We start from the raw sequence: 56,240 nt of genomic DNA on the forward strand, positions 1-56,240 counted from the left end.
GAGCTGGCGGCCTTCCGGCCGATCCCGTACCGCGTGCGGCTGGACGGCGGCCCGGTGCGAGAGATGGAGGCGGCGCTGATAGCCGTGGGCAACGGCACCACGTACGGCGGCGGCATGCGCATCTGTGCCGGGGCGGTCATGGACGACGGACTCTTCGACGTGACCGTGGTCGGCGACTGCAGCCGGACCACTCTGGTCAGGGTCTTCCCGAAGGTCTACCGGGGCACGCACCTCGGCCACCCGGCGGTCACCGTGCACCGGGTCTCCTCGATCGAGCTGGCCGCCCCCGGGGTCACGGCCTACGCGGACGGCGAGCCGCTGGGCGCGCTGCCGCTCACGGCCACCTGCGTACCCGGTGCCGTCAGGGTCCTCGCGCCCTGAGAGGACGAGGTCCTTGCACCGTGAAATAAAGATCGGGCTGACTGTCATACGAGGCGGGTAGGCTCGTACCAAGATGACAGAGGACCTCTCACCAGCTGAGCGATACCAGGCGTCCCGGGTCCGTGCGGCCGAGCAGGCCACGGCCCTCGGGCCCTTCCGCGAGATGTACGAATTCGGGCTGGATCCGTTCCAGATCGAGGCATGCCAGGCCCTGGAGGCGGGCAAGGGGGTGCTGGTCGCCGCTCCCACCGGCTCGGGCAAGACGATCGTCGGTGAGTTCGCCGTGCACCTGGCCCTGTTGCAGGGGCGCAAGTGCTTCTACACCACCCCGATCAAGGCCCTCTCCAACCAGAAGTTCACCGATCTCGTGCGGCGCTACGGCGCCGACAAGGTCGGTCTGCTGACCGGTGACAACAGCGTCAACGCGGACGCGCCGGTGGTCGTCATGACCACCGAGGTCCTGCGCAACATGCTGTACGCGGGCTCCCAGGCGCTCACCGGCCTCGGTTACGTGGTCATGGACGAGGTGCACTACCTCTCCGACCGCTTCCGGGGCGCGGTGTGGGAGGAAGTGATCATCCACCTGCCGGAGTCGGTGACCCTGGTCTCCCTGTCGGCGACCGTGTCCAACGCCGAGGAGTTCGGCGACTGGCTGGACACCGTCCGCGGCGACACCCAGGTGATCGTCTCCGAGAACCGGCCCGTGCCGCTGTGGCAGCACGTCATGGCCGGCCGGCGGATGTACGACCTCTTCGAGGAGGAGACCGACCACGGCGGCCGGGGCACCGGCCGGCGAGAGGTCAGCCCCGACCTCGTCCGCCTCGCCCGGATGGAGAACCAGCGCGGGTACAACCCACGCGACCGCCGGCGCGGGAAAATGGTCCGTGAGGCCGACCGTGAGCGGGAGCGCCGCCAGCGCAGCCGGATCTGGACCCCCTCCCGGCCGGAGGTCATCGACCGCCTCGACGCCGAAGGGCTGCTGCCCGCCATCACCTTCATCTTCAGCCGGGCCGGCTGTCAGGCGGCCGTGCAGCAGTGCCTTCAGGCAGGGCTCCGGCTGAACGACGAGGAAAAGCGCCACCTGGTGCGGGAGATCGTCGAGGAGCGGACCGCGTCTATCCCACCCGAGGACCTCCACGTCCTCGGCTACTACGAGTGGCTCGAAGGCCTGGAGCGGGGCATCGCCGCGCACCACGCAGGGATGCTGCCGACCTTCAAGGAGGTCGTGGAGGAGCTGTTCGTCCGGGGCCTGGTCAAGGCGGTCTTCGCCACCGAGACGCTCGCGCTCGGCATCAACATGCCCGCGCGCTCCGTCGTGCTCGAGAAGCTCGTCAAGTGGAACGGCGAGCAGCACGCCGACATCACCCCCGGCGAGTACACGCAGCTGACCGGCCGGGCCGGCCGCCGGGGCATCGACGTGGAGGGTCACGCGGTCGTCCTGTGGCAGCGGGGCATGGACCCGGGTGCGCTCGCCGGACTCGCTGGCACCCGTACGTATCCGCTGCGGTCCAGCTTCCGGCCGTCGTACAACATGGCCGTGAACCTCGTGCAGCAGTTCGGGCGGCACCGTTCGCGTGAGCTGCTCGAGACCTCGTTCGCGCAGTTCCAGGCGGACCGTTCCGTCGTCGGGATCTCCCGGCAGGTCCAGCGCAACGAGGAGGGCCTCGCGGGCTACAAGGAGGGCATGACCTGCCACCTCGGGGACTTCGAGGAGTACGCGCGCCTGCGCCGCGACCTCAAGGACCGGGAGACCGAGCTGGCGAAGCAGGGCGCTGCCCAGCGGAGGGCGGCCGCGGCCGCCTCGCTGGAGAAGCTGAAGCCCGGTGACGTCATCCACGTCCCCACCGGCAAGTTCGCCGGGCTCGCGCTGGTCCTGGACCCGGGCTTGCCCGCCGGGCGTACCAACGGCCACCGCGGCCTGGAGTACCACGACGGGCCGCGTCCGCTGGTGCTCACCGCCGAGCGGCAGGTCAAGCGGCTGGCCCACATCGACTTCCCGGTGCCGGTCGAGGCGCTGGAGCGGATGCGGGTGCCCAAGTCGTTCAACCCGCGCTCACCGCAGTCCCGCCGTGACCTGGCATCGGCGCTGCGCAGCAAGGCGGGCCACATCGACCCGGGCCGCCACCGCAAGCAGCGGGCCGCGGCGGCCGACGACCGGGAGATCGCCCGGCTGCGCACGGAGCTGCGCGCCCACCCCTGCCACGGCTGCGACGAGCGCGAGGACCACGCCCGCTGGGCCGAGCGCTACCACCGGCTGCAGCGCGACACCCGGCAGCTGGAGCACCGCATCGAGGGCCGGACGAACACCATCGCCCGGACCTTCGACCGCATCGTCGCGCTCCTGACCGAGCTGGACTACCTGCGGGGCAACGAGGTCACCGACAACGGCCGGCGTCTGGCACGCCTCTACGGAGAGCTCGATCTGCTGGCCAGCGAGTGCCTGCGCGAGCGTGTCTGGGAGGGGCTCAACCCCGCCGAGCTCGCGGCGTGCGTCTCGGCGCTGGTCTACGAGGCCCGCCAGGCGGACGACGCGGTGGCGCCCAAGCTGCCGTCCGGGCCCGCGAAGGCGGCGCTCGGCGAGATGGTCCGCATCTGGGGCCGGCTCGACGCCGTCGAGGAGGACTTCAAGATCAGCCAGACGGAAGGGGTCGGTCAGCGGGAACCCGATCTCGGCTTCGCCTGGGCGGTCTACATGTGGGCCTCCGGCCGGTCGCTGGACGAGGTGCTCCGTGAGGCGGAGATGCCGGCCGGTGACTTCGTCCGGTGGTGCAAGCAGGTCATCGACGTGCTCGGCCAGATCGCGGCCGCCGCGCCCCGGGAGGGGAGTTCGGTCGCGAAGAACGCCCACAAGGCCGTCGACGCGGTCCTGCGGGGCGTGGTGGCGTACAGCTCAGTGGGGTGAGCTCCGTCGGCGTCGGCTCCGTCGAGGGGCGGGCACCGAGGGAGCGCGGATGACATGAGCGGACGAGTGGCCACAGGCGGGACGCCTGTGGCCACTTCCGCGTGTCCTTTCGTCAGGTCTTCTTGCGGTTCTTCATCGAAAGCCCCGCGCAGGCCGCCCCCAGCACGATCGCCAGACCGCCGACGATGACGTTGTTGAGAATGACGCCCGTGTCCGGGCTCTGACCCACGACCCACGTCGACACGATGAGCCACGCGCCCAGGGCGACGATGGCCATGCTCATCCCGGTCATCCGCTCCGGCATGGCGGTGAAGCAGAGTGCCAGCACGGCTATCGCGATTCCGATGACGAGGTTGTGCGTCACCAGGTCGGGCTGGTTCGCGCTGAAGTGGAGCACCCAGGGGGAGATGGCGCAGTACAGGCCGAGCAGGAAGACGGGTGCGTCCGCCATCGCTGTGGTGCGACGTCCGCTGATCACGCGGTCGTGGCGTGCACGCATCTCTTCGGCGTCGGGGTGTCCGGAGAGATCCCTTCCGGTGTGGCCGGAAACGTCCCTTCCGGTGTGCGAGATGTTACTCATGAGGATGTTCTCCTTCGCACTTGCTGGAGCGACCGCAGTCAGGAGGCGCGGTCATCAGCTCTCCTGACCAGTGTGCTCTTATATGCCCCTTATGTGTAGTTCTCGGGGTGGTCCGATCCTGTGGATCCGTCCAGGCGGAGAGCCAGTGCCGTCAGATCCTCCGTCCGAAGGACACGGCCCCCGAATCCCGGCAGGGGTAGGTGGAGCGGACGCGTCCAGCGCTCCGGGACCGCGTCGATCCCGTACACCGCTCCGGCCAGTCCGCCCGTGACCGCCGCCACCGTGTCGGTGTCCCCGCCCACGTCGACCGCGGCCGCCAGGGCCGGCTCGAAACCGGTGGTGGTGCGCAGGGCCCAGACCGCCGTCCCCAGGCAGGGCCAGACCGCCCCGTTGAACTCCGTGGCATCGTCGGGATGCCAGTCCGGCCCCAGGACAACGGCCCAGCGGGCCCGGTGGGCCTCGGGGACGGCGGCCAGCGCCTCGTCCACGGCGGCGAGTGGATCGCCGCCCTCCAGCGCCACGCGTACCAGTTCGTGAAAGAGGGCGGTGCCCTCCCAGGCCGCCCCGTCCCCGTGCGTCAGGGCCGCGATCCGCCGGGCGGCGTCCATCGTCGCCGCCCGTCCGGCCCGGGCGAAGTACACCGCGGACGTGGTGGCGCGCATCAGCGAACCGTTCCCGGCGGCACGCATGTTGACCTGGAAGTGCAGTGCGGCGGCCAGATCCCAGGGGTCGCCGCTGGTGAGGACGGCCTCGGTCTGCAGCCCGATGTCCTTCGGCTCGGAGACCGCCCACCGCCTGAACCGGCCGAAGATGTCCGGGAGGTCCAGGCCGCCCCGCTCCAGCAGCGACTCCCCGACCAGGACGGCCATCTGCGTGTCGTCCGTCGCCTCGCCGGGATCCCAGCCGCCGCCCCCGCACAGCGTTCCCGCTCCGTCGGGGAACCTGGCGCTGTACGCACCGGGGGGCCCGAACTCGAAGGGGGCGCCGAGGGCGTCGCCGACAGCGGAGCCGACCACCGCGCCCACGGCACGAGCCCCGCGGTCCGGGCCGCTCCGGTCGGGTCGGAGGGCACGGTCCTCGGGGCTCGTCGGCGTCATCCCGTCAGCGTACTGACGGCACGACGGGTCAGGCGGCCGGCATCAGGACGGTGTCGACGATGTAGACCGTGGCGTTGGCGGTCGGGACGTTGCCGCAGACGACCTTGGAGGAGTCGTTCACGGTGTACTCCTCGCCCGAACCCGCCGTGGTCAGCTTCGTCTTGGCCAGGGTGTCGAACGAGCCCTTCTCCAGCTGTGCCGGCGTCAGCTTCTCGCCGACCACGTGCGCGGTGAGCACCTTGGTGAGCTCGGCCTTGTTCGCGAGCAGCTTGTCCAGGTCCGCCTTCGGGATCTTGGCGAAGGCGTCGTTCGTGGGGGCGAACACCGTGATGTTCTCGGCGCTGTTCAGGGTGTCGACCAGGCCGGCCTGCTTGACGGCCGCCACCAGGGTGGAGAGCGCCGGGTTGTTGGACGCTGCCGTGGCGACCGGGTCCTGCGCCATGCCCTCGAAAGAGCCCGCGCCCTCCTTCGGGACCGACGCACAGCCCGGGCCGAACGGCTCGTCCATGCTCGCGGCGGGCTCGGTCGCCTTTGCCGGCGCGCTGGACGCGGCCTTGTCCGCACCGGCGTCGGACGAGGAGGTGCCGGAGTCACCGGAGCAGGCGGTCAGCGCCAGGGGCAGCAGGGCGGCGGCGGAGGCAGCGACGGCGATGCGGCGAAGGTGACGGGTGTTCATCATGTGCTCCTGAGTGGATCGTTGTTCGACAGAGGGAAGAGAAAGAGAGATTCGGCGGGAGCAGCGGTGGTCAGGTCACGTCGACCACCACCGAGTGCCACCCGGTCGCACCGTCCGGGACGGTGCCGACGCGCTTGCCGGTCTGTGTGGCGCCGGTCCGGTCCGTCGCGCGGACCTCGAGGGTGTGGTGGCCGGCCGTGGCGGGCCACTCCCACACCCACTGGCGCCAGGTGTCACGGCCGGTCTCCGCCGCCAGGCGTGCGGTGTGCCACGCGCCGCCGTCCACCCGGACCTCCACCCGGGCGATGCCCCGGTGCTGGGCCCAGGCGACACCGGCGACCGGTACGGTCCCCGCTCGCGGGGCGGCGAAGGGGCGCGGAGTGTCGATCCGCGACTGTGTCTTGACCGGGGCCTCACGGGCCCAGTCACGCTCGACCCAGTACGCGTCGTAGGTGTCGAACGTCGTGAGCTCGATGTCCCGGATCCACTTGCACGCCGAGACGTAGCCGTAGAGACCGGGGACGACCATCCGGACCGGGAAGCCGTGGTCGAACGGCAGCGGTTCGCCGTTCATACCGACCGCGAGCAGGGCGTCGCGGCCGTCCATGACGTCCTCGACGGGGGTGCCGATCGTCATGCCGTCCACGGAGCGCGACACGATCTGGTCGGCCGGTCCGCCCTGTGAGGGGGGCTTCACCCCGGCCTCGCGCAGCAGATCGGCCAGACGTACGCCGGTCCACCGGGCGTTGCCGGCGTACGGACCGCCCACCTGGTTGGACACGCAGGTCAGCGTGATGCCGCGTTCGACGAGCTCACGCCGCAGGAGGTCCTGGAAGGTGAGGGTGACGGGGCGCGCCACCCCCTTCCCGTGGATCCGCAGCCGCCATCGGCCGGCGTCGACACGCGGGACCACCAGGGCGGTGTCCACCCGGTAGAAGTCCTTGTTCGGAGTGGTGAACGAACTCAGGCCACGGATGTCCAGATCCGCTCCGCCCGGTATGACGGGGGCGGGTGACGCCGGCGCGGGGAGCACGACGTCACCCCGCGAGGCGGAGACCCCGGCCAGCCGGTCCGCCTGGAGCCGTCGCCCCAGAAGTCCCGCACCGGCCGAGGCCGCCGCCGCTGCGGTCGCCGCGGCCACGAACCCGCGGCGGTCGAAGGCGCCCTGTTCCCCGTCCTCGCCCGTCTCCCCAGCCGCGGGAGGCGGGACGGTGACGGGGGCCAGCCGTCCGGTCAGGAGATACAGCACTCCTGCGGCCACCAGCGCGCCCACGACCGAAGGCAGTGCGTCGAGCGGGCGGCCCTCGGGCCGCCCGGCCGCGGAGACTGCCCCGACCACACCGAAGACCAGGACGGCCGCCGCGCCGGCCCACCGGTGCCGCAGCGCGAGCACCCCCACCGCCATGGCGAAGACCGCCAGGAGGACGAGGATGCCGAGCTGCAGGACCAGCTTGTCGTCGGTGCCGAAGTTCCGTACCGCGAAGTCCTTGACGGCCGGGGGAGTGCGGTCGATGACCGCCCCGCCCACGGCCGTGACCGGACCCGCTTCGGGACGCACGGCAGCCGCGACGAGTTCGGCGACGCACAGGGCCGTGAACCCGGCGATCAGACCGCCGAGTGCGGCGAACGCGGCGCGCACCCGGCGGGATCGCCGGGAACGGGCGGCCCCTTGCTTCTGCGAAACGTCTTGGTCTGTTGTCACGCCGGGAATTCGGCGCTGATCGCCAGGCGGATTGGTCATTCACTCGATCGAAGGAAGTCTGATCATCGGCCAATCCGCGAGGCCCGCTGCTCCGAATGACCTCTGAGGGGCAGTGGGAAACGGCCCCGGCCAGGCAGGCGAGACCGGAGGGAACCCGAATGGCAGGGGAGCGGCGGCGTACGGCCGTGGTGGGCAGCGGGGTGGCGGGGCTCACCGCCGCGCACGTCCTGGGGAAGGCGCACGACGTGACGCTCGTCGAGGCGGACGAGCGCCCCGGCGGGCACGCGCACACCCATGACCTGACCTCGTCGGACGGCCGGACACACCGCGTCGACTCGGGGTTCATCGTGCACAACCGGCGGACGTACCCGAATCTGCTGCGGCTCTTCGACGAACTCGGTGTGGCGACACAGGAGTCGGAGATGAGCATGTCCGTGCGCTGCGAAGGCTGCGGACTCCAGTACGCGGGCGCCAAGGGCGCAGCGGGACTCTTCGCCAGGCCCGGGTCGGTGGTGAACGGCCCGTACCTGCGGATGCTGACCGAGGTGCCGCGATTCCACCGGGCGGCCCGGGCACTGCTCGCCGTACCGGAGGGGACCGGATCCATGACCCTGGGGGAGTTCGCGGCCCGCGGGCGCTTCTCCCCCTACTTCCGCGCGCACTTCCTCACCCCCATGGTCTCCGCCGTCTGGTCCTGCGACCCGGTGACCGCGCTGCGCTACCCCGCCGGCTACCTCTTCCGGTTCCTGGAGCACCACGGGATGCTCTCGATCGGCGACTCGCCGGTCTGGCGCACCGTCACCGGCGGGTCGCGCGAGTACGTGGACCGCATCGTCAAGCAGGTGCACTCCGTACGGACGGCGACCCCTGTCCGGACCGTCCGCAGGCACAGCGACGGCGTGGACATCGTCACCGAGGACGGCACGACCGAGGAGTACGACGCGGTGGTCCTCGCCACCCACCCCGACCAGGCGCTCCGGCTGCTCGCCGACCCGACCGACGAGGAGAGGCGGACGCTCGGCGCGTTCCACTACTCCCGCAACCCCACGCTGCTGCACACCGACACCACGTTGCTGCCGGACAGCCGGGGCGCCGCGGCCTCCTGGAACTACCTCATGCCCTCCTGCGCCGCCGACGCGGACCGGGTCACCGTCAGCTACGACATGAACCGCCTCCAGCGGCTGGACGCCCCCGAGCGGTTCGTCGTCACGCTGAACGGCGCCGACCGGGTCGACCCGGACCTCGTACGGGCCCGGATGGTGTACGAACACCCCGTCTTCACCCCGGAGTCGGTCGCCGCCCAGGCCCGGCTGCCCGGGCTGTCGGGGCCGGTCACCGCCTACGCGGGGGCCTACCACGGCTGGGGGTTCCACGAGGACGGCTGCCGTTCCGGGGCCGAGGCGGCCGCCGCGCTCGGGGTGGCCTGGTGAACAGTGCCCTCTACCCGTGCACCATCACCCATGTCCGGACGGCGCCCCGCAGGTACGCCCTGCGTCACCGCACCTATCTCTGGCTCATAGACCCGGACCGCCCGCCACGGCTGCCGGCCCTGCTGCGCCCGCTGGCCGGCTTCCACGCGCGTGATCACTTCGGCGGCACGGCGCCCACCGTACGGGCCGGGCTCGAACGGTTCCTGCGCACCCGGGGCGTCGATCTCGCCGACGGCACCGTCACCATGCTCACGCAGGCCCGGGTCCTCGGCCATGTCTTCAACCCGCTGACCGTCTACTGGTGCCACCGCCCCGACGGCAGCCCGCTCTGCGTGGTCGCCGAGGTGCACAACACCTACGGCGGGCGCCACTGCTACCTGCTGCGCCCGGACGCCGAAGGCCGTGCGGACACCCGCAAGGACTTCTACGTCTCGCCGTTCTTCCCGGTGGACGGCGACTACCGCATGCGGTTGCCCGAACCGGGCCGGCTGCTGAACCTGACGGTCCACCTGGAACGGCAGGACGCCCGCCCGTTCACCGCGACCGTGCGGGGCGTCCGGCGTGCCGGTACCCCCGCCCAGTTGCTGCGGCTCTTCCTCCGGCACCCCTTCTCCACCGCGGTCGTGTCCGCCGCCATCCGGCTGCACGGCATCCGGCTGTTCCTCCGCCGGCTGCCCGTCCAGCCCCGACCCCCTCACCACACCCAGGAAGGCATGCAGTGAAGGCGCCCACCTCCTCGCCCACCCCGCCCACCCGCGGCGGTGGCGTCATCCCGGCCCAGAAGCGCGCTGCGACGACCCCCCTCGCCGGCGTGGACCCGGGCCGATGGCCCGACGTCGCCGCCCAGCCACGGGCCTCCGGAATCAGGACCGCCGTGGCCGAACGCCTCGTGCGGCACGCGCTGTCCAGCCTGCCGCTCCGGGTCCGGCTCGCCGGCCGCGACAGCATCGGGCTGGGCGGACCGCTCATGGAGATCCGCCGCCCCGACGCGTTCTTCCGGCGCATCGGCGCGGGCGGGCTCGTCGGCTTCGGCGAGTCGTACATGGCGGGGGAGTGGGACTCCCCCGACCTCGTCGGGGTGCTGAGCGTCCTCGCGGGGAACGCGGCGGACCTCGTCCCCGCACCCCTGCAGAAGCTGCGCGGTCTGTGGGCCCCGCGCCGGCCCGCCTCGCAGGCCAACACCCCCGAGGGCTCACGCGACAACATCAGTCACCACTACGACCTGTCGAACGACCTCTTCGCCCTCTTCCTCGACGAGACGCTGACGTACTCCTCGGCGGTCTTCCGTGGCTTCCCGGCCGAGCACGACCTGCTGCCCGCGGCCCAGCACCGCAAGATCGACCTGCTGCTGGACCTGGCCGGTGTGGGGCAAGGCACCGAGCTGCTGGAGATCGGCACCGGCTGGGGCGAACTCGCGCTCCGCGCCGCCGCGCGGGGAGCCCGCGTCACCACCCTCACGCTCTCCCGGGAACAACGGGAGCTGGCCAGGGACCGGATCCGCGAAGCCGGCCACGAGGACCGGGTCGACGTGCGGCTCTGCGACTACCGGGACGTCATCGGGGAGTACGACGCGATCGTCAGCGTCGAGATGATCGAGGCCGTCGGCGAGGAGTTCTGGCCGGTGTACTTCCGGACTCTGGAGCGCTGCCTCGCCCCCGGCGGCCGCATCGCGCTCCAGGCCATCACCATGCCGGACGACCGGATGCTCGCCAGCCGCAGCACCTACACCTGGATCCACAAGTACATCTTCCCGGGCGGGCTCCTCCCCTCCACGGAGGCCGTCGAGCGCGTCACCACCGCCCACACCGGCCTGCGGACGCGGCAGCGCGGCTCCTTCGGCACGCACTACGCCGAAACCCTGAGGCTGTGGCGCGAACGGTTCGAGGAGCGGGCCGCCGAGGTCGACGCGCTCGGCTTCGACGCGACCTTCCGCCGTATGTGGACCTTCTACCTCGCCTACTCCGAGGCCGGATTCCGGTCCGGTTACCTCGATGTGCAGCAGCTGCTCCTGACCCGTGAGGACACCGCGTGAACACCGTCACCGACACCCCGGCAACCGGAGCGGCGCAGCGGATCGCGCCGGTCGTCGAGCAGTTCCTGGGCGGCCCCCCGCCGGTCAGGATCAGGATGTGGGACGGCAGCGAGACCGGCCCCGACGGCGCTCCCACGGTGCACGTGCGCTCCCGCCGCGCGCTGCGCCGACTGCTGTGGCAGCCGGGCGAACTCGGCCTCGCCGAGGCCTACATCACCGGTGACATCGACATCGCCGACGACCTCGCGGAAGGGCTGCGCGCCATGCGCCGCGCCGCACGGGAACACGGCCTCGACCTGCCCCGTCCCGGTGTCGCCGACCGTCTCCGGGCGGCCGGGACCGCGCTGCGTCTCGGCGCGGTCGGCCCGCGCCCCCCGGTGCCCGCCGCCCGGGCCGGACTCAGCGGGGCCCTGCACAGCAAGGCCCGCGACCGGGCGGCCATCAGCCACCACTACGACCTGTCGAACGCCTTCTACTCCCTGCTGCTCGACGAGACCATGGCCTACTCCTGCGGTTACTGGACGGGCACCGGCCCGGACTACGGCCCGGCCGACGCCCAGCGCGACAAGCTGGAGCTGGTCTGCCGCAAGCTCGGACTGCGGCCCGGCGCGCGCCTCCTCGACATCGGCTGCGGCTGGGGGTCCCTGACGCTGCACGCGGCGGTCCGGCACGGGGTCCGCGTCACGGCGGTCACCCTCGCCAGGGAGCAAGCGGCGTACGTACGCGGGCAGGTGGCGGAGCGCGGACTGGAGGACCTCGTCGAGGTGCACTGCCGCGACTACCGCGACGTCCCCGGACTGCCGGACTTCCGGGGCGACTACGACGCCGTGTCCACGATCGAGATGGGGGAGCACGTCGGGGACGCCGAGTACCCGGCCTTCACCGCCCTCCTGCACTCGGTGCTCCGGCCGCAGGGACGCGCCCTGGTCCAGCAGATGTCCCGGGGCTCCACCGCCCCCGGTGGCGGAGCCTTCATCGAGTCGTACATCGCCCCGGACATGCACATGCGCCCGCTCGGTGAGACGGTCGCACTCCTCGAAGGGGCGGGGCTGGAGGTCCGTGACGTGGAATCGATGCGTGAGCACTACGTGCTGACCGTCGAGGCCTGGCACCGGACGCTGGAGGAGTGCTGGTCCGAGTTCACGGCCCTCGTCGGTGAGGAGACCGCGAGGGTGTGGCGCCTCTATCTGGTGGGCGGCGCCCTCGCCTTCGAGGAGCGGCGCATGGGCGTGGACCAGATCCTCTCGGTCCGGCCCGACGCGCGAGGGTCCGTCGGCATGCCCCCCACCCGCCACGGCTGGTACGAGGGACTCGGAGCGGTGGCAGGGCAGGACGGTCACCAGCGGGCCGAACCCGTCGCCGCGGGGTCCCGCACGGAGGCGGACCGGTGAACGGCTTCGCGTGGGCGGAGTTCGCCACGAATCTGGCGGCAGCGGCGGGGGCGGCTCTCGCCGTCATGCTGGTGACGTTCCTGATCGCCCTGCGCAAGCGCGTGCACCGGATCGTCGACGTGGCGTGGGGCCTCGGCTTCGCCGCCGTCGCCCTCGTCTCGTACGCCGTGTCCGCCGGGGAGGGGGACCAGGCGCGCAAAATCCTGGTGACCGTGCTGACCGTCGTCTGGGGCGTGCGGCTCGCCGTGCACATCGCCCGGCGGGGGAGGGGACACGGGGAGGACCCGCGGTACGAGGCCATGCTGGCCAAGGCGCCGGGCCACCCGGACCTGTACGCCCTGCGCAAGGTGTATCTGCTCCAGGGAGCGCTGGTCTGGCTCATCTCCCTGCCGGTGCAGGCCGGGTACCACCTGCCGGGCCCCCTGGACGGGTGGGCCTGGGCCGGTGCGGCCCTGTGGGCCGTGGGGCTGGTCTTCGAGGCCGTCGGGGACGCGCAGCTCGCCCGGTTCAAGCGTGACCCGGCGAACAAGGGCCGGATCATGGACCGGGGGCTGTGGTCCTGGACCCGGCACCCGAACTACTTCGGCGACTTCTGCGTCTGGTGGGGGCTCTTCCTCGTCGTCTGCGCCGACCCGGCGGTGGCCGCCGCCACGGTCGTCTCGCCCGTGGCGATGAGCCTGCTGCTGACCAAGGGCAGCGGCAAGGCCCTGCTGGAGCGGCACATGGAGGGCCGGCCGGGATACGCCGACTACGCCGCCCGCACCAGCGGCTTCTTCCCCCTGCCGCCGGGCAGGCGACGCCGGGGCTGAACACGGATGTGCCCCCGGCCTCGACGTCCGAGGCCGGGGGCACACCCACGTGGCGGGGCCGCTCATGGGCGGGCGTCTCACGCCCGGGCGTCTCATGGCGGGCCGCTCACGCCCGGGCGGCTCATGGGCGGGCGCTTCATGGCGGGCCGCCCACGCCTCACGCGTCGCGGAACTCCATCAGGGCCACGGGCTGCGAGGTCGGCTGCTCGGACCCGCCCGTCGGCTCCACGGTGATGCCCATGCCGGACGCGCGGTCCACCGGGCCGTCCAGCAGCACCGTCCCGTCCGTCGCCGACGGGTCCATCAGACCGGCCGACCGCATCGCGCCCTCGTCGTCGAACCACAGCTGGTACACCTTGCCGCCGGGCGGCCGTGCCATGTCCGAGGCCAGGAACACCGCCTTGTTGACGCTCTGCGAGACCACCACGGTGCCCCGGGCGCCGTCCCCGAGATCGGCGGCGGTGGTCCTCGCGTCCGGCGCGGTGAGCACCCGCGCCACCTGCTCGTCGCGCTGCTGGGCCCGGTCGGTCTTCTGCCGGGCGTCCTGGGCGACCTGGTTCTGCCACACGGCGACCCCGCCGAACGCCGCAGCCGCGGCGACACAGGCGGCGAGCGCGTACGTCGACCAGCGGCCGGCCCGCCCGGGAGGGGGCACGGCGCGGGCACTTCGGCCGTGGGGCGGAGGCTCCTGCCGTACGGTCGTGATCTCCCGCAGCACCCTTCCCCGGAGCCCGGGCGGCGCGGTGGCGGACACGGCGAGCCCGAGCCGGGCGGCGGTGGCGGACAGTTCCCGTACCTCCTGGGCACACGCCTCGCACACCCCCAGATGCCGTTCGAACGCGACGCGCTCGTCCTCCGGCAGCGCGTGCAGGGCGTAGGCCCCGGTCAGTGTGTGCAGATCGGCCGTGCTCATGCGCTCACCCCCAGGCAGTCGCGCAGCCGGATCAGCCCGTCGCGCAGCCGTGTCTTGATCGTTCCCAGCGGTACCGACAGCAGCTCGCCGACCTCGCGGTAGGTCAGGCCGCGGTAGTACGCCAGCGTCACCGACTCACGCTGGAGTTCGGAGAGGGTCCGCAGACAACGCCGGACCTGTTCCCGCTCCAGCCGGCTCTCGACCTGCTCGGACACCTCGTCGAAGTCCGGTGTGCGGTCGAGCAGCGCGGCCTTGTGCTCCCGCGCCGCCGTCGCCTCGGCCGACCGTACCCGGTCGACCGCGCGGTGGTGGGCGAGCGTCAGTACCCAGTTCATGGCACTGCCACGGGACGGCTGGTAGCGGGGGGCGGTGCGCCACACCTCGACCAGGACCTCCTGGGCCACCTCCTCGGACTGGGCCGGGTCCCGGAGCACACTCCGCACCAGTCCCAGGACCGGTCCGCTGACCTGGTCGTACACCTGCGTGAAGGCGTCCTGGTCGCCACGCGCGACCTGGACGAGCAACTCCTGCAGGCCGGGGCCCGGCGACGGGGCCCCACTGATGTGTACGGCTTCTCTCACGCGGACGATCCTCCCGGAGCACGCATCGGTTTCCTCCATGATTCGGAGCCGACGCTCCCCCGGATTGGTCGAACAGGCTACGGATTCGTGGCCCGGACCGCACACTCCTGCGAGGGCCGTGCCGCTCCGGACTTCCGGGCCGCTCCGGACTTCCGGGCCGCGCGGAGGCAGAGGAAGAGCACCAGGCCGATCGGTGAGAGCAGGATCGTCAGGACCAGCAGCGGGCCCATCACCAGCGGGGACACCCCCAGCCTGCGTGACTCCAGGAACATCCACTGCCCGAGCAGCAGATCCCAGGCGATGATCTGTGCCCAGACCGCTCCGGCGCCGTTCGCCAGTGCCGTCAGCTCGCGGAAGGTGTCGATGTCGGGGCTGCTCACCGCCGCCCACACCTCGGGGAACACCGGGGCGGCCATGACCGCCCAGAGCGTGAGCACCGGCAGGACGGTCAGTGGGGAGGCGGCCAGCCGGGCGGTGTGCCGCAGGCGCGGGGCGAAGATCATGAGCAGCCAGAACGGGGCGGCCGCCATGAAGGCCGTTTCGAAGAGCGCACCGGTCATGACACGGGCTCCTTGTCCGGCTGGGCGACCGTCCCGGCGGGGGCGTCCGTGCGCAGCGCGGCGAACATGCCGGCTGCCGTGACGGCGGCGATCAGTACGGCGGCGGTCAGCGTCACGCCGTCGGGGTGGACCAGCGGCCGGCCGCGCAGCGCCTGCCAGAGCGTCAGCGCGACGACCGCGGCGTACGCACCGCAGGCCACGCGCACCAGCCGCAGCCGCACCCGGGGATCGCGCAGCCGGGCGAACCGTGGTGCGAGCAGGAACAGCGGAAGTGCCTGAAGCGCGTGCATGCCGACGAAGTGCGGGATGCGCAGGTCCCCGCCCGTCGTGGACCAGCCGGTGAGCGGCATCGAGGGCCCGCCGTCCGGTACACCGACCGAGTGCGCGCCGACCACGTCCGCGGTGTCCAGGTCCCCGGCCGCGCGCTGCCCGGCGGAGGGCTGCGTCATGAGGAAGCCGATCCCGGCGCCGGCCAGGGCGATCAGCACCCCGGACCGCACGGCCCAGGCCGCTGCGCGGTCGGCGATACGTGCGCGGAGGAGCAGGATCGCGATGACGAGCGTGCCCGTCCACAGGACGACGACGGTGGCGGCCATCACGTCGTACAGAGCCGAGTCGAACGGCGTCTCCTGGTTGAAGTGACTGCGCTTCCCTCTGATCACCTGGCCCGTTATGACCGCCATCTCACCGATACAGGCGAGGGCGACCACGGTCCCCGCCCACCAGCCGACGCGCCTGCCCCGCGTCAGAAGCGTCAGCATCCATGCCAGCGCCAGGGCGTACACCACGAACGAGAGGGCGAACTTGAACGGCTTGGCCCAGATCGGCGCGCTCGCGACGATCCGGTCGTCCACCAGGAGCCCGACCGCGCCGACGACGGACATCACGACCATCGAGGCGGCCAGGAGAACTAACGGCCGGTGCCATGTGCGCCAGGACTGCATGAGGAGACCCCCTGAGGTGATGACATTATGGATAGTAGTGATGTCCGCTATCCGATAGGGAGACTATCTATGATGGTGTTCTGCTTGGCAAGCTCCTGGAGGGTGAACGCGCGGTGCGCATCGGCGAATTGAGTCGGAGGTCCGGAGTTCCGGTGCCGACGATCAAGTACTACGTACGAGAGGGGCTGCTGCCCGCCGGCCGGCTGACCAGCCCGAACCAGGCGCACTACGACGAAGGGCACGAGCGGAGGCTGCGGCTGATCCGGGCACTCCTCGACGTGGGCGGCCTCCCGATCTCCGCCATCGCGGAGGTTCTGGGCGCGATCGACGATCCTGGGCAGCCCGTGCACAAGGTGCTCGGCGTGGTGACCGCGCGCATGTCACCCGCGGAGGCAGAGCTGGGGGCGGACGCGGGGGAGCCGGACGCAGGGGAGCCGGAGGCGGTGGAGGCCCGTGACGAGGTCGCCGCCCTGCTGGAACGGCGCGGCTGGCGGGCGGAGGCGGACAGTCCCGCCGGACGGTCGCTGGCGCGCGTGCTGACCGCGCTGCGCCGGGTGGGGCACGGCGGCCTCGTCGAACTGCTCGACGCCTACGCCGACGCCGCCGAGACCGTCGCCCGTGCGGACCTCGACTACGTGGCGAAACGCGTGGCGCGCGAGGACCTCGTGGAGAGCGTGGTCGTCGGCACGGTGCTCGGGGAGGCGATGTTCGGGGCGCTGCGCCGGCTTGCCCACACCGACGCCTCGGCCCGCGTCTACGACCCGGCGGAAGGGTCAGGGGCGGCCACGACCGTCGAGGGGCCGGGGATGGCCGCGTCCGGCGAAGGGCCTGGGGTGGCCGCGTCCGGCGAAGGGCGGCCCGCTGCGGCGGCGGAGTGAGGAACGCGCGAGACCCGCCCGCCTTCGGGGAAGGCGGCCGGGTCTCCGGGGGCGGGGAAGGTCAGGCGGCGTTCTCCTGCTCGCGCTCGACCTGCTCGTTCCACTCGCGCTTGACCGCGCGCCAGGCGTCGTCGTTCTGCCCGAGGCGCCAATACCCCGAGATCGACAGCTGCTGGAGCGGAATGCCGCGCTCCAGGCGCAGATGGCGCCGGATCTCCTTGACGAAGCCCGCCTCCCCGTGGACGAAGGCCTGGACCGTGCCCTCCGGGAAGTCCAGCCCGCCCACCGCCGCGACGAGAGCCTCGCCGACCGGCCGGTCGCCACGGTGCAGCCAGGTCACCGAGACTCCGTCCGGCGTCACCAGCTTCTGCTCCTCGGAGGCGTCCGGCACCTCCACGAAGGCGTGCACCAGGGCGCCCTGCGGCATTTGCTCCAGTGACGCCGCGATCGCCGGCAGGGCGCTCTCGTCACCCACCAGCAGGTGCCAGTCCGCCGAGGCGTCGGGGGCGTATCCGCCGCCGGGGCCCAAGAAGGTCACTTGGTCACCGGGGAGCGCCCGCGCCGCCCAGGGGCCCGCAAGGCCCTCGTCGCCGTGCACCACGAAGTCGATCGCGAGCTCGCCGGTGCCCGCGTCCCAGGAGCGCACGGTGTAGGTGCGGGTGGTGGGCCACAGCTCGCGCGGATACTCCTCACGGATCCGGGCCATGTCGAAGGGGTGGGAGTAGTCCGCGCCCTCGGGGGCGAAGCACAGCTTGACGTAGTGGTCGGTGTAGCCCTCGAGGGTGAAACCGGCGAGGCCGTCGCCACCGAGGATCACGCGCACCATGTGCGGGGTGATCTGCTCGGTGCGCAGGACCTGCGCCCCCTGCGCCTTCGGTGCCCGGCGTTGCGGCCGCTCTGCCACGAGGTACTCCCTGCTCTGGACATGTGTGAAGCTCTGCGTACTTAGGCTTACCTAAGCTAACATCTCACGCCTGGAGTGTCAGGAGCAGGCGCTGCAGTGCACCGCCCAGCCCCCACCGCGTCGCGAGAGCCTCCAGTGCGGCAGGGTCGCGCGGTTCGCGGGGGAGCGCGGCGTCGAACGCGGGTACGGGGACGTCGTCGGCGACGCGGACCACCTTGGGGGCGACGGCCACGTAGTCGCGGGCCTCGTCGAGCCGCTTGCGCTGGGAGGGGGTCAGGCGGGCAGAGGGGTCGTCCACCGCGGCCATGATCCCGGCGAGGTCTCCGAAGGCGTCCAGCAGCTTCGCCGCCGTCTTCTCGCCGATCCCGGGGACCCCCGGCAGTCCGTCGCTCGGGTCGCCGCGCAGCAGGGCCAGATCGACGTATCCGGCGCCGTCGACCCCGTACTTCTCGCGCAGCCAGGCCTCGTCCGTCATCTGGAGCGTACCCACGCCCTTCAGGGGGTAGAGCACCCGGACCCCACGGGCGTCGTCCACCAGCTGGTACAGGTCGCGGTCCCCGGTCACGATGTCCACCGGCCCGGTGGCCCGCCGTGCCAGCGTGCCGATCACGTCGTCCGCCTCGTAGGGGGCGACACCCACCCGGGCGATGCCCAGGGCGTCCAGCACGTCCTCGATGACGGGGACCTGAGGGGAGAGCGTGTCCGGGGTCTCCTCCTCGTCGGGCATGCCCGCGGGGGTCTCCGTCGCCACCCGGTGCGCCTTGTACGTGGGGATCAGGTCGACCCGCCACTGCGGGCGCCAGTCCGCGTCCATGCAGGCCACCAGGTCGTCGGGCCGGTGGTCCTGCACGAGCCGGGCGATGAAGTCGAGCAGCCCGCGCACGGCGTTGACCGGAGTGCCGTCCGGTGCGCGCACCGAGTCCGGGACGCCGAAATAGGCGCGGAAGTAGAGGGAGGCGGTGTCGAGGAGCATCAGGCGTCGCGTCACACCCCGATGATGCCGCAACCCTCCGACAGTGCGTGCGAGGGAAGCGCGCGGTTCCCGCGACAGCGGTTGCTTACGAGTGAACTGGGTCACACAAGTGTTTGTGTGGCGTAAGTGAGGGCAGGCGCGCCACCGGAGCGGACCACGTCCATTTTTGACTGATGCGCGTGCTCTGCGGGCCGAATCCGCACCGCTCCACGGTCTGCCGCGGGGGTGGCAGACCGTTTCGGTTCAACGCGTGAGGTGTATGTGTCAAGGCTGCAAGCGGAGCACCTGTACAAGGTGTTCGGCAGACGACCCGATCAAGCCGTGCGGAAGCTCGAAGGCGGGACCCGCCGCGACGAGCTGCGCGCCGACGGAACGACCGCAGCGGTGATCGACGCCTCGTTCACCGTGGAGCCGGGCCAGATCTTCGTCGTCATGGGGCTCTCCGGATCCGGTAAGTCCACCCTGCTCCGGATGCTCAACGGCCTGCTGGAGCCCACTGCCGGGCGGGTGCTGTTCGACGGTCAGGACCTGACCGCCCTCAGCCCTCGTGAGCTGCGCAGCGTCCGCTCCACCAAGATCAGCATGGTCTTCCAGCACTTCGCGCTCTTCCCCCACAGGAGCGTCCTGGAGAACGCCGCCTACGGGCTGGAGGTCCAGGGCGTCCCGCGTGCGGAGCGTGAGGAGCGTGCCGCCCAGGCGCTGGAGCTGACCGGTCTCGCCGGCTGGGAGAAGTCCTGGCCCGACGAGCTGTCCGGGGGTATGCAGCAGCGCGTGGGCCTGGCCCGCGCGCTCGCCACCGACGCCGACCTGCTCCTGATGGACGAGTCCTTCAGCGCGCTCGACCCGCTGATCCGCCGCGACATGCAGGACCAGCTCCTGGAACTGCAGAAGCGGCTGAAGAAGACGATCGTCTTCATCACCCACGACCTCAACGAGGCCATGCGCCTCGGTGACCGCATCGCCGTGATGCGGGACGGCGAGATCGTCCAGCAGGGCACCGCCGAGGACATCCTCGTCCGGCCGTCCAACGACTACGTCGCCTCCTTCATCCAGGACGTCGACCGGTCCCGGGTCCTCACCGCCGGTTCGATCATGGAGGCGCCGGAGGCGGGCCGTTCCGACAAGGACGTGCTGGCCGAGGCCCCCGCGACCGTGACGACCGAGACCCCCATCGCCGAACTCTTCACCCCCTGCTCCACGAGCGGGGTGGCCGTCGCGGTCACCGGTGAGGACGGCGGAGTCATAGGCGTCGTCCCGCGCTCCAGGCTCCTCGCCGCGCTCGGCGAGGAACCGCAGGTGGAGGCCCCCGTGCCGGCCCAGCGTGAGGCGAAGAAGGTGATCGCCGGTGCCTAGGCTCTCCTTCGGCAGCTGGGTCGAGGACGCGGTCGACTGGCTCCAGTCGAACCTCACCTGGATCTTCGACTTCATCAAGACCGTCCTCGGCGGCATGTACGACGGTGTCAACGCCGTGCTCAGCGGCGGTGACGCCCTCCTGATGGCCGGGATCTTCGCCGTCGTCGCGTTCTGGCTGCGCGGCGTGATCCCCGCCGTCCTCACCTTCGTGGGCTTCGCGCTCATCGACTCCCTCGCCCTCTGGGACGAGGCGATGGCGACGCTCTCCCTGGTCGTCGTGGCGGCAGTGATCACCATCGTGATCGCGGTTCCCACGGGCATCTGGGCGGCGCGCAACAACAGGGTCGGCGCCGCGCTTCGGCCGGTGCTCGACGTCATGCAGACGATGCCCGCCTTCGTCTACCTGATCCCCGGCGTCATGTTCTTCGGCGTCGGCGTCACCCCCGGTGTCATCGCCACCATCGTCTTCGCGATGCCGCCCGGCGTCCGTATGACCGAGCTGGGTATCCGCCAGGTCGACAGCGAGCTGGTCGAGGCCGCCGAGGCCTTCGGTACCACGCCCAAGCACACCCTCACCCGGGTGCAGCTTCCGTTGGCGCTGCCGACGATCATGGCCGGGATCAACCAGGTCATCATGCTGGCCCTGTCGATGGTCGTCATCGGCGGCATGGCCGGCGCCGGCGGTCTCGGCGAGAAGGTCTACGCCGCGATCACCCAGCTCCAGGTCGGCCTCGCCGCCGAGAGCGGGATCGCCGTCGTCATCCTCGCCATGTACCTGGACCGGATGACCGGCGCGCTCAACGAGCGGGTCTCCCCGCTCGGCCGCCGCGCCGCCGCCAAGGTCGCCGCGGGTGCGCGGCGGCTGAAGTTCACGCACTACAAGCCGGGCACCGCCGTCGCGATGACCGGTGTCGTCGTCCTCGCGCTCGTCGCGGGAGGCCTCAACATCGCAGGTTCCTCCGACTCGAAGGCGGCGCAGGCCGACGCCTCGAACGTCGGCAAGGGCCAGAAGATCAACATGGGCTACATCCCCTGGGACGAGGGCATCGCCTCCACGTTCCTGTGGAAGGAGATCCTGGAGCAGCGCGGCTACGAGACCGGGATCACCCAGCTCGACGCCGGTCCGCTCTACTCCGGTGTCGCCCGCGGCGACATCGACTTCCAGACGGACTCCTGGCTGCCGACCACGCACAAGGACTACTGGGACAAGTACAGCGACCAGCTGGACGACCTCGGTTCCTGGTACGGCCCCACGTCGCTGGAGCTGACGGTCCCGTCGTACGTCAAGGGCATCGACTCGCTCGAGGACCTCAAGGGCCAGGGCAAGAAGTTCGACGGCAAGATCATCGGCATCGAGGCCAGCGCCGGGATGATGGGCACCCTCAACAAGAAGGTGCTCAAGGAGTACGGCCTCGAAGGTGAGTACAAGGTCGTCTCCTCCAGCACCTCCTCGATGCTGGCCGAGCTCAACGCCTCCATCAAGAAGAAGGAGCCCGTCGTGGTGACCCTGTGGTCGCCGCACTGGGCCTACGGCAAGCACGACCTGAAGAAGCTCAAGGACCCGAAGGGTGCCTGGGGCAAGGGCGAAGAGGTCCACACCGTCGCGCACAAGGGCTTCGCCAAGAAGGCGCCCGCCGTCGCCGAGTGGCTCAAGGACTTCAAGCTCTCCGAGGAGCAGCTCACCGGCCTCGAGAACGAGATCCAGAACGCCGGTCAGGGCAAGGAGCAGGACGGCGTCCGCGCCTGGCTGAAGAAGAACCCGGGCCTGGTCGACAAGCTGGCTCCGGTGCCGGGCGGCGCGGGCGGCTCGCAGCAGGGCAAGGACGCGGGCAAGACCGTCAACATGGGGTACTTCCCGTGGGACGAGGCGATCGCCTCCACCTACCTCTGGCAGAACATGCTCGAGGACCGGGGTTACAAGACCACGGTCAAGCAGCTCGACCCCGGCCCGCTCTACACCGGTCTCGCGCAGGGCCAGCTCGACGTCCAGTTCGACTCCTGGCTGCCGACGACGCACAAGGACTACTGGGACCGGTACAAGGACAACCTCACCGATCTCGGTTCCTGGTACGGCCCGACCTCGCTGGAGCTGAGCGTGCCCTCGTACGTCAAGGGCATCGACTCGCTCGAGGACCTCAAGGGCCAGGGCAAGAAGTTCAACGGCAAGATCATCGGCATCGAGTCGAGCGCCGGGATGATGGGAACCCTCAACAAGAAGGTGCTCAAGGAGTACGGCCTCGAAGGTGAGTACGAGGTGGTCTCCTCCAGCACCTCGTCGATGCTGGCCGAGCTGAACCGGTCGATCAAGAAGAAGGAGCCCGTCGTGGTGACCCTGTGGTCGCCGCACTGGGCCTACGGCAAGCACGACCTGAAGAAGCTCGAGGACCCGAAGGGTGCCTGGGGCGAGGGCGAGCAGATCCACACGGTCGCCAAGAAGGACTTCGCCAAGGACTTCCCGGAGCTGACCGGCTGGCTGAAGGACTTCAAGCTCAGCGAGGCGCAGCTGGCCTCGCTGGAGGTTGAGCTCCAGAAGGGCGGCGCGGGCAAGGAGAAGGAGTCCGCCCGCCGCTGGATGGACGCCAACCCGGACGTGGTCGCGAAGCTGGCACCCGTCAGCTGACCCCCGGGCCCACGGACCAGCCATGACGAAGGGGACGGCCCCGGTAGCGAACCGGAGCCGTCCCCTTCAGGCTTGTCTCAGGGAGTCCCCGAAGGTTTCCCGTCCGTCCTCGTCCGCCCGCTTCCCCTCCATCACGCGAACGACATGCGTAGGGTGCTGGCAACCGGCAGGATGGCGAACCGGGGAGGGAGCCGGACATGGACGACAAGGAAGCCCTTCGAGTGGGTGCCGCGGTCCGCCGACGCCGCAGGACCCTCGGACTCACCCTGGCCGCGGTGGCCGGGCGCAGTGGCCTGTCCGTACCGTTCCTGAGCCAGATCGAGAACGAGCGGGCCAGACCGAGCCCCCGCTCCCTGGACCGGGTGGCGCAGGCGCTGGAGACCACGACCGAGCGGCTGCGGGCCGCGGCGGACTCGGCACGCGCCGTGGACGTCGTGCGGGCCGACGGCGAGGACGGCGTGCGCCGCCTGGTGCGAGGCCGCCACCAGCTCAGCGCGCTGGAGTTCAGCGGCGAACCGGACCTGGGGCGCGAGTTCCAGCACCGCAACGACGAGGTGATGTACGTCGTGGAGGGTGCCGTCGAGGTCGAGGCCGAGGGACAGGCCCATCGGCTCGGCCGGGGCGACACCCTCTTCCTGTCCGGCGGGGTCCGGCACCGCTGGCGGGCGGCCGTTCCCGGCACCCGGCTGCTGGTCGTCTCCGTCGCCGAGCACATCGACGCGACGTACGACTCGCGCCGCTGACGGGGCTGCCGTGCGTGTCGTGTCCCTCGTTCCCTCGCTCACCGAGGCGGTCGCCGTCACGGCCCCCGGCCGTCTCGTCGGTGTCACCGACTGGTGCACCCACCCCGCGGGGCTGACCGCGGCGCGGATCGGCGGCACGAAGAACCCCGACACCGCCGCGGTGGCCGCCCTGCGCCCCGACCTCGTCCTCGCCAACGAGGAGGAGAACCGGGAGGCGGACCTCGACGCCCTGCGCGCGGCCGGCCTGGACGTCCTGGTCACCGAGATCCGCACCCTCGACCAGGCCTTCGCCGAACTGGAACGGGTCCTCGCCGCGTGCGGCCTGCCCCGGGCGCGCTGGCTGGAGGAGTCACGTGCCGCCTGGTCGGCGCTGCCGCCGGCGCCCGTCACGCGCCCCGCCGTCGTGCCGGTCTGGCGCAGGCCCTGGATGGTCCTGGGCCGTGACACCTTCGCCGGCGACCTGCTGGCCCGCCTCGGGATACGCAACGTGTACGCGGACCACCACGAGCGCTACCCCCGCGTCCCCCTGGCCGAGCTGAACGCCGCCGGCGCCGAGCTGGTGGTGCTGCCCGACGAGCCGTACCGCTTCACCGCCACCGACGGGCCCGAGGCCTTCCCCGGACTGCCCGCCGCGCTCGTCGACGGGCGGCACCTCACGTGGTACGGACCGTCGCTCGCCGAAGCGGCCCCGGCGCTGCGAGCAGGGCTCCGCTGACCAGCCCGCCCACCGTCCGCAGCCCGGCGAACGCCCAGGCGGCCACCAGCAGTGCGTACAGCGCCGCGGCGAGCCAGGTGAACGCGTGGAGCCCGGTGTGCCGGGCCAGTCCCGCCGCTCCGGTGACGCACGTGCCGACCGGGAAGGTGAACCCCCACCACGTCATCGTGAACCGCATGCCGCGCCGCACCGCGCGCACCACCATCGCGGCGGACAGAGCGAGCCACAGCAGTGCGAACCCCATGACCGGGACCCCGTAGAGCACGGCGAACGCGCCGAAGGCCGAGGCGTACGGCGCGGCGATCGCGCCGGGCGCGGCATCGGCCAGCTGGTTGACGGCGGTCGTGGACTGGCCCAGCGGGCCGAGCACGAGGAAGAGCGTCGGCGTCAGCGCGAGGGGCAACGGGCCCTCGTGGACCAGCCGCGCGAAGACCAGCGGGAGGACCACCAAGGTCGCCAGCAGCGACAGCCCGAACATCGCGTAACAGGCCAGCAGGAGCGCCTCGCGCCCCTGGCCGGGCGGCAGCTCCGGCACCAGCAGCGGCCCGACGGCGGCCGACACCATCGGGGCCACCAGCGGCAGAAGCCAGACCGGGGAAGCGCTGCCCTGCGCCGGCCGGTGGCGTACGACCATGAGATACGGGATCACCACGGCGGTGGCGAGCCCGCTCAGCGTGCCCGCCGAGAACAGCACCACGTCCACGGCGACGGCCGCCTGGTGCCCGAGAACGTCCCGGCCGACCACCAGGGTGCCCGCGCCCACGGCGAGCAGCGCCATGGACAGGCAGCCGTGGAACGGGGCCACGGCGGGATCCAGCAGATGGGCACGCGCCTGGTCCGGGTGGAGGAGCCAGTGGCCGGCCCGGGCCGCGAGCACCACGACGAGCAGCACGGCGGAGAGGGCCCAGACCATGAGGCAGGCCGCACGCAGGCCCGGCACGTACAGGGGCAGAGCGGCGCCGGCCGTGGCCACGACGGCCGTGCCCATCACGGTGGCGTACCAGTTCGGGCCGAGATGCCGCAGTGCGGGGAGGCGGACGGCTGCGGGCCGGGGGGAGGGCGCCTCGGTCGTGATCCGCGGAAAGATGGCCATGCCACGATTCTGGGTGGGCGGCCCCCCGCACACCAGTGAGCACACGGCTATGGGGCCATAAGCTGGGGTTATGACCAGTCCCGTCCCTCCGTCCTCCTCCTTGCCCCACCGGGTTCCCGATCTGGGAGCCATGGTGCTTCTGCTCGCCGTCGCGCGGCACGGGAGCCTGGGCCGGGCCGCGCGGGAGGTCGGCATCAGCCAGCCGGCGGCCTCCAGCCGGATCCGGTCCATGGAACGGCAGCTGGGGGTCGCGCTGCTGGACCGTTCCCCGAGCGGCTCCCGGCTGACCGACGCCGGCGCCCTGGTCACCGACTGGGCGCGCCGGGTGGTGGAGGCCGCCGAAGCCTTCGACGCGGGCGCTCAGGCGCTCCGCGACCGGCGGGACTCCCGGCTGCGGGTGGCGGCCAGCATGACCATCGCGGAGTACCTGATGCCGGGCTGGCTGATCGCCCTGCGCGCCGGCCGCCCGGACACGGCGGTGTCCCTGCTGGCGGGGAACTCGGCTGTCGTCGCCCAGCGGCTGCTCTCCGGCGAGGCGGACCTCGGCTTCGTCGAAGGGCTGTCCGTGCCGGAAGGCCTCGACGGCACCGTCATCGCGCACGACCGGCTCGTCGTCGTGGTCGCCCCGTCCCACCCCTGGGCCCGCCGGCGTACGCCCCTGACCCCCGGCGAGCTCGCGGCGTCCCCCCTGATCCTGCGCGAACGCGGTTCGGGCACCCGCCAGGTCCTGGACGCGGCGCTCGCCGTGCACGGCGGACTGGCGAGCCCGCTGCTCGAACTCTCCTCCACCACTGCCGTGAAGGGCGCGGCGGAGAGCGGCGCGGGCCCCTGCGTGCTGAGCGAACTGGCGCTCTCCGAGGAGCTGTCGGCCAGGCGCCTCGTCGAGATTCCCGTCGCGGGCGTACGGCTCCGCCGGCAACTGCGCGCCGTCTGGCCCGCCGGGCACCGCCCGTCCGGCCCGGCCCGCGACCTGCTCTCCCTGACCGCACACCCCTCGGGTCCGGCGCGCGGTTGAGACGTGGGCGCTCGCGGCCGGCTCATGTGCCGCTCGCGGGCCGGTTCATGTGCCGGACACCTCTGCTCGACCTCATGTCCGGGCAATCGTCCCCGGCAGGATTTCCATGAGACGAAGGTCACTTTCGCTTTTGGGTCCGGCGTGCAGGTGTCGGCTGAATGTACCCATCTGCGCAGGTGGACGCGTTCATCCGCGGTCCCTACGGTCACTGGCAGTCACATCATGTGATCTTTTTCTGTGGGCTCTGGGGGGCTGGGGGATGTTTCGTCGTGCCCGCGCACGCGGGGGAGCGGGAAGACCGGCGGCGGCGTGGGTGCTCGCCGTCGCACTGGTGGCCGGTACGGCTTCGGTGGCCGGCGTCGGACTGCGAGCACGACCTGCGGAACCGGGCCCGGGACACGCAGTGCACCGGCCTGAGCAACGCGGGGGTCAGAGTCCTGCGACGCGATCGGAGAGCTCGGCCGGTTCGGCGACCGCGACGACGGACGCTCTCCTGACGGCGATCGGATGCTGATGGCCGACGACGAGGAAGCGGACTTCCCCTACTGGAGCATCGACATGCCGGGGCTCGACGAGCGCCGCGCCGCCGAGCTGGCCGACCTGGTCCGGCGGTCGGACGCGGGGATCGTTCCCACACTGGTCGACCCGAGGCTCTGGCTCACCGTGCACCTGGACCGGGAGACGGTCGAAGTGATCCGGGACGCCCTGGCCTCCGCCCCGGCAACCGCGACCACGGCAGCCCTGGTCGAGAGCTTCGACGAGTGGCTGGACAGCTCGGCGGACGCGGGGCCCACGCCGGGAGCGACCCGCCCGGCACACGGCGGGGAAGGGGGAGCCGACAGTCCGTGAGGGCTCCCGCGTCCCGGGCCGGGGGCGGACGTCCACCCCCCGGCCCGGGACGCGGCACTACGGCTTCCTCCTCCTCGGCCGAGGCTCCGTACCGTGCGCAGGCGTGGAGGGACCTGATGAAGGGCCGGGAGAGGCCGAGCTCACAGGCGCGTCGAGGAAGGAAGGGTCACCCGGTGGCTGCTGAGACGCCGCACGGCGCGATCACCACGCTCCTGGAGGGCGCTGTGGTCCGGTCCGTCGGCAGGGCCGCGGACATGGGCGTGATCGAGTTCGCCGGTCCGGCGGGCGAGAAGGTCATGGTCCATGTGCAGTGCCCCTTCCGGATCACGCACGAGGGAAAGACCGTTCTCGGGTCCGCGGACATGCGATACGCGCAGAAGGGAGCGGGAGCCACCGCCTTCGACGAGTTCCGCACGGTGTACGACGCCCGCGCGGCCACGCTCGACGGGGTACTCGGGCAACTGCGCCCCACCGTGGACGCCGTGACCGTCGGCGAGGCCGGGGAGTTCACCGTGACCTGGGCACCCGGCTTCAGGCTCGCGGTGTTCCCCGACTGCTCCGGCGCCATGGAGGCCTGGCGGGTACTCGTACCGGGCGGCGCGCACCACGGATTCCCGCAGGACGCGGTCTGAGACGGCCCGGCCCCTGCTCCGCGCGCGTCGCGGAGCAGGGGCCGGGCCGTGTGTGCGACACGCGCGAAGCCGGGGGACAGGCCACCCGTGCGAGACGCGCGAAGCCGGGGCCGGGCCACCCGTGCGAGACGCGCGGAGGTTCCCTCAGGCCCGGTCCGCGACCGGCTGCGCCGCCCCCGTACGCGTGCGGGCCGCGTCCACCAGGGCCCGCATGATCCGCGGGTCGTCGCCCATCTCCGGGTGCCACTGCACACCCAGCACCCACGGGGTCCCCGGCAGCTCGATCGCCTCCACCGTGCCGTCCGCGGCGTACGCGGACGCCACCAGCCCCGGCGCGAGCCGGTCCACGGCCTGGTGGTGGTAGGTCGGGACGGACGCCTCATCGGGCACGAGCGAGGCGTACAGCGTGCCCGGGACCGGTGTCACCGTGTGCTCGCCCAGCACACCCGCCTTGCCGAACGGGCCCGCGTGGCCGTCAAGATGCTGGGTCAGGGTCCCGCCCAGCGCGACGTTCAGCAGCTGCATCCCCCGGCAGATCCCGAGCACCGGCACACCCGCCTCGCGCGCCGCGCGCAGCAGGGCCACCTCCCAGGTGTCGCGCTCGTGCGCCGGCGGGCCGGTCCTGAAGTCGCGCTCCGCGCCGTACAGTCCGGGATCGACGTCCGCGCCGCCCGCGATCACGAGGCCGTCCAGCCGGGCGACGACCTGTGCGGCCCGCGCCGGGGCGTCCGGCGGCAACAGCGCGGCCAGGCCGCCGGATCGCTGGACCAGCCGCGGATACGCGGAGGGGAGCACCGCCGCGGGGAGTTCCCAGACGCCCCAGCGAGCCGCCGGCTCCAGATAGGTCGTGACGCCGATGAGCGGTTCGTGCATGGTGCGGTCCCTCCGGCGGCCGGTCTGCGGACCGGCCCGGTGCAATGGTGTCGCGTCATACCTTTGTTCGTCGAACGCCGCCGCGCAAGAGCAGTGATCCGGAAGGGCAAGATCAAGCCAGGAAGCCCCGGAGCAGTGCCGCGGTCCCCGCGCAGTGCTCGCGCACCACCGCACGCGCCGCTTCCTCGTCGCCGTCGAGCACCGCCTCGACGAGGGCCGTGTGCTGCTGCTGCGAATGCTCCAGATTCCGTACGAGCAGGGGTATGCAGTCCAGCAGGTCGTTCACGGTCGCCCGGACGGTCGCGTAACGGGCCGTGAGGGAGGGGGAGCCGGACAGCTCCGCGATCGTCAGGTGGAAGAGGGTGTCGAGCCTGCGGTAGTCGGGCAGAGGTGCCTCGTGTGTCGCCGCCAGAGCCGTCCGGAGCCGGTCCGCCCCCTCGTCGTCGAGGCCGCGCGAGGCGCACAGGCCCGCCGCCCCCGTCTCCAGCACCTCCCGGAACAGCAGAACGTCCTCGATGTCGACACCGGCCACCCGCCGGCGCAGTTCGTCCCCGTCGGCCGGGCCGGTGCGCCGAAGCACGAACGTGCCGCCGTATCGGCCGCGCCGCGCCTCCACCAGCCCCTGGTCCTGGAGCACCTTCAGCACGTCGCGCAGGGTGACGCGGCTGATCCCGAGGAGGGCGGCGAGCTCACGCTCGGCCGGCAGCCGTCCGCCCGCGGGCACCAGGCCGAGCCGGACCACCTGGAGGATCTGCTCCAGGGCCTCCTCGAAGCCGCTGCCCGCCCGGACCGGCCGCAGCGCGGGCAGCAGCGGACCGGAAGCCCCTGGTTCCACGGTCTCCTCCGCCACGTCCCGATTCCCTTCCCTCCAATGGTTTTCTCCCATACCTTAAGCCTTCCGGCTGACCGAACGAGGAGTATCCCGTGGCAGACCGAACACCCCCGCTCCAGGTCGACGAGTTGCGCGAACTCGTGGGGAGCGGCGAGATCGACACCGTCGTCCTCGCCTTCCCCGACATGCAGGGCCGGCTGCAGGGCAAGCGGTTCGCCGCGCCGTTCTTCCTGGACGAGGTGCTCGAACACGGCACGGAGGGGTGCAACTACCTGCTCGCCGTCGACACGGACATGAACACCGTCGACGGATTCGCCATGTCGTCCTGGTCGAACGGCTACGGCGACTTCGCGATGCACCCCGACCTCACCACCCTGCGCCGCATCCCCTGGCACGAGGGGACGGCGCTGGTCATGGCCGATCTCGCCTGGGAGGACGGCTCACCGGTCCTCGCCGCGCCCCGCCAGATCCTCCGGCGGCAGCTCGAGCGGCTCGCCGCGCACGGACTGACCGCCCATGTCGGCACCGAGCTCGAGTTCATCGTCTTCAAGGACACCTACGAGCAGGCGTGGGACCGCCACTACCGCGGGCTCACCCCGGTCAACCAGTACAACATCGACTACTCCGTCCTCGGCACCGGCCGCGTCGAGCCGCTGCTGCGCCGCATCCGCAACGAGATGGCGTCCGCCGGCCTCACCGTCGAGTCGGCGAAGGGCGAGTGCAATCCGGGCCAGCACGAGATCGTCTTCCGCTACGACGAGGCGCTCGTCACCTGCGACCAGCACGCGGTCTACAAGACGGGTTCGAAGGAGATCGCCGCCCAGGAAGGTGTCGCCCTCACCTTCATGGCCAAGTACAACGAGCGCGAGGGCAACTCCTGCCACATCCACCTCTCCCTCCGGGACGCCGACGGGCGCAGTGTCATGGCGGGCGAGGACGGCGCCATGTCGCCCGTGATGCGCCGCTTCCTCGCCGGGCAGCTCGCGGCCCTGCGCGACTTCTCCCTGCTGTACGCGCCGAACATCAACTCCTACAAGCGATTCCAGCCGGGCTCCTTCGCCCCGACCGCCGTCGCGTGGGGGCACGACAACCGCACCTGCGCCCTGCGCGTGGTCGGCCACGGCCGCTCGATGCGCTTCGAGAACCGGCTGCCCGGAGGGGACGTCAATCCCTACCTCGCCGTCGCAGGGCTCGTGGCCGCCGGACTGCACGGCATCGACAACGAGCTGGAACTCCCCGAGGCCTGCGAGGGTAACGCCTACACCGCCGGATACGACCAGGTCCCCACCACACTGCGCGAAGCCGCCGAGCTCTGGGAGAGCAGCGCGATCGCCCGCGCCGCCTTCGGTGACGAGATCGTGGCTCACTACCGCAACACGGCGCGCGTCGAACTGGAGGCCTTCGACGCCGCGGTGACCGACTGGGAACTCCGCCGCTCCTTCGAACGCCTGTGAGGCACCCCGTGATCCACGAACACCGCGTCCTGAACCCGGCGACCGAAGCGCTCGTCGCCACCGTCCCCGCCACCACCGCCTCCGAGGTGTCCGCCGCCGTCACCCGGGCCGCCGCGGCCCAGCGCGCCTGGGCCGCCCTGGCACCGGCCGACCGCGCGCGGCTGCTGCGCCGGTTCGCCGTCCTCGTCGACGAACAGGCCGAACGCCTCGCCCTGCTGGAGGTCACGGAGGCGGGCCACACCCTGGGCAACGCACGCTGGGAGGCGTCCAACGTCCGGGACCTGCTGGACTACGCCGCCGGGGGAGTGGAACGCCTGACCGGACGCCAGATCCCGGTCCCCGGCGGGATCGATCTCACCCTCCTCGAACCGCTCGGCGTCGTCGGGGTCATCGCCCCGTGGAACTTCCCCATGCCGATCGCCGCCTGGGGCACCGCGCCCGCGCTCGCCGCCGGCAACGCGGTCATCCTCAAGCCGGCCGAGACCACTCCGCTCACCGCCCTCGAACTGGCCCGGATCGCCCTCGACGCGGGACTGCCCGAACACCTCTTCCAGGTGCTGCCCGGCGCGGGGGACGTGACGGGCGCCGCGCTGGTCGACCATCCCGGCGTCGCCAAGATCGTCTTCACCGGATCGACCCGGGTCGGCAGACAGATCATGGCCAGGTGCGCGGACCGGGTGAAGCGGCTGACCCTCGAACTCGGCGGCAAGAGCCCCAACATCGTCTTCGCCGACGCCGACGTCGAGGCCGCGGCGGCCTCCGCGCCCATGTCCTTCCTCGACAACACCGGCCAGGACTGCTGCGCCCGCACCCGCATCCTGGTCCAGCGGCCCGTGTACGAGCGCTTCCTCGAACTGCTCGTACCGGCCATCGCCTCGGTCGTCGTCGGAGACCCCTCCGACGAGAAGACCCAGATGGGCCCGCTGATCTCCCGGACCCAGCTGGAGCGCGTCCGCGCCCTCGTCCCCGACAACGCCGACGGCATCCGGGGCAGCGCGCCCTCAGGGCCCGGTTTCTGGTTCCCGCCCACCGTCCTCACCGGTGTCGCTCCGGACGCGCCCGTCGCCACCGAGGAGGTCTTCGGCCCCGTAGCCGTCGTCCTGCCCTTCGAGGACGAGGAGGACGCCGTACGACTGGCCAACGCCACCGACTACGGACTGGCGGGCTCCATCTGGACCCGTGACGTCGGCCGCGCCCTCCGGGTGTCGCAGGCGGTCCGGGCCGGGAACCTGTCCGTCAACTCCCACTCAGCAGTCCGCTACTGGACCCCCTTCGGCGGGTACGGACAGTCCGGGCTCGGCCGTGAACTGGGGCCCGACGCCCTCGCGGCCTTCACCGAAACCAAGAACGTCTTCATCGGCACGGAGGCCTGACCACACATGAGCACCGACACCGGGAACATCTGCCGCCGTCTCACCGGCCGCACCGCCGTCATCACCGGCGCCGGCAGCGGCATCGGCCTGGCCACCGCCCGCCGGCTGGCGTCCGAAGGGGCCCACGTCGTCTGCGGCGACATCGACGAGACCACGGGCCTGGCCGCGGCGAAGGAGGTGGGAGGCACCTTCGTACGCGTCGACGTCACCGACCCCGGCCAGGTCGACGCGCTCTTCGCGGCGGCGGACGACACCTACGGCTCCGTCGACATCGCCTTCAACAACGCGGGCATCTCGCCCCCCGACGACGACTCCATCCTCACCACGGGTCTGGAGGCATGGAAACGCGTCCAGGACGTCAACCTCACCTCGGTCTACCTCTGCTGCAAGGCCGCCCTGCCCTACATGCGGCGCCAGGGGCGCGGCTCGATCATCAACACCGCCTCGTTCGTGGCCAGGATGGGCGCGGCCACCTCGCAGATCTCCTACACCGCGTCCAAGGGCGGAGTGCTCGCCCTGTCCCGGGAACTCGGGGTGCAGTTCGCCCGTGAGGGCATCCGCGTCAACGCCCTGTGCCCGGGACCGGTCAACACACCACTGCTGCAGGAGCTGTTCGCGAAGGACCCGGAACGCGCCGCCCGCAGGCTCGTGCACATCCCCCTCGGCCGGTTCGCCGAGGCGACGGAGATCGCGGCCGCCGTCGCCTTCCTGGCCAGCGACGACTCGTCCTTCGTCAACGCCACCGACTTCCTCGTCGACGGCGGGATCTCGGGGGCGTACGTGACCCCGCTCTAGGAGCCGGGCCCGGATCCTGCCTCGCCGGCCCGATCCGGACCCGGGGCCCCGGGCGCCGTCCCTACAGTGGTCCCATGAGCCACTCGACCCCACCCGGCTGGTACCCGGACGTGAACGTGCCGGGAACCGAGCGCTGGTGGGACGGCACGGCCTGGACCGCGCACGCCCGCGCGGTCCCCTCGTCGCTGTCCGTACCCCACCCGCCCGGGAGCCCCGCACCCGTCGGCGCCCGCCGCACGCCCAGGACCGTCGTCCTCGCCGCGGCGGGCCTCGCGGTCGTGGCGGCGACCGTCGCCGGTTTCCTGGTGCTCGGCGAGGACAGCGGCCGGGACACCGGCCACGGATCAGGCGCGCCCTCGCCCACCGCCACGGTCAGCGCGAGCGCCCCCTCCCCAGCAGGCGGTGCGGAGGACGACCCCACGGTGCTGGTCGACCAGCTCAACGGCGTCACCCTGAAGGTCCCCGAGGGCTGGGAGAAGCCGGAACACACCCTCGACGACTCCTCCACGATGCGTACGGTCGAGTCGTACACCTGCCCCGGCGACTCGGGGAGCTACTGCTACCACGGCACCGTCACGGTCCGGACGGCGGGCGGCACCGACCTCACGGACATGAAGGACCTCGCCGAGCAGGACATCGGGACCGCCGCGGACAACGCCTACGGCGAGGACTTCGCCGGCGGACGCCCGCACGGAGGGATCAGGTCCCACGAGCAACTGGCGTCCGAGTCCGTCACCGTGGCCGGTCGCACCGGCCACCTGGTGCGCTGGAAGGTCACCACCGGCAAGGGGCCGGGCGGCTATGTGCAGTCGCTCGTCTTCCCCTCCGCGGTGGGCAGCGAGACCCCGGTCATCGTGCGCTTCGCGTTCGACGCGGGCCAGGACGATCTGCCGCTCTCCCTCATGGACACCGTCACCGAGGGCATCCGACCGGTCGGTGACGCCACGAACGGCGGGGTGGGCAGCACCGTGGGGCCCTGACACCCCACGATCTCGCCGCCCGGTCCGGGCCGGGAAGCCTCAGCGGCAGGACCGGGAAACCGCATCGGCAGGACAGGGGAGCCTCAGCGGCAGGACCGGGGAGCCTCAGAGGAAGGTGCGGCCCTCACCGCGGTACGTCGGCACGGTGTCCGTGATCCGATCCCCCTCGATCAGCCGCAACTCGTCGAACCGCTCGCACAGTTCACCTGCCTTCGCGTGCCGGAACCACACCTTGTCGCCGATCAGCAGATCGTCCGCGGGCGAGCCGAGCAGAGGAGTCTGCACCTCTCCGGGGCCCTCCTGCGGGTCGTAGCGCAGGCCCTCCGGCAGATACGGCACCGGCAGCCGGTCCGGGCCCGCCGCCCCCGACGCCGGATATCCGCCGCCGAGCACCGTCACCACGCCCACGCCGGGACGGCGCACCACCGGCTGGGCGAACAACGCGGCCGGACGGCCGGTGAACGACGTGTAGTTGTCGAACAGCCTCGGCACGTACAGCCCGGAGCCCGCGGCGATCTCGGTCACCGCGGCCTCGGCGGCGGTGTGCTGCACACTGCCGGTACCGCCCCCGTTCACGAACTCCAGGTCCGGCGCCACCGCCCGTACCGCCCGCACGACCTCCGCCCGCCGGGTCGCCAGCTCCCTGCGCGCCGCCGCCTGCATCAGCCGCACCGCGCGCGAGCGCAGCGGGCGGCCGGCCAACGAGTCGCCGACACCGGCGACATGACCCTCGTACGCCATCAGCCCCACCAGCCGGAAACCCGGCCTGCGCTCCACCGAGCGGGCCAGCTCGGCCAGTTGGGCGGGGGAGCGGAGCGGGGAGCGCAGCGCGCCGATCCTGACCCTGCCGCCCAGCAGCCGCAGCGACGTGTCCAGCTCCAGGCAGACCCGGATCTCCTCGGTGCCACCGGACCGCGCCGCGTCGATCAGCTCCAGCTGCGCCGGATCGTCCACCATCACGGTCACCGCCGCCGCGAGTTTCGGATCGCCCGCCAGTTCGGCGTAGGCGGCGCGGTCGGCCGACGGGTAGGCCAGCAGCACGTCCTCGAAGCCGGACCGGGCCAGCCACAGTGACTCCGCGAGGGTGAACGACATGATCCCGGCGAACCCGGGGCGCGCGAGCACCCGCTCCAGCAGGGCGCGGCAGCGTACCGACTTGCTCGCCACCCTGATCGGCTTGCCGCCGGCCCGCCGCACCAGATCGTCGGCATTGGAGTCGAAGGCCTCCAGATCGACGACGGCCACCGGGGCGTCGAGATGGGCGGTGGCCCGGTCGTAACGGGTCCGGTCAGCGGCGCGGGCAGTCATGGCCGCAGCTTGCCAGACGGCCGTATCACTGGGTAGGGGACGTTCGGTGCAGATCGTCCCGCACCCTCCGTCCCCGTCCCACGGGGCGCCCTGCACCCCGTAGAGTGAACGCCACGCGAGCGAACGACGGGCCCGTGCGAAGCGCCGGTCCGCGGGCGGTACGGGGACGTGGACCAGGGGGACGGATGAGTACCGAAGCGCAGCGCGCTCCAGTGCCGCCCCGCCCGGGCGTCCCGCCTCCGCCGCCCCACCCCGGACACGCCCCGGCACCGCGACTGCCGCGTACGGAGCCCACGCCTCCCGCCCCGCGTACGGAGCCCACGCCTCCCGCGCCGCGCACGGAGCCCACGCCCGCGGAGACGACCACCCGGCTGCGCGCCGTACCGCCCGCGCCCCCCGTCGCGCCGCCGCCGTCCGCGCCCCCCGGCCACCCCGCGCAGCCCGCCGCGACCCGGCGCAGGCCCGTCGGCGCTGTGGACCTCACCCCCCGCCCCGGCGTCGCCCCGGCCCCGCCCGGTGCCTACTACGCCTACGCGGAGACCCCCGCCGAGACCACCACCCGGCTCCGCCCCGTACCGGCCAGGCGCCCGCTCAGGACCGCGGCGGCCGCCGCCTGTGCCGTGCTCGGCCTCGGGCTCATCGGCGGCGCGGTCACCGGCAGCTGGCTCACCGGGGACTCCGCCGCCGAGCCCGGCGAGGACAGCGCGTACACCGTGAGCCGCTCCGTCTGGCACAGCGTGCCCGTCGACACCCTCTTCCCGCGCACGCTCAAGGGCGAGGGCGCGGGTCCGGGAGCCACCGACCGGGTGTGGACCCGGGTCGCCGTCGCGGGCGACAGCGAGTGCGCGGCCGGTCTGGACCCGCTGCTCCTCGAGGCGCTCCGGCCGGTCGGCTGCGAACGCCTGCTGCGCGCCACCTACTCCGACGCGACCCGCAGCAGCGTCACGACTGTCGGGATGGTCTTCACGGAGGCGGACGCCCAGGCGATGAGCGCGCTGAGCACCCGCTTCACCGCCCAGAAGCTCGCCGCGCGCTCCGACCTGATGCCCCGTGCCTATCCGGCCGAGAACACCGTCGCGGCGGACTTCACGGACGGTCAGCGCGCGAGCTGGACCGTCCATGTGCTGACCGAGGCCCCCGTCGTGGTGTTCGCGGTCTCCGGCTTCGCCGACGGCCGGACGGTCGCCGATCCGCAGCCCGTCGCCGAGGCCATGGCCGCCGGGGCCACCACCGCCGTCGCCCAGGCCGGACTCGGCCACGAGGCGAAGGGCATCGCCGACCGGGTGGAGCGCGCACTGCGCAGGACCGTCACCGACCTCACGGAGAAGCCGGAGTGACCGCAGCAGCCGGAACACCCCGGGCCCGCCTGTTCCGCGCGTTCGCCGCCGTGACCACGGCCACCGCCTTCGCGCTGATCCCCGCCGTCCCGGCCCGCGCGGACGCCATCCGGGACCAGCAGTGGGGCCTGGAGGCCCTGCACACCGACCAGGCCTGGCGGACGACGAAGGGCGAGGGCGTCACCGTCGCCGTCCTGGACACCGGGGTCGACGACCAGCACCCCGACCTCGCGGGCCAGGTCCTGCCCGGCAAGGACCTCATCGGCTTCGGCGCAGGGCGCGGCGACAGCGCATGGGCCCTGCACGGCACCGCCATGGCCGGTATCATCGCGGGCCGGGGCAACGGACCCGGCCGGGCCGACGGGGTGCTCGGCGTCGCTCCGGAGGCGAAGATCCTGCCCGTCCGGGTGATCCTCGAGTCCAACGACTCCTCCCGCGGCAAGGCTCGCGAGTCACGCGGCACGGCGCTCGCGGACGGCATCCGCTGGGCGACCGACCAGGGCGCCGACGTCATCAACCTCTCCCTGGGCGACGACAGCAAGTCCGCGCACCCGGAGCCGGGCGAGGACGCGGCCATCCAGTACGCCCTCGGCAAGGGCGTGGCCGTCGTCGCGTCGGCGGGCAACAGCGGCGACAAGGGCGACCGTGTCTCCTACCCGGCCGCCTACCCCGGGGTGATCGCCGTCGCCGCCGTCGACAAGTACGGCACGCACGCCTCGTTCTCGACCCGCCGCTGGTACGCCACCGTCAGCGCCCCCGGCGTCGACATCGTCGTCGCCAACCCCGACCAGCACTACTACATCGAGTGGGGCACCTCCGCCGCCTCGGCCTTCGTCTCCGGGGCCGTCGCCCTCGTGCGCGCCGCCCATCCGGGGCTCTCGCCCGCCCAGATCAAGACCCTGCTCGCCGACACCGCCCGCAACGCCCCCGAGGGCGGCCGTGACGACGCCCGCGGTTACGGCCTGGTCGACCCCGCCGCCGCCATCGAGGCCGGGGCGGAACTGAGCCCCGACGGTACGGAGGCCCGGTCCGCCACGGCCGGCTACCGCAAGCAGTACTTCGGAGCCGGCCCCACCCCCGAGCCGGAGGACCAGGACCCGGCCGGCTGGCTCGCCCCGGCCGCGGGCGGCCTCGGAGCCGTACTCCTCGCCCTGGCCGTGGTGCTGTGGCGCGGCGGCAACTCCGTCAGCCGGACCCGCTGACCGCACCGGTCACGCCGGCCGCGGCCTTCGCGACGGACTCCACGAGGGCGATGCCCGCCTCCTTCGTCGTGTGCCCGCGCGAGAGCACGGCGATCAGCAGGGTGTGCCCGCCACTCTCCACCCGCCCGATGCTGTTGACGTCCCACAGCCCCGTCGTGGTCCGGGGCATCCAGCCGTTCTTCAGCACCGCTCCGCTTCCCGCTGCGGACACCCCCCAGCGCTGGTCCGCCTCGACCTCGCCCATCAGCTCCGTCAGATAGGCGCGGGAGGCATCCGTCAGCACCGGCCCCGAACCGCACACCGCCTCCAACAGCCGCACCTGGTCGGCAGCCGTGGTCTGGGTCAGCCCCCACGCGTGCACGGCCCCGGTCCCGGTCAGGCCCAGACGTTCGTTGGCCGCGTCCAGCCCCTCGGCGCCGCCGATCACCTTGAGCAGTTCGGTCGCCGAGGTGTTGTCGCTGCGCCGGATCATGGCCTCCGCGTACGCGTGCTCCGCCCCGCTCAGCTCACGCTGCTCGTCCTGGGCCAGCAGCAGCAGCGCCGCCAGGATGTCGACCTTGACGATGCTGGCGGTGTCGTACGTGCCGTCGCCGTACGTCGCGTGCGCTCCCGTCTCCGTGTCCAGCACCGACACCGAGACATCGGCGCCGTCCGCCGGGACCGCCAGCGCCTCGGCCAGCTCCGCGTCGAGATCCACCTGGGGCTCCTCGCTCACGCCCGTCGTGGCCGACGGGCTCGACGCGGAGGATACGGCGGCCACGGCGGCCGGGGCGTCCTCCGCGGAACGACCCACCAGGTACGCGCCACCCACGGCGGAACAGACCAGGAGCAGGCCGGCGGTCACCGAGGCGGACAGCGTGGACCTGCGGGTTCTGTGACGGGGCATGGCGCGGACGCTAGGCGGCGCACCTGGCAGCAGCCTGTGCCCGACCTGTCGCCCAGGTGGGAGACGCCACCCACTACGCTCGTCGTGTGGAGCTCAAGAACATCCCGGACCCAGGTTTCTCCGACGACGACGGCACCGCCGCCCCCGAGCTGACGGCCGCCCTCGCGGCGTGGGCGGAGGACCGCACGGCCGTCGGCCCGGTCCTGACGGCGCTCCGCGACGCCCGGCTGCTCGTCCCCGTCGTCGCCGTCCTGGGCGAGGTCGAGGAGGACGATGAGGAGGGGCGCGAAGCTCCTGGGAAGGGCGGTGGCGGGCGACGGGGGGGCGGCCTGCGCCGGGAGAAGACCAGCGACATGGCCGTGCCGACGCTTCAGGCCGGTGACCGGCGTGCGCTGCCCGCCTTCACCTCCACCGCCTCGCTGGCCCGCTGGGACCCGCAGGCGCGGCCCGTCGCCGTACCCCTGCACCAGGCGCTGCAGGCCGCCGCGCACGAGAAGGCGGACACCGTGGTGCTCGACCTCGCGGGGCCCGTGACCTTCGAGCTCACCGGGCCGGCGCTGCGGGCCCTGGCGGAGAACCGCGTCAGCGCGGACCCGCTCGACGACCCCGCCGTCGTCACCGCCGTACGGGAGGCGGTCGCCGCCGAGCCCGCCGTGCTCCGCGCGCACCTCGGCCCGGGGCCGGCCGACGGCACCCTCGCCCTGGTCCTCGCCGAGGGCGCGGTGGTCGCCGACGCCGCCCGCCGGGTCGCCGAGGCGCTGTCGGCCAGCGAGGTGCTCCGGGCCCGCCTGGTGCGCGGCATCGATCTCGCGCTGCTGCCCGCCGGGGCCGACGCCCCGGGCGAGCCGCTGTTCAGCCGCTGACGCCGACGAGCCCGCCGCCTGTGACCAGGCGGCGGGCTCGCGTGCGTCAGCCGTGGCTTCTAGCCGTAGACCGGGCCCGTGTACTTCTCGCCCGGACCGTGGCCGGGCTCGTCCGGGACGAGCGAGGCCTCGCGGAAGGCGAGCTGGAGCGACTTCAGGCCGTCGCGCAGCGGGGAGGCGTGGAAGGTGCTGATCTCCGTGGCGCTCGCGTCGAGCAGTCCGGCCAGGGCCTGGACCAGCTTGCGCGCCTCGTCCAGGTCCTTGTGCTGCTCGCCCTCCTCGGTCAGACCGAGCTTCACGGCTGCCGCGCTCATCAGGTTGACGGCGACGGTCACGATCACCTCGACCGCGGGAACCTCCGCGATGTCGCGGGCCATGTCGTCGAAGCCGGGGTTCTCGGTGCTGGGAGTGGTCGCGTCGCTCATGCCCCACACGATAAGGCCAGGCCGCGCACCCCTCTCCCGCGGGAGCGCCCCGGGACACGGGATTAGCGCACGCGTCGGCGGGCTGCTAACCTTGTGTAACGACCGGCCGGACACCTATGTGCTCGGCCCACAAGTGGAGGCTCCGATCTCCCACCTGACCGTCCTCCGGGACGGCGGGTCACCGGTCAGGTGGCAGCCATCGTTCCGTACGGACGATGGGGCCGCCCGATAGCGCCCCGCGGTTGCACGCGGCGGTGTTCCGGTAGTTCCAGGAGCCCCGCCTGTGTCCCGTCCGGGGCATTTCTGTTTTCCCGGCTCGGTTGGTCATACATAAGACGTTACGCGGCTGTCCGCCAGGCGGTCGCGTGGTGCTACCGAGGAGGATCCATCAGCGCCGAGCCCCGCATCAACGACCGGATTCGCGTTCCCGAGGTGCGACTTGTCGGTCCCAGCGGCGAGCAGGTCGGGATTGTCCCGCTTGCCAAGGCCCTGGAGCTCGCACAGGAGTACGACCTCGACCTGGTCGAGGTGGCGGCGACAGCCCGTCCCCCCGTGTGCAAGCTCATGGACTACGGGAAGTTCAAGTACGAGTCGGCCATGAAGGCCCGTGAGGCGCGCAAGAACCAGGCGCACACGGTCATCAAGGAAATGAAGCTCCGGCCGAAGATCGACCCGCACGACTACGACACCAAGAAGGGTCACGTCGTCCGGTTCCTCAAGCAGGGGGACAAGGTCAAGATCACGATCATGTTCCGCGGTCGTGAGCAGTCCCGCCCCGAGCTGGGCTTCCGACTGCTCCAGCGTCTCGCTTCGGATGTCGAGGACCTCGGCTTCATCGAGTCCAACCCGAAGCAGGACGGCCGGAACATGATCATGGTTCTGGGCCCGCACAAGAAGAAGACCGAAGCCATGGCCGAAGCCCGCGAGGCCCAGGCCGCCCGTAAGGCGGAGCGTCAGGGACCGACCCCCGACGCCGAGTCCGAGGGTGAGACCGCTGAGGCCCCCGCCGCAGCGGCCGAGGCTCCGGCCGACACACCTTCCGAGGCGTGACCTCCGGGGGTCGCCACCCAGGCGCCCCCGGGTCCCCCGGAAGCCACCCAAAGATCTGACGCCCCTGCAGTCCGGTGCCCGCACCGTGAGGGGCGCCACTGACGAGGAGATAACGGCGCGATGCCGAAGAACAAGACGCACAGCGGTGCCAGCAAGCGCTTCAAGATCACCGGCTCCGGCAAGGTGCTGCGCGAGAAGGCCGGCAAGCGCCACCTGCTCGAGCACAAGTCGTCCAAGAAGACCCGCTCGCTGACCGGCACGGTCGTCGTGGCTCCGGCCGACGCCAAGAAGATCAAGAAGCTTCTCGGCAAGTGAGGCGCGGCCTCCGGTGACCCCGGAGGCGCCCTCGATCCGACCGGGACCTATTCGTTTCCGGGCCAGGTGAGGTCTGACTTCCGACCACCCGGCCCCGCTGCAAGGAGTTAAAAGTGGCACGCGTCAAGCGGGCAGTAAACGCCCACAAGAAGCGCCGGGCGATCCTCGAGGCCGCCAGCGGTTACCGCGGTCAGCGTTCGCGCCTGTACCGCAAGGCCAAGGAGCAGGTCACCCACTCCCTGGTCTACAACTACAACGACCGCAAGAAGCGCAAGGGCGACTTCCGTCAGCTCTGGATCCAGCGCATCAACGCGGCCGCTCGCCAGAACGGCATGACGTACAACCGCCTCATCCAGGGTCTGAAGGCCGCCAACATCGAGGTGGACCGCAAGATCCTGGCCGAGCTCGCGGTCAACGACGCCAACGCGTTCGCCGCCCTGGTCGAGGTCGCTCAGAAGGCCCTCCCGAGCGACGTCAACGCCCCGAAGGCCGCCTGATCCAGGCCGCACTTCCAAGCGTCCCAGCGCTTTGAGCCGGACCCGCAGGCGCATGCCGTCTGCGGGTCCGGTGCGTTGCACCACGTGTCGCGTACGTAGTCAGCCGTACGCAGAGAAACGTACGCAGAGAAGCTGACTTACGCAGAGAGGCTCGCCGCCGACCATGGGCACCCCCGAACTGATCTCCGCGCGATCGCCGCGAGTCGCCGCCGCACGACGGCTGGCCAGACGCAATTTCCGCGGCAAGGAGCGCAGGTTCATCGCCGAGGGGCCGCAGGCCGTACGCGAGGCCGCCGCCCACCGGGGCCGGGACGGCGAGCCCACCCTGGTCGAGCTCTTCGCCACCGTCGAGGCCGCCGAGCGGTACACCGCGATCATCGACGCCGCCCGTGCCGCCGGAGCCCGCGTCCACCTCGCGGACAGCGACGTGCTGGCCGACGTCTCGCAGACCGTCACCCCCCAGGGGCTCATCGGCGTCTGCCGCTTCCTGGACTCCCCGTTCGCGGACATCCTCGCGGCGAAGCCCACCCTGGTCGCCGTCCTCGCCCACGTACGCGACCCCGGGAACGCGGGAACCGTACTGCGCTGCGCGGACGCCGCCGGCGCGGACGCGGTGGTGCTCACCGACGCCTCGGTGGACCTCTACAACCCCAAGTCGGTCCGGGCGTCCGTCGGCTCGCTCTTCCATCTGCCCGTGGCCGTCGGCGTACCCGTCGAGCAGGCCGTGCGAGGGCTGCGTGACGCCGGGGTGCGCATCCTGGCGGCCGACGGCGCGGGCGAGGACGACCTCGACGACGAACTCGACGCGGGCACCATGGGCGGGCCGACCGCCTGGGTCTTCGGCAACGAGGCGTGGGGCCTGCCCGAGGAGACCCGCGCCCTGGCCGACGCCGTGGTCCGGGTCCCGATCCACGGCAAGGCCGAGAGCCTCAACCTCGCGACCGCCGCCGCCGTGTGCCTCTACGCCTCCGCGCGGGCGCAGCGCCCCCGCCGCACCGGCTGATCACCCGAGGGCGCCTCGCCGATCGATACGGGCCACACCCCGGCGCTGGCCGCCCACAGGGTGTCGCCCGGCCGCCGGCGCCTAGTAGGGTGACGAACTCGGGGGCCCACTGCACCGGTTCGAGAGGTGGGGTACGGGAAGATGGCTGTCGGCACGAGCAGGCCGCGGGAGGCACACACGGCCGCCGCGCGTGCCCTCTCCGACGGGGCCGGCACGGGCCCGGCCACCGGTGACCCCGGCACGGGCATCGACCCCGACGACCTGCCCGACGGCCTCGTCGTCGCCGACGAGAACGGCACGGTCATCTGCTTCAACCGGGCCGCCGCACGGATCACCGCCACCCCCGGCGCCGCCGCCCTCGGCAGTTCCCTCGAGCAGGCGCTGCCGCTGGAGGACCTGAAGGGCCGGCGCTGGTGGGAGCTGACCGACCCGTACGGCGGACTCGCCACCCGGGTCGGCCAGCCCGAGCGGAATCTGCTGCTCCCCGGCGGCCGTGAGGTCCTGGTCTCCGCCCGGTACGTGAGGGAGACCCCGACCGGGCCGGTCAGCCGGCTCGTCGTCTCGCTGCGGGGCACCGAGGCCCGCCGCCGCACCGAGCTCAGCCACGCCGAGCTGATCGCGACCGTCGCCCACGAGCTGCGCTCGCCGCTCACCTCGGTCAAGGGCTTCACCGCCACCCTGCTGGCCAAGTGGGAGCGGTTCACCGACGACCAGAAGCGGCTGATGCTGGAGACCGTCGACGCCGACGCCAACCGCGTCACCCGGCTCATCGCCGAGCTGCTCGACATCTCCCGCATCGACTCCGGCAGGCTGGAGCTGCGCCGCCAGCCCGTGGACGTCTCCGCCGCCGTCGAGCGCCACATCCAGGCCCTCATGGCGACCGGCCTGCCCCCGGACCGCTTCCTGGTGCACACCCGGCAGCCGCTGCCCGCGCTCTGGGCCGATCCGGACAAGGTGGACCAGGTCCTCGGCAACCTCCTGGAAAACGCGGTGCGCCACGGCGACGGAACCGTCACCATCGAGATCGCCCCTGCGCCCGCACCGGGCAAGAGCGACGAGAGCGGAACGGCGGTCACCGTGAGCGACGAGGGTCCCGGCATCCCCGAGGAGTCGATGGCCCGCGTCTTCACCCGCTTCTGGCGGGGCAGCAAACGCGGCGGGACCGGCCTGGGCCTCTACATCGTCAAGGGCATCGTCGAGGCGCACGGCGGCACCATCACCGTCGCCCGGGCGCCCGGCGGGGGCGCCGAGTTCCGATTTATCCTGCCCGTGAGCGCGCCCGCCTACCTGGCGTGAGCGGCCCACGGGCTCCTTCGTCCTCCGGCGGCCCGTAGACTCGACTTTTGGCACCTTTGCGTCCTCAGTCGTCGAACCAGGGTCGCCACCAGCCAATCGGAAGCACGGGAAGAGATGTCGGCACCGAACAAGTCGTACGACCCAGTCGAGGTCGAGGCACTGAAACCGGAAGAGATCGAGCGCATGCGGGACGAGGCGTTCGCCGCCTTCGCCTCCGCCGGCGACCTCGACGCGCTCGCCCAGGCGAAGACCGCGCACACCGGTGGTACCTCGCCCCTGTCGCTCGCCAACCGGGAGATCGGCGCGCTGCCGCCGCAGGCCAAGGCCGAGGCGGGCAAGCGCGTGGGCCAGGCCCGTGGCGCCGTCTCCAAGGCGCTGGCCGCCCGCCAGAGCGAACTGGAGGCCGAGCGTGACGCCCGCGTACTGGTCGAGGAGGCGGTGGATGTCACGCTGCCCTACGACCGCACGCCGGCCGGTGCGCGCCACCCCCTGACGACCATCATGGAGCGCGTCGCCGACGTCTTCGTGGCCATGGGCTACGAGATCGCCGAGGGCCCCGAGGTCGAGGCGGAGTGGTTCAACTTCGACGCCCTGAACTTCGTGCCCGACCACCCGGCGCGGCAGATGCAGGACACCTTCTTCGTCCAGGGCGCCGACGGTGCGAAGAGCGACGAGTCCGGAGTCGTGCTGCGTACGCACACCTCGCCGGTCCAGGCCCGCTCGCTGCTCAGCCGCAAGCCCCCCGTCTACGTGGTCTGCCCCGGCCGGGTCTACCGCACCGACGAGCTCGACGCCACGCACACCCCGGTCTTCCACCAGATCGAGCTGCTCGCCGTCGACGAGGGCCTCACCATGGCCGACCTCAAGGGCACCCTCGACCACATGGTCCAGGCGCTCTTCGGCCCGGACATGAAGACCCGGCTGCGGCCGAACTTCTTCCCTTTCACCGAGCCGTCCGCCGAGATGGACATGGTCTGCTACGTCTGCCGCGGGGAGTCCGTCGGCAACCCGGACCGCCCCTGCCGCACCTGCGGCAGCGAGGGCTGGATCGAGCTCGGCGGCTGCGGCATGGTCAACCCCAAGGTGCTCGTCGCCTGCGGTGTGGACCCCGAGAAGTACAGCGGATTCGCCTTCGGGTTCGGCATCGAGCGGATGCTGATGTTCCGCCACAACGTAGAGGACATGCGAGACATGGTCGAGGGTGACGTCCGGTTCACCCGGCCGTTCGGGATGGAGATCTGATGCGCGTCCCGCTTTCCTGGCTGCGGGAGTACGTCGACCTGCCGGCGACGGAGTCCGGCCGTGACGTACAGGCCAAGCTCGTGTCCGTCGGCCTCGAGGTCGAGACCGTCGAGCAGACGGGCGCCGGCCTCAAGGGCCCCCTCGTCGTCGGTCAGGTCCTGACCATCGAGGAGCTGGAGGGCTTCAAGAAGCCCATCCGCTTCTGCACCGTCGACGTCGGCACCGCCAACGGCACCGGCGAACCGCAGGAGATCGTCTGCGGCGCCCGCAACTTCTCCGTCGGCGACAAGGTCGTCGTGGTCCTCCCCGGCGCCGTCCTGCCCGGTGACTTCGCGATTGCCGCCCGCAAGACGTACGGCAAGACCTCGCACGGCATGATCTGCTCCACCGACGAGCTCGGCATGGGCGACGACGGCACGCACGGCATCATCGTGCTGCCGCCGGAGTACGAGCCCGGCACCGACGCGATCGAGCTCCTGGAGCTCGTCGACGAGGTCCTCGACATCGCCGTCACCCCGGACCGCGGCTACTGCCTGTCGATGCGCGGTGTCGCCCGCGAGACCGCCATCGCGTACGGGCTGCCGCTGCGCGATCCGGCGCTCCTGGACGTGCCCCCGCCCAACGCGCACGGCTACCCGGTGAAGGTGTCCGACCCGATCGGGTGCGGCAAGTTCACCGCGCGTACGGTCACCGGCCTGCAGCCCGAGGCGCGCTCCCCGATCTGGATGCAGCGCAGGCTGCAGAAGGCCGGGATGCGTACCGTCTCGCTCGCCGTCGACATCACCAACTACGTGATGCTGGAGCTCGGCCAGCCGCTGCACGCCTACGACCGCTCCCGCGTCCAGGGCCCCCTCGGGGTGCGCCGCGCGGAGCAGGGCGAGAAGCTCACCACGCTCGACGGCGCCAAGCGCGTCCTGGACGCCCAGGACCTGGTCATCACCGACGACCGCGGGCCGATCGGCCTCGCGGGCGTCATGGGCGGCGCCGACACCGAGATCGCCGACCACGCCGAGGACACCGGGACCACCGAGGTCGTCATCGAGGCCGCGCACTTCGACGCGATCGCCATCGCCCGGACCGCGCGCCGCCACAAGCTGAGCTCCGAGGCGTCCAAGCGCTTCGAGCGGGGTGTCGACCCGCAGGCCGCCGCCGCTGCAGCGCAGCGCACCGTCGACCTGCTGGTCCTCCTGGCGGGCGGCACGGCCGAGGCAGGCGTCACGGAGATCACCGCCCCTTCGGCGCCCCGCACCATCGCGATGCCGGCGAACCACCCCGACCGGGTGGCCGGTGTCGAGTACGGCCGCGAGACCGTCGTACGCCGCCTCCAGCAGGTCGGCTGCGACGTCTACGGGCAGGACGAGCTGATCGTCACGGTGCCCTCCTGGCGCCCCGACCTCGCCGAGCCGAACGACCTGGCCGAGGAGGTCATCCGGCTGGAGGGGTACGAGAACCTCCCCTCCACCCTGCCGACCCCGCCGTCCGGGCGCGGGCTCACCGACCGCCAGCGGCTGCACCGCCGCATCGGCCGGGCGCTCGCGGGCGCCGGTTACGTCGAGGCCCTCAGCTACCCGTTCATCGGCGAGGCCGTCCTCGACCAGCTCGGCCTGGAGAAGGACGACGCCCGGCGCCGTACGGTCACCCTCGTCAACCCGCTCTCCGACGAGGAGCCCGCGCTGCGCACCACGCTGCTGCCGGGACTGCTCGGCGCGCTGCGGCGCAACGACGGACGCGGCAACCACGACCTGGCGCTCTTCGAGACCGGCCTCGTCTTCAGGCCGACCGGCGAGGAGACCAAGGCGGTACGGCTGCCCGTGGACCGCCGTCCCACCGACGAGGAGATCGCCGGGCTGGACGCGGCACTGCCGCGTCAGCCGCGCCGTGCCGCCGTCGTCCTCGCGGGCGCCCGCGAGCAGGCCGGATGGTGGGGCAAGGGCCGCCCCGCGAACTGGGCGGACTCCGTCGAGGCGGCGCGCAGCATCGCCCGTGAGGCGGGCGTCGAGCTCACGGTCCGCGCCGACCGGCACGCGCCGTGGCACCCCGGACGCTGCGCCGCGCTGTACGTCACGGTCGACGGCGAGGAGACCCTCTTCGGACACGCGGGCGAACTGCACCCGCGCGTCGTCAAGGAGCTCCACCTGCCCGAGCGGACCTGCGCCATGGAGGTCGAACTCGACGTCCTGGAGCGGGCCGTGGACGGCGTGCTCCAGGCGCCCAGGATCTCCACCTTCCCGGTGGCGACCCAGGACGTGGCGCTCGTCGTCGACGCCGGAGTGCCCGCCGCCGAGGTGGAGAAGGCCCTGCGCGAAGGCGCCGGCGGTCTCCTCGAGTCGCTGCGGCTGTTCGACGTCTTCACCGGTGAGCAGATCGGTGAGGGCAAGAAGTCCCTGGCGTACGCGCTGCGGTTCCGTGCCGCGGACCGCACGCTGACCGTCGAGGAGGCATCGGCGGCCCGCGACAGCGCGGTGGCCCTGGCCGCCGGGCGCACCGGTGCGGTGCTGCGCGGCGCGTAGTCGGCGAGGACGGTGAGAAGGGGCGTATCCGGCCACCGGATACGCCCCTTCTGTTCCCGCCGGACGGCCTGGGGACCGCACGCGGTCCCTCTGCCATCGGGGCAGTGGGCCGTGCGATCCGGCGCCGCCCGCCCTGCCACGGAGTGTCGGGCAGGCCGGCAGGACGAACGGCGCGGGTGCGGGTCGTCGAACTGTTACGAGGGGGAGCCGACGACCCGGCCGCCTCTTGCGAGGCACTTATTCAACCGAGCGGGGCCCCGGCCGGGCAGAGCGCACAGCAGGATGGTTCGGGCATTCCGTTCACACCCCGTGTGAACCGTGCTCCACTAGGCTCATTGCGACACGCACATGGGGGGGCAATGGAGCCCAACATCCTGCTCGAATCCCTGATCGACGAGGCGGGGGTGTCCCGGGCGGGGCTCGCCGGACACGTCAACCAGGCCGGCCGGGCCCGCGGGCTCTGCCTGCGGTACGAACACACGGCGGTCGCCCGCTGGCTCAAGGGCCAGCGCCCGCGCGGACAGGTACCCGATCTGATCTGCGAGGTCCTCGGCGCCCGGCTGCGCCGGGCGATCACGCTCGACGACATCGGCATGGGAATCGCCGGGGCGCACGCCACCCAGCAGGGCGCGGGCCTCTCCGGCTTCGTCGAGCACGCGACCGCCCTGTGGCGCTCCGACGACCAGCAGCGCCTGCACCTCGCCTCCGCGCCCGCCGTGACGGGCACCGGCGCGGTGGTGCCGGTATGGGAGTGGGAGAACCCTCCCGAGGACGCGGACGTCTCCCGCCCCGGGCCGGCCCGCGTCGGCACGGCGGACATAACGATGCTCCGGGCCGCCCGAGCTCACTACGAGCAGATGTACCGGAAGGCGGGCGGCGTCGCGACGAGGTCGCGCATCGTCGGCTTCCTCAACGCCGAGGCCGCACCGCTGCTGCGGGGCGGGTACAACGACGCCACGGGCCGCCGGCTCCATCGCGCGACCGCGGGACTGGTCGCCGTCGCGGGCATCTGCGCCTACGACTCCGACGCCCACGGGCTCGCCCAGCGCTACTTCCACCAGGCCCTGCGCCTGGCCAAGGCCAGCGGGGACCGAGGCCTCGGCGGTTACGTGATCGCGCTGCTCGTGAACCAGTCGCTCCACCTGGCCGAATTCCGCAGGTCCGTCGCCTTCGCCGAAGCGGCGCTGCGGGCCGCGGGCCCGCACATCACGCCTGCGCTGGCCACGGACCTCCACGCGATGCAGGCCAAGGCCTACGCCGAGCTCGGCGACCCGCGCAGCGCTCTGGAGTGCATCCACCGGGCGGAGTCCGAGGCCGGCCGCATCCACGCGCTCCACGAGCCGGACGAGACGGGATACGTGCAGCCCGGCCTCGTCAACGTCCAGGTGGCGGAGGCGCTGCTGAGCCTCGGGGACCTCGCCGGGGCGCGGGAGCACGCCACGGCGGCCGTACGCTCCCCGGCACACGACCGCGGCACCGTGCACCGGCTCGGCCTGCTGACCCGTCTCCAGCTGCTCCAGGGAGAGGCGGACAAGGCGGCCCGCACCGCCTCGGAGATGGCGGAACGCGCCCGGGGCATGGAGTCCCGGCGGCTGCGGGACAGGCTGCGCTCCGTACGGGAGCCGCTGGCCGCGAGCGGGTGCGCGGACGCGCGGGAGGCGGCCGGACTCATCGACGGGGCGCTCCGCGTGCCTCTGTGAGCCTCGGCCCGGGGGCCTCGCCGCGTTCCGCTTCGCGGCTGTCCCTGCTCCGATGTTGCCATCAACCAGTCGGAAGGTGGCATGACCGTGCAGTGGACGAACTTAAACGAACAAACTGTGTATGAGAACCGCTGGTTCCGCGTCAACCTGGCGGATGTCGTACTCCCCGACGGACGGCATCTGGACCACTTCCTCATCCGGCTCCGCGCGGTCGCCGCGGCGACGGTGGTCAACGAGGCCAACGAGGTCCTGCTCCTGTGGCGGCACCGGTTCATCACCGACAGCTGGGGCTGGGAGCTCGCAGCGGGGGTGGTCGAGGACGGCGAGGACATCGCCGAGGCGGCTGCCCGGGAGATGGAGGAGGAGACCGGCTGGCGCCCCGGCGAACTGCGCCCCCTCATGACCGTCGAGCCCGCCAACGGGCTCATCGACGCGCGGCACCACTTCTTCTGGTCGCGCGAGGCGGTGTACACGGGACATCCGGCGGACGACTTCGAGTCCTCGCGCCGGGAGTGGGTCCCGCTCAAACTCGTGCCGGACATGGTCGCGCGCGGTGAGATCCCCGCGGCCAACATGGCGGCCGCTCTGCTGATGCTCCATCACATGCGGCTGGGGTGACCCTTGTCGAGGGCCGTCCGGGACAGCCGGGCGGCCCTCCGTGCGGAGACCCGGTCCGGCCCGTCGGCCGGACCGCGGGCGCGGCGCGGTCCGGGCATAGAATCCTTCGATAGTCGCAGGTCGGAGATGGTTCGACGACGTTCCCCCGACCTGCCGGGGCAGTGAGACAGGTGCGAGGGGGAGGGATCGGTGGGGATCCACATACGCCGGGCCGGGGAGTACATCAGGCCTGCGGGCCGCATCCTGCTGGACGACTACTGCCGTACGGAAGGGGAGTACTACGCCTCCGGGGCGTACTACCTCCAGGAGTCGCTGAGCAGATTCGACGCCGGCCAGAAGGTCGAGGCCGAGCTCGTGCCCGAGCCGTGCAACCCCTGGGACGCGCGGGCGGTGGCCTACGACGTGGAGGGGCAGAGGGTCGCCTACCTCCCCGCGACCGCCGCGAAGATGTGGCACGACGTCGTGCGGGGGTGGAACGCCGCCGGCTTCGCGGTGTACGTCGCGGCGGAGGTGAACCGCTGGGAGGGCGACGGTGAGGTCCGGTTCGGCCTCACCGTGCCCAAGTGGGACTGGCAGACGCTTCTGGCGATGGCGGAGGCTGCCGGCCTGAGGAAGGCCTCGCAAGCGGCCATGGAGGGGCTGACGCAGGAGCAACGACTCCTCATGCGGGAGGACGGCGGCTACACCCCGCACGCGACCACGCTGAAGGCGTTGTGGAGGAAGCGCGAACAGCACCCCGCATGCGCGTGGGGCGGGAAGCGCGACGGCGATCTGAGCGAGCGGATGCCGTTCTGGTACGGCTACTTCGTGCGCGAGCAGATGCGCGAGGAGGCGGAGCGACTCCGCTTCGCCCGTTCCGTGAAGTCGGCCCTGACCCGTGCGCTCAAGGACGAGATCAGGCGGCGGAAGGAACGGGAGCGCGAGCGGGAGCGTCTGCTGCGCGGAGCTCAGGTGGAGCACGCACTCCGGCTGCACGGCGAGGGGCGGCGAAATCAGGACATCGCCGCGGAGCTGGGCCTGACGCCCAAGCAGGTCGAGAGTCTCCTCCACCGTGCCCGCAAGGCGGCGGGAATCACGCTCCGGCGCAACGAGGACCTGCGGACGGAGCGATACGGCGCGGCGGCGGAGGCCCTCCGGCACAAGAGGTCGGGCATGGCCAGGGCGCAGATAGCGCGAGCGATGGGCCGGTCGGTCGATTCGGTGAAGGAACTGCTGCAGGACGCGGTCTTCTACGAAGCCCCCGACGATCATCCGGAGCGGCTGGAGCTGGCACGGCACTGCGTCGAACTCCGCGGCGCCGGTCTGGTGAAGGAGCAGGTCCTGGAGAAGCTGGGTGTCACCAGGGCGAAGGGGCTCAGAGCCTTCCGGGACGCGTCCTTCCTCGAAACCCGTGACGAGGCACAGGGCGAGGCGGCCCCCTCCGCCCTCTGACGCGACGGGGTCAGGACGCGGGCCACGGCCACGTCGTGACCGGCCTGCGTGCACGGCCCAGCCGTGCCGAGGACCCATGAGCGCGGCGGCCGGAGGCTCCCTCGTCACGGAGTCGCCGCCCGGCCGGGCGCACACCCGGCGGAGTCCGCGGGCGCCGAGCCGAACTCCCGGCGCGGCGCCCGCGGGTGAGCCGTCAGTCGTACGGGTAGAACCCCGACCCCGTCTTGCGGCCGAGCCGCCCCGCGTCCACCATCCGCTGGAGCAGCGGGGGAGCGGCGTACAGGGGCTCCTTGTACTCCGCGTACATCGAGTCGGCGACCGAGGCCACGGTGTCCAGGCCGATCAGGTCGGCCAGCTTGAGCGGGCCCATCGGGTGGGCGCAGCCCATCTCCATGCCGTTGTCGATGTCCTCGCGGCTGGCGATACCCGACTCGAACATCCGGATCGCCGAGAGCAGGTACGGGATCAGCAGGGCGTTCACGACGAAGCCCGAACGGTCCTGGGCGCGGATCGCGTGCTTGTCCAGGACGTTCTGCACGACGGCTTCGGCGCGCTTTATCGTCTCGTCGGACGTCGTCAGCGCCGGGATCAGCTCCACGAGCCGCTGCACCGGGGCCGGGTTGAAGAAGTGGATGCCGATGACCTGGTCCGGCCGGGAGGTCGCCACGGCGAGCTTCACCAGCGGGATGGACGAGGTGTTCGAGGCGAGGATCGCGTCGGGCCGGGTCACCACCTGGTCGAGCACCTGGAAGATCTCGGTCTTGACCTGCTCGTTCTCCACGACGGCCTCGATCACGAGATCGCGGTCGGCGAACTCACCGAGGTCGGTGGTGAAGCTGAGGCGGCCCAGGGTCTCGTCGCGCTCCTCCACGGTGATCTTGCCGCGCTCGGCGGCCTTCGAGAGGGAGTTGTGCAGCCGGGTACGCCCTATCTCCAGGGCCTCGCCGGTGGTCTCCGCGACCTTGACCTCGAGGCCGCTGCGGGCGCACACCTCCGCGATGCCTGCGCCCATCTGGCCACAGCCCACCACTCCGACGCGTGCAATGTCGGCCATAGAGTCCGTCACCTCGTGCCTTTCGCTGATCTCCGTGCGGCAGTTCCCGTTAGATTCCGGTGCCCGCCTCGACCCCACGACGTTACTCCGCGATCCGGCCCCGGCGAGCTGCGGGTCGTGCGGGCCGGGGCCGGGCATGATCTGCGTCACGCGCTGCCGGAGTGGCTCACGGGTACAACGGAACGAAAGGTGTGCACATGCGTGGTTTGGGCCGGAGGTCTTTTGTGCTGGGCGCGGCGGCGACGGCCGCCGCGATGACGACCGCGGGCGACGCCGTCGCGGCGCACCGTCCGGGTGGCCCCCACCGGGGCCGCAGAGCCGGCCAGGGCGAGCTGCGCGGCGTGTGGATCGCCACCGTCGCCAACATCGACTGGCCGTCGGCGCCCGGCCTGGGCGCCGCCGCCCAGGAGGCCGAGCTGATCGCCCATCTGGACCGTGCCGTGGAACTGCGGCTGAACGCCGTCGTCCTCCAGGTCCGGCCGGCCGCCGACGCCCTGTGGCCCTCCTCGTACGAGCCGTGGGCCCAGTGCCTCACCGGTGTGCAGGGCAAGGACCCGGGCTGGGACCCGCTGGGGACGGCGGTGCGGGAGGCACACGCACGCGGTCTGGAACTGCACGCGTGGTTCAACCCGTACCGCGTCGCCAACCACACGGACCCGTCACGGCTCGTCGCCTCCCACCCCGCCCGGCTGCACCCGGACTGGGTCGTGCCGTACGGAGGGAAGCTCTACTACAACCCGGGCGTGCCCGAGGTCAGGAGGTTCGTCCAGGACGCCATGCTCGACGCGGTGAGCCGTTACGCCGTCGACGCGGTGCACTGGGACGACTACTTCTACCCCTACCCGGTGGCAGGCCAGGTCTTCGCCGACGACGAAGCCTACGAACAGTACGGCGGGGACTTCGTGGGCAAGGCCGCCTGGCGCCGCGACAACATCGACCGACTGGTGCGTGAGACGGCCGAACGGATCAAGGAGGTCAGGAGCGGGGTCCGGTTCGGGATCAGCCCCTTCGCGATCTGGCGCAACGCCAAGACCGATCCGCTGGGCTCCGACACCTCGGCCGGTGTGCAGACGTACGACGATCTGTACGCCGACACCCGTAAGTGGGTGAAGGAGGGCTGGATCGACTACATCTGCCCGCAGATCTACTGGAACATCGGCTTCACCGCCGCGGACTACGCGAAGCTGCTGCCGTGGTGGGCCGAGACCGTCAAGGGCACGGGCGTCGGGCTGTACGTCGGGGAGGCGCTCTACAAGGCCGGTGACCCGGCGCAGCCCGCAGCCTGGCAGGACCCGGCCGAACTCTCCCGGCACCTCGACTTCGCCGCAGGTCATCCGGAGGTGGGCGGCCACGTCTACTTCTCCGCGCGGCACGTGAAGAGCGACCCCATCGGGGCCATGGCCCGGGTGGTGGCCGACCACTACCAGCTGCGGGCCCGCACCCCGCGCTGAGCCGGACCGCCGCGCCCGGGGCGCGTGCGCCGGGGACCACTCGTGCCCCCGGCGCACGCGCGCTCTACCGGTCCTGGTCCTCGGGGACGGTGTGCTGGACGACGCTGTCGGGGCCCGGGGACCTGATCGACTCATGGCCGTCCTCGAAGCGCAGACGGTACGGGGGGCCGCCCCGGTCGCCGAGCACTTCGATGATCTCTGCGACCCTGTCGTGCTGCCCCACGGTCCTGCCGTGTGTCAGCAGCCGGTCGCCCGCGTGTGCCTCCATCGGGAGTGACCTCCTCACGGGTGGCGGTCCATGTCGACAAGTCTATGACCGGATGCCCTCACCGTCCTTCGTGCGGCTGCTCCCCGCACGCTGGGTGACGGCGATGCAGACCAGGACGGCCACGGCCGCCACCGGCGCGGCGGCGGACATCTCCTCGCCGAGGGCCAGGAACGACCAGACCAGGGTGAGCAGCGGCTGCGCCAGCTGGAGCTGGCTCGCCCGGGGTACGCCGATCTCCGCCATGCCGCGGTACCAGACGTACAGTCCGAGAAAGGTGGACCCGGCGGCCACCCAGACCAGCCCGATCACCCCGTGCGCCGTCAGATGCACGGGCTCGAAGGGCAGCGCCACGGCGGCTCCGGCCACAGCGAGCGGCAGGGCGAGTACGAGGGCCCAGCCGATCACCTGCCAGCCGGGCATCACCCTCGCCAGCCTGCCGCCCTCGGTGTAGCCCGCCGCGCAGACCAGCAGTGCCCCGAACAGATACAGATCGCCGGAGGAGAGCGCCCCGCCACTCTGCTGGACCGTGAAGACGATCACCACCGCCGCCCCGGCCAGCGCGGCGATCCAGAAGGCGCGGGGAGGGCGCGTACCGGTGCGCAGAGCGGAGAACAGGGCGGTCGTCAGAGGCAGCAGCCCCACCACCACGGCCGCGTGCGAACTCGTGGAGGTCTGCAGCGCCAGCGAGGTCAGCAGCGGGAACCCCACCACCACGCCCCCCGCGACGACCGCGAGACCCGCCCAGTGGTGCCGCGCGGGCACCGGGACCCGGCCGGCGAGCAGGGCGCACCCCGCGATCAGTGCCGCGAGGACGCTGCGCAGTGCGACCAGGGACCAGGGGCCGAAGCTCTCCAGGCCCCACACCGTCGAGGGGAAGGTCAGCGAGAAGGCGAGGACGCCGAGCCCGGCGAGCAGGACGCCGCCTCCGGGGCCGCGGCGCACCACGGGCGGGCCGGCGGGGACCGGGACCGCTATCGCGGTCCGGCCGGTAGCGCTATTGTGTGCTGTCATGCATGAGCGTAGCAGTGTGGCCGAACTGGCGAGTTCCCTGCGGGGTGAGCTCGACCGCTACTCTCCAGGTGGGAAGCTGCCGTCCAGCCGGAGTCTCGTCGAGCGCTATCGGGTCAGCCCGGTCACCGTCTCCCGGGCCATCGCCCAGCTCGCCGCCGAGGGGCTGGTCGTCACCCGCCCGGGCTCCGGGGCCTTCCGGGCCGAGGTGCACACGACGCTCCCCGAGGCCGGTGACACCTCCTGGCAGGAGGTGTCACTGAGCAGTGACGGCGGACCCGACGCCGTGCCGCGCACCGTCGACGCCTCGGGCGTCCTCGTCACCCTCGCCGCGCCCCCGTCGGGCGTCATCGAGTTCAACGGCGGCTATCTCCACCCCAGCCTCCAGCCCGAGCGTGCCCTGGCCGCCGCCCTCGCACGGGCGGGCCGCCGGCCGGGCGCGTGGGGCAGGCCGCCCACCTGCGGCCTCGCCGAACTGCGCGCCTGGTTCGCTCGCGAGATCGGCGGCACCCTCACGGGCCCCGACGTCCTGGTCACGGCGGGCGGACAGAGCGCCCTGGCCACCGCGCTGCGGGCCCTCGCCCCGCCCGGTGCTCCCGTGCTCGTCGAGTCGCCCACCTATCCAGGCATGCTGGCGGCCGCCCGCGCCACCGGCCTGCGGCCCGTACCCGTACCGATGGACGCGGACGGGGTGCG

Annotated in this window: 53 protein-coding genes (2 of these 53 running past the window's edge); 34 read left to right on the forward strand and 19 right to left on the reverse strand. The window is 72.1% G+C overall.

All coding sequences use genetic code 11. The features are described 5' to 3' along the window. Positions 1–381, forward strand: the final stretch of a protein-coding gene (locus ACFYQ6_RS25175; RefSeq protein WP_361574564.1) for a diacylglycerol kinase. 510 nt of this gene lie to the left of the window's left edge; 381 of the gene's 891 nt are visible here — the last part of the coding sequence; its start codon lies off the left edge, out of view; its stop codon occupies positions 379–381. A gap of 73 nt (positions 382–454) precedes the next feature. Next, positions 455–3,283 carry a DEAD/DEAH box helicase gene (locus tag ACFYQ6_RS25180; protein WP_361574561.1) on the forward strand — a complete coding sequence of 943 codons (2,829 nt, stop codon included), beginning with the start codon at positions 455–457 and terminating at the stop codon, positions 3,281–3,283. A gap of 112 nt (positions 3,284–3,395) precedes the next feature. Here the strand turns inward: ACFYQ6_RS25180 and ACFYQ6_RS25185 are convergent, their stop codons facing one another. The 4 genes from ACFYQ6_RS25185 to ACFYQ6_RS25200 all read right to left on the reverse strand — a co-directional run bounded on the left by ACFYQ6_RS25185 (position 3,396) and on the right by ACFYQ6_RS25200 (position 7,275). Further along, on the reverse strand, positions 3,396–3,863 hold the full coding sequence (locus tag ACFYQ6_RS25185) for an SPW repeat protein (protein WP_361574558.1): 468 nt from the start codon (positions 3,861–3,863) through the stop codon (positions 3,396–3,398). An 89-nt stretch (positions 3,864–3,952) separates the two neighbouring features. Then, positions 3,953–4,960: an ADP-ribosylglycohydrolase family protein gene (locus tag ACFYQ6_RS25190; RefSeq protein WP_361574555.1), complete on the reverse strand. Its 1,008-nt coding sequence runs from the start codon at positions 4,958–4,960 to the stop codon at positions 3,953–3,955. Between the two features lie 28 nt (positions 4,961–4,988). Continuing rightward, complete coding sequence (locus ACFYQ6_RS25195) at positions 4,989–5,636, reverse strand: fasciclin domain-containing protein (protein WP_388765200.1); 648 nt, start codon at positions 5,634–5,636, stop codon at positions 4,989–4,991. Positions 5,637–5,706: 70 nt separating this feature from the next. Continuing rightward, on the reverse strand, positions 5,707–7,275 hold the full coding sequence (locus ACFYQ6_RS25200; RefSeq protein WP_388765202.1) for a molybdopterin-dependent oxidoreductase: 1,569 nt from the start codon (positions 7,273–7,275) through the stop codon (positions 5,707–5,709). 221 nt (positions 7,276–7,496) lie between these two features. Here ACFYQ6_RS25200 and ACFYQ6_RS25205 point away from each other — a divergent pair, with 221 nt between their 5' ends. Genes ACFYQ6_RS25205 through ACFYQ6_RS25225 form a run of 5 tightly spaced genes read left to right on the forward strand, consistent with a single transcriptional unit; the run spans position 7,497 to position 13,000 of the window. Beyond that, a complete protein-coding gene (locus tag ACFYQ6_RS25205) occupies positions 7,497–8,768 on the forward strand; it encodes an NAD(P)/FAD-dependent oxidoreductase (RefSeq protein ID WP_388765027.1) in 1,272 nt (423 codons plus the stop codon). Then, positions 8,765–9,490: a DUF1365 domain-containing protein gene (locus tag ACFYQ6_RS25210; RefSeq protein WP_388765030.1), complete on the forward strand. Its 726-nt coding sequence runs from the start codon at positions 8,765–8,767 to the stop codon at positions 9,488–9,490. The genes ACFYQ6_RS25205 and ACFYQ6_RS25210 overlap by 4 nt, the downstream gene beginning before the upstream one ends. Positions 9,491–9,537: 47 nt before the next feature. Next, positions 9,538–10,800 (forward strand): class I SAM-dependent methyltransferase, encoded by a 1,263-nt coding sequence (locus tag ACFYQ6_RS25215; protein ID WP_388765204.1) that lies wholly within the window; start codon positions 9,538–9,540, stop codon positions 10,798–10,800. Beyond that, positions 10,797–12,191 carry a class I SAM-dependent methyltransferase gene (locus ACFYQ6_RS25220; RefSeq protein ID WP_388765032.1) on the forward strand — a complete coding sequence of 465 codons (1,395 nt, stop codon included), beginning with the start codon at positions 10,797–10,799 and terminating at the stop codon, positions 12,189–12,191. Before ACFYQ6_RS25215 ends, ACFYQ6_RS25220 begins: the two co-directional genes overlap by 4 nt. Next, positions 12,188–13,000: a DUF1295 domain-containing protein gene (locus tag ACFYQ6_RS25225; protein WP_388765034.1), complete on the forward strand. Its 813-nt coding sequence runs from the start codon at positions 12,188–12,190 to the stop codon at positions 12,998–13,000. Before ACFYQ6_RS25220 ends, ACFYQ6_RS25225 begins: the two co-directional genes overlap by 4 nt. Positions 13,001–13,157: 157 nt before the next feature. On the opposite strand, the gene ACFYQ6_RS25230 is transcribed toward ACFYQ6_RS25225, so the two are convergent. From ACFYQ6_RS25230 to ACFYQ6_RS25245, 4 genes are all read right to left on the reverse strand, one after another. Continuing rightward, the gene (locus ACFYQ6_RS25230; protein WP_361574540.1) at positions 13,158–13,913 is read right to left on the reverse strand and encodes an anti-sigma factor; all 756 of its coding nucleotides are present in this window, start codon (positions 13,911–13,913) and stop codon (positions 13,158–13,160) included. Beyond that, entirely contained in the window at positions 13,910–14,494 is a 585-nt protein-coding gene (locus tag ACFYQ6_RS25235; RefSeq protein WP_361574537.1) for a sigma-70 family RNA polymerase sigma factor, read from the reverse strand. The genes ACFYQ6_RS25230 and ACFYQ6_RS25235 overlap by 4 nt, the downstream gene beginning before the upstream one ends. Positions 14,495–14,571: 77 nt before the next feature. Then, the gene (locus tag ACFYQ6_RS25240; protein WP_361574534.1) at positions 14,572–15,054 is read right to left on the reverse strand and encodes an ABA4-like family protein; all 483 of its coding nucleotides are present in this window, start codon (positions 15,052–15,054) and stop codon (positions 14,572–14,574) included. Then, the gene (locus ACFYQ6_RS25245) at positions 15,051–15,947 is read right to left on the reverse strand and encodes a hypothetical protein (protein ID WP_361574531.1); all 897 of its coding nucleotides are present in this window, start codon (positions 15,945–15,947) and stop codon (positions 15,051–15,053) included. The genes ACFYQ6_RS25240 and ACFYQ6_RS25245 overlap by 4 nt, the downstream gene beginning before the upstream one ends. Positions 15,948–16,111: 164 nt before the next feature. On the opposite strand from ACFYQ6_RS25245, the gene ACFYQ6_RS25250 reads away from it, so the two are divergent. After that, positions 16,112–16,876: a MerR family transcriptional regulator gene (locus tag ACFYQ6_RS25250; RefSeq protein WP_388765037.1), complete on the forward strand. Its 765-nt coding sequence runs from the start codon at positions 16,112–16,114 to the stop codon at positions 16,874–16,876. A 61-nt stretch (positions 16,877–16,937) separates the two neighbouring features. Here the strand turns inward: ACFYQ6_RS25250 and ACFYQ6_RS25255 are convergent, their stop codons facing one another. After that, positions 16,938–17,780: a siderophore-interacting protein gene (locus tag ACFYQ6_RS25255; protein WP_361574525.1), complete on the reverse strand. Its 843-nt coding sequence runs from the start codon at positions 17,778–17,780 to the stop codon at positions 16,938–16,940. Between the two features lie 64 nt (positions 17,781–17,844). Next, entirely contained in the window at positions 17,845–18,753 is a 909-nt protein-coding gene (locus ACFYQ6_RS25260) for a 5'-3' exonuclease (protein ID WP_361574947.1), read from the reverse strand. A 261-nt stretch (positions 18,754–19,014) separates the two neighbouring features. Here ACFYQ6_RS25260 and ACFYQ6_RS25265 point away from each other — a divergent pair, with 261 nt between their 5' ends. The 4 genes from ACFYQ6_RS25265 to ACFYQ6_RS25280 all read left to right on the forward strand — a co-directional run bounded on the left by ACFYQ6_RS25265 (position 19,015) and on the right by ACFYQ6_RS25280 (position 24,184). Beyond that, a complete protein-coding gene (locus ACFYQ6_RS25265; protein ID WP_361574522.1) occupies positions 19,015–20,106 on the forward strand; it encodes a glycine betaine/L-proline ABC transporter ATP-binding protein in 1,092 nt (363 codons plus the stop codon). After that, positions 20,099–22,726, forward strand: a complete 2,628-nt coding sequence (locus tag ACFYQ6_RS25270) for an ABC transporter permease/substrate binding protein (RefSeq protein ID WP_388765041.1) — start codon at positions 20,099–20,101, stop codon at positions 22,724–22,726. Before ACFYQ6_RS25265 ends, ACFYQ6_RS25270 begins: the two co-directional genes overlap by 8 nt. A 197-nt stretch (positions 22,727–22,923) precedes the next feature. Beyond that, complete coding sequence (locus ACFYQ6_RS25275) at positions 22,924–23,469, forward strand: XRE family transcriptional regulator (protein WP_356740066.1); 546 nt, start codon at positions 22,924–22,926, stop codon at positions 23,467–23,469. A gap of 10 nt (positions 23,470–23,479) precedes the next feature. Next, entirely contained in the window at positions 23,480–24,184 is a 705-nt protein-coding gene (locus tag ACFYQ6_RS25280) for a helical backbone metal receptor (RefSeq protein ID WP_361574515.1), read from the forward strand. Here the strand turns inward: ACFYQ6_RS25280 and ACFYQ6_RS25285 are convergent. Then, a complete protein-coding gene (locus ACFYQ6_RS25285; protein ID WP_388765045.1) occupies positions 24,123–25,277 on the reverse strand; it encodes a TDT family transporter in 1,155 nt (384 codons plus the stop codon). The two genes, ACFYQ6_RS25280 and ACFYQ6_RS25285, sit on opposite strands and share 62 nt — an antisense overlap. 70 nt (positions 25,278–25,347) lie before the next feature. Between ACFYQ6_RS25285 and ACFYQ6_RS25290 the strand changes: the two genes are divergently transcribed. From ACFYQ6_RS25290 to ACFYQ6_RS25300, 3 genes are all read left to right on the forward strand, one after another. Next, complete coding sequence (locus tag ACFYQ6_RS25290) at positions 25,348–26,292, forward strand: LysR family transcriptional regulator (RefSeq protein WP_361574509.1); 945 nt, start codon at positions 25,348–25,350, stop codon at positions 26,290–26,292. A gap of 507 nt (positions 26,293–26,799) precedes the next feature. After that, a complete protein-coding gene (locus ACFYQ6_RS25295) occupies positions 26,800–27,141 on the forward strand; it encodes a hypothetical protein (protein ID WP_361574505.1) in 342 nt (113 codons plus the stop codon). 173 nt (positions 27,142–27,314) lie between these two features. Beyond that, entirely contained in the window at positions 27,315–27,773 is a 459-nt protein-coding gene (locus tag ACFYQ6_RS25300; protein ID WP_361574502.1) for a hypothetical protein, read from the forward strand. Between the two features lie 144 nt (positions 27,774–27,917). On the opposite strand, the gene ACFYQ6_RS25305 is transcribed toward ACFYQ6_RS25300, so the two are convergent. Beyond that, positions 27,918–28,646 (reverse strand): gamma-glutamyl-gamma-aminobutyrate hydrolase family protein, encoded by a 729-nt coding sequence (locus tag ACFYQ6_RS25305; protein ID WP_361574499.1) that lies wholly within the window; start codon positions 28,644–28,646, stop codon positions 27,918–27,920. 112 nt (positions 28,647–28,758) lie between these two features. Then, the gene (locus ACFYQ6_RS25310; RefSeq protein ID WP_388765048.1) at positions 28,759–29,496 is read right to left on the reverse strand and encodes a FadR/GntR family transcriptional regulator; all 738 of its coding nucleotides are present in this window, start codon (positions 29,494–29,496) and stop codon (positions 28,759–28,761) included. Positions 29,497–29,570: 74 nt separating this feature from the next. Here ACFYQ6_RS25310 and ACFYQ6_RS25315 point away from each other — a divergent pair, with 74 nt between their 5' ends. From ACFYQ6_RS25315 to ACFYQ6_RS25330, 4 genes are all read left to right on the forward strand, one after another. Beyond that, entirely contained in the window at positions 29,571–30,932 is a 1,362-nt protein-coding gene (locus ACFYQ6_RS25315) for a glutamine synthetase family protein (protein WP_388765050.1), read from the forward strand. Positions 30,933–30,940: 8 nt separating this feature from the next. After that, complete coding sequence (locus ACFYQ6_RS25320) at positions 30,941–32,305, forward strand: aldehyde dehydrogenase family protein (protein ID WP_388765052.1); 1,365 nt, start codon at positions 30,941–30,943, stop codon at positions 32,303–32,305. Positions 32,306–32,311: 6 nt separating this feature from the next. Further along, a complete protein-coding gene (locus ACFYQ6_RS25325) occupies positions 32,312–33,100 on the forward strand; it encodes a 3-oxoacyl-ACP reductase (protein ID WP_361574485.1) in 789 nt (262 codons plus the stop codon). 74 nt (positions 33,101–33,174) lie between these two features. Beyond that, complete coding sequence (locus tag ACFYQ6_RS25330) at positions 33,175–34,080, forward strand: DUF2510 domain-containing protein (RefSeq protein ID WP_388765054.1); 906 nt, start codon at positions 33,175–33,177, stop codon at positions 34,078–34,080. 105 nt (positions 34,081–34,185) lie between these two features. Here the strand turns inward: ACFYQ6_RS25330 and ACFYQ6_RS25335 are convergent, their stop codons facing one another. Beyond that, positions 34,186–35,388 carry an amino acid deaminase/aldolase gene (locus ACFYQ6_RS25335; protein ID WP_361574479.1) on the reverse strand — a complete coding sequence of 401 codons (1,203 nt, stop codon included), beginning with the start codon at positions 35,386–35,388 and terminating at the stop codon, positions 34,186–34,188. A 473-nt stretch (positions 35,389–35,861) separates the two neighbouring features. Between ACFYQ6_RS25335 and ACFYQ6_RS25340 the strand changes: the two genes are divergently transcribed. After that, positions 35,862–36,725, forward strand: a complete 864-nt coding sequence (locus ACFYQ6_RS25340) for a hypothetical protein (RefSeq protein ID WP_361574944.1) — start codon at positions 35,862–35,864, stop codon at positions 36,723–36,725. Next, positions 36,722–37,927, forward strand: coding sequence for a type VII secretion-associated serine protease mycosin (gene mycP, locus ACFYQ6_RS25345; protein WP_388765056.1), 1,206 nt, complete (start codon positions 36,722–36,724; stop codon positions 37,925–37,927). Before ACFYQ6_RS25340 ends, mycP begins: the two co-directional genes overlap by 4 nt. Here the strand turns inward: mycP and ACFYQ6_RS25350 are convergent. Beyond that, on the reverse strand, positions 37,911–38,813 hold the full coding sequence (locus ACFYQ6_RS25350; protein ID WP_361574476.1) for a serine hydrolase: 903 nt from the start codon (positions 38,811–38,813) through the stop codon (positions 37,911–37,913). The two genes, mycP and ACFYQ6_RS25350, sit on opposite strands and share 17 nt — an antisense overlap. 86 nt (positions 38,814–38,899) lie before the next feature. Between ACFYQ6_RS25350 and ACFYQ6_RS25355 the strand changes: the two genes are divergently transcribed. Continuing rightward, positions 38,900–39,676 carry an SseB family protein gene (locus ACFYQ6_RS25355; protein WP_361574473.1) on the forward strand — a complete coding sequence of 259 codons (777 nt, stop codon included), beginning with the start codon at positions 38,900–38,902 and terminating at the stop codon, positions 39,674–39,676. 59 nt (positions 39,677–39,735) lie between these two features. On the opposite strand, the gene ACFYQ6_RS25360 is transcribed toward ACFYQ6_RS25355, so the two are convergent. After that, on the reverse strand, positions 39,736–40,101 hold the full coding sequence (locus ACFYQ6_RS25360; RefSeq protein ID WP_014157243.1) for a DUF1844 domain-containing protein: 366 nt from the start codon (positions 40,099–40,101) through the stop codon (positions 39,736–39,738). 330 nt (positions 40,102–40,431) lie between these two features. Here ACFYQ6_RS25360 and infC point away from each other — a divergent pair, with 330 nt between their 5' ends. The 10 genes from infC to ACFYQ6_RS25410 all read left to right on the forward strand — a co-directional run bounded on the left by infC (position 40,432) and on the right by ACFYQ6_RS25410 (position 51,763). Next, entirely contained in the window at positions 40,432–41,151 is a 720-nt protein-coding gene (gene infC, locus ACFYQ6_RS25365) for a translation initiation factor IF-3 (RefSeq protein WP_361574938.1), read from the forward strand. A gap of 120 nt (positions 41,152–41,271) precedes the next feature. Beyond that, positions 41,272–41,466 carry a 50S ribosomal protein L35 gene (gene rpmI, locus ACFYQ6_RS25370; protein WP_030918579.1) on the forward strand — a complete coding sequence of 65 codons (195 nt, stop codon included), beginning with the start codon at positions 41,272–41,274 and terminating at the stop codon, positions 41,464–41,466. 113 nt (positions 41,467–41,579) lie between these two features. Then, on the forward strand, positions 41,580–41,963 hold the full coding sequence (rplT, locus tag ACFYQ6_RS25375) for a 50S ribosomal protein L20 (RefSeq protein WP_003970214.1): 384 nt from the start codon (positions 41,580–41,582) through the stop codon (positions 41,961–41,963). Positions 41,964–42,126: 163 nt separating this feature from the next. Further along, complete coding sequence (locus ACFYQ6_RS25380; RefSeq protein ID WP_361574469.1) at positions 42,127–42,966, forward strand: RNA methyltransferase; 840 nt, start codon at positions 42,127–42,129, stop codon at positions 42,964–42,966. Positions 42,967–43,107: 141 nt separating this feature from the next. Beyond that, positions 43,108–44,262, forward strand: coding sequence for an ATP-binding protein (locus tag ACFYQ6_RS25385; RefSeq protein WP_361574466.1), 1,155 nt, complete (start codon positions 43,108–43,110; stop codon positions 44,260–44,262). A gap of 114 nt (positions 44,263–44,376) precedes the next feature. Further along, positions 44,377–45,504, forward strand: coding sequence for a phenylalanine--tRNA ligase subunit alpha (gene pheS, locus ACFYQ6_RS25390; protein ID WP_361574463.1), 1,128 nt, complete (start codon positions 44,377–44,379; stop codon positions 45,502–45,504). Beyond that, positions 45,504–48,014: a phenylalanine--tRNA ligase subunit beta gene (gene pheT / locus ACFYQ6_RS25395; RefSeq protein ID WP_388765060.1), complete on the forward strand. Its 2,511-nt coding sequence runs from the start codon at positions 45,504–45,506 to the stop codon at positions 48,012–48,014. The genes pheS and pheT overlap by 1 nt, the downstream gene beginning before the upstream one ends. A 359-nt stretch (positions 48,015–48,373) precedes the next feature. Next, on the forward strand, positions 48,374–49,714 hold the full coding sequence (locus tag ACFYQ6_RS25400; protein ID WP_361574457.1) for a transcriptional regulator: 1,341 nt from the start codon (positions 48,374–48,376) through the stop codon (positions 49,712–49,714). 87 nt (positions 49,715–49,801) lie between these two features. Beyond that, complete coding sequence (locus ACFYQ6_RS25405) at positions 49,802–50,332, forward strand: NUDIX domain-containing protein (RefSeq protein ID WP_361574935.1); 531 nt, start codon at positions 49,802–49,804, stop codon at positions 50,330–50,332. Between the two features lie 189 nt (positions 50,333–50,521). Beyond that, on the forward strand, positions 50,522–51,763 hold the full coding sequence (locus ACFYQ6_RS25410) for a sigma factor-like helix-turn-helix DNA-binding protein (RefSeq protein WP_361574454.1): 1,242 nt from the start codon (positions 50,522–50,524) through the stop codon (positions 51,761–51,763). Between the two features lie 193 nt (positions 51,764–51,956). On the opposite strand, the gene ACFYQ6_RS25415 is transcribed toward ACFYQ6_RS25410, so the two are convergent. Further along, positions 51,957–52,817, reverse strand: a complete 861-nt coding sequence (locus ACFYQ6_RS25415; protein ID WP_361574451.1) for a 3-hydroxybutyryl-CoA dehydrogenase — start codon at positions 52,815–52,817, stop codon at positions 51,957–51,959. A gap of 197 nt (positions 52,818–53,014) precedes the next feature. Between ACFYQ6_RS25415 and ACFYQ6_RS25420 the strand changes: the two genes are divergently transcribed. Next, positions 53,015–54,268 (forward strand): family 10 glycosylhydrolase, encoded by a 1,254-nt coding sequence (locus ACFYQ6_RS25420; protein ID WP_361574448.1) that lies wholly within the window; start codon positions 53,015–53,017, stop codon positions 54,266–54,268. A gap of 64 nt (positions 54,269–54,332) precedes the next feature. Here the strand turns inward: ACFYQ6_RS25420 and ACFYQ6_RS25425 are convergent, their stop codons facing one another. Both ACFYQ6_RS25425 and ACFYQ6_RS25430 read right to left on the reverse strand, forming a co-directional pair. After that, positions 54,333–54,536: a DUF1918 domain-containing protein gene (locus ACFYQ6_RS25425; RefSeq protein WP_356740014.1), complete on the reverse strand. Its 204-nt coding sequence runs from the start codon at positions 54,534–54,536 to the stop codon at positions 54,333–54,335. Positions 54,537–54,578: 42 nt separating this feature from the next. Further along, a complete protein-coding gene (locus ACFYQ6_RS25430) occupies positions 54,579–55,547 on the reverse strand; it encodes a DMT family transporter (protein WP_361574443.1) in 969 nt (322 codons plus the stop codon). Between ACFYQ6_RS25430 and ACFYQ6_RS25435 the strand changes: the two genes are divergently transcribed. Beyond that, on the forward strand, positions 55,546–56,240 hold the beginning of the coding sequence (locus ACFYQ6_RS25435) for a PLP-dependent aminotransferase family protein (RefSeq protein ID WP_388765065.1). 754 nt of this gene lie beyond the right edge of the window; only the first 695 of its 1,449 coding nucleotides appear in the window; it begins with the start codon at positions 55,546–55,548; the stop codon falls past the right edge of the window. The genes ACFYQ6_RS25430 and ACFYQ6_RS25435 overlap by 2 nt on opposite strands.

The sequence above is a fragment of the Streptomyces sp. NPDC005494 genome (assembly GCF_042872025.1).
Classification (GTDB): Bacteria; Actinomycetota; Actinomycetes; order Streptomycetales; family Streptomycetaceae; genus Streptomyces.

Excerpts from the sequence above, each read along its gene's own strand:
- ACFYQ6_RS25260 (WP_361574947.1), bottom strand. The coding sequence starts at position 18,753 with ATGCTCCTCGACACCGCCTCCCTCTACTTCCGCGCCTATTTCGGCGTC.
- ACFYQ6_RS25385 (WP_361574466.1), top strand. The coding sequence starts at position 43,108 with ATGGCTGTCGGCACGAGCAGGCCGCGGGAGGCACACACGGCCGCCGCG.
- ACFYQ6_RS25330 (WP_388765054.1), top strand. The coding sequence starts at position 33,175 with ATGAGCCACTCGACCCCACCCGGCTGGTACCCGGACGTGAACGTGCCG.
- rpmI (WP_030918579.1), top strand. The coding sequence starts at position 41,272 with ATGCCGAAGAACAAGACGCACAGCGGTGCCAGCAAGCGCTTCAAGATC.
- ACFYQ6_RS25415 (WP_361574451.1), bottom strand. The coding sequence starts at position 52,817 with ATGGCCGACATTGCACGCGTCGGAGTGGTGGGCTGTGGCCAGATGGGC.
- ACFYQ6_RS25305 (WP_361574499.1), bottom strand. The coding sequence starts at position 28,646 with ATGCACGAACCGCTCATCGGCGTCACGACCTATCTGGAGCCGGCGGCT.
- ACFYQ6_RS25380 (WP_361574469.1), top strand. The coding sequence starts at position 42,127 with ATGGGCACCCCCGAACTGATCTCCGCGCGATCGCCGCGAGTCGCCGCC.
- ACFYQ6_RS25425 (WP_356740014.1), bottom strand. The coding sequence starts at position 54,536 with ATGGAGGCACACGCGGGCGACCGGCTGCTGACACACGGCAGGACCGTG.
- ACFYQ6_RS25195 (WP_388765200.1), bottom strand. The coding sequence starts at position 5,636 with ATGAACACCCGTCACCTTCGCCGCATCGCCGTCGCTGCCTCCGCCGCC.
- ACFYQ6_RS25290 (WP_361574509.1), top strand. The coding sequence starts at position 25,348 with ATGACCAGTCCCGTCCCTCCGTCCTCCTCCTTGCCCCACCGGGTTCCC.
- ACFYQ6_RS25190 (WP_361574555.1), bottom strand. The coding sequence starts at position 4,960 with ATGACGCCGACGAGCCCCGAGGACCGTGCCCTCCGACCCGACCGGAGC.
- ACFYQ6_RS25230 (WP_361574540.1), bottom strand. The coding sequence starts at position 13,913 with ATGAGCACGGCCGATCTGCACACACTGACCGGGGCCTACGCCCTGCAC.
- ACFYQ6_RS25275 (WP_356740066.1), top strand. The coding sequence starts at position 22,924 with ATGGACGACAAGGAAGCCCTTCGAGTGGGTGCCGCGGTCCGCCGACGC.
- ACFYQ6_RS25180 (WP_361574561.1), top strand. The coding sequence starts at position 455 with ATGACAGAGGACCTCTCACCAGCTGAGCGATACCAGGCGTCCCGGGTC.
- pheS (WP_361574463.1), top strand. The coding sequence starts at position 44,377 with ATGTCGGCACCGAACAAGTCGTACGACCCAGTCGAGGTCGAGGCACTG.
- ACFYQ6_RS25285 (WP_388765045.1), bottom strand. The coding sequence starts at position 25,277 with ATGGCCATCTTTCCGCGGATCACGACCGAGGCGCCCTCCCCCCGGCCC.
- ACFYQ6_RS25430 (WP_361574443.1), bottom strand. The coding sequence starts at position 55,547 with ATGACAGCACACAATAGCGCTACCGGCCGGACCGCGATAGCGGTCCCG.
- ACFYQ6_RS25325 (WP_361574485.1), top strand. The coding sequence starts at position 32,312 with ATGAGCACCGACACCGGGAACATCTGCCGCCGTCTCACCGGCCGCACC.
- ACFYQ6_RS25335 (WP_361574479.1), bottom strand. The coding sequence starts at position 35,388 with ATGACTGCCCGCGCCGCTGACCGGACCCGTTACGACCGGGCCACCGCC.
- ACFYQ6_RS25350 (WP_361574476.1), bottom strand. The coding sequence starts at position 38,813 with ATGCCCCGTCACAGAACCCGCAGGTCCACGCTGTCCGCCTCGGTGACC.
- ACFYQ6_RS25420 (WP_361574448.1), top strand. The coding sequence starts at position 53,015 with ATGCGTGGTTTGGGCCGGAGGTCTTTTGTGCTGGGCGCGGCGGCGACG.
- ACFYQ6_RS25205 (WP_388765027.1), top strand. The coding sequence starts at position 7,497 with ATGGCAGGGGAGCGGCGGCGTACGGCCGTGGTGGGCAGCGGGGTGGCG.
- ACFYQ6_RS25245 (WP_361574531.1), bottom strand. The coding sequence starts at position 15,947 with ATGGTCGTGATGTCCGTCGTCGGCGCGGTCGGGCTCCTGGTGGACGAC.
- ACFYQ6_RS25240 (WP_361574534.1), bottom strand. The coding sequence starts at position 15,054 with ATGACCGGTGCGCTCTTCGAAACGGCCTTCATGGCGGCCGCCCCGTTC.
- ACFYQ6_RS25185 (WP_361574558.1), bottom strand. The coding sequence starts at position 3,863 with ATGAGTAACATCTCGCACACCGGAAGGGACGTTTCCGGCCACACCGGA.
- ACFYQ6_RS25360 (WP_014157243.1), bottom strand. The coding sequence starts at position 40,101 with ATGAGCGACGCGACCACTCCCAGCACCGAGAACCCCGGCTTCGACGAC.
- ACFYQ6_RS25295 (WP_361574505.1), top strand. The coding sequence starts at position 26,800 with ATGCTGATGGCCGACGACGAGGAAGCGGACTTCCCCTACTGGAGCATC.
- pheT (WP_388765060.1), top strand. The coding sequence starts at position 45,504 with ATGCGCGTCCCGCTTTCCTGGCTGCGGGAGTACGTCGACCTGCCGGCG.
- ACFYQ6_RS25400 (WP_361574457.1), top strand. The coding sequence starts at position 48,374 with ATGGAGCCCAACATCCTGCTCGAATCCCTGATCGACGAGGCGGGGGTG.